This is a genomic window from Streptomyces sp. NPDC041784 (assembly GCF_055591025.1).
This window is the reverse complement of record NZ_JBVJAB010000002.1, coordinates 429,573-486,010: the sequence shown is the minus strand read 5'-3', so window position 1 is coordinate 486,010 and position 56,438 is coordinate 429,573. Positions and strand designations below refer to the sequence as shown.

Sequence of the window (56,438 nt, the reverse complement as noted above, 5' to 3'; positions counted from 1 at the left end):
GCGGTATCCGCCACGGATCCACCCCCGCTGACCTGCGGTGTGGCGGACGTGGCGGACGTGGCGGATTCTCCGGGGGACGGAGGGCAGTAGCGGGTCCAGGCGTCCGTGAGGTCTTCCACGTAGTAGCCCTTGGGGAAGCCGGACGGGGTGCGGATGCCGCGCGGCTTGATCGGCTTGTTGCCGGGGGTGACGTACTGGCCGAGCATCCGGGCGAGGCTGCGGGCGTTGATGGGCTTGTCGTCCAGGTCGCCCCACGGGCTCTCGTCCATGCGCAGCAGGCACTCGATGATCGCTGCGGTCGGCATCCGGTCGATGCCGCAGAACACCTTGTCCCGCAGGTCGGTCAGCAGCCGGACCCCGAGCGAGGCTTCGTCGTTGTCGTGGGCGGCCCGGATGAGTTCCAGGCAGGCGGCGCGAGCCCGCTTGGGCCAGTCGCCGCCGGCCGCGTCCGCGACGGCGAGCAGGGGCTCCCAGACGTCCGCGGGCCGGTCCGAGACTCCGTCAGGCAACGTGGGCCACGCCTCGGCGACCTGGTCGCGGACGGTGTCGGCCCACTTGGCGAGGCGCTCGCGCAGGGCGTGGCCCTGCTTCTCGTGGATGCGCTGGCGGTAGGGCTCGACCTTCTCGTTGGGGGCGCGCTTGCGCATCCGGATGATGACCGAGCGGGTCAGTACGGTGTCCGGCAGCCAGCCGAGCCCGGCCATGGCCACGGCGCAGTACGAGCCGAAGACCTGCGCGTTCTGGTTGGAGCCTTCACCGACGCAGCGCAGGGCGCCGCCGATGCGCCGGTATCCGGCGTTCAGGAAGCCGCGCAGAGCCTCATCGGCGCCGGCCTTGGGGCCGAAGATCGTGTCCACTTCGTCGAACAGCACGGTGGGCAGTCCCTCGGCGGAGTCGACCAGCCGGTAGAGGGCGTTGGCGGACGCGGACACCGTGGCGACCGGGCGGGGCGTGAGGGTTTCCACGATCTCCAGCGCCCGCGACTTCCCCGATCCGGGCTCCGGGGACAGGAACGCGATCCGGGGCGTGGTCTCGAAGCAGTCGATCAGGTGGGCGTGGGCGTCCCACAGGGTGACGGCGACGTAGGCGGCTTCGGTGGGGAAGACGTTGAAGCGGCGGTGGAAGGCTTCGACTTCCTTGAGCAGGGCGGTGCCGTCGACGGGCGGTGCTGTGGGCGGGGTGCCTGTCATGTGGTGGTCCCCCTTTCCTGGGTGATCTGGAAGGTGCGGGGATGACGCGGGGCGTGGGGAAGGGCTGAAAGGACGGCCTTGCGGCCGTCATCCTTCGTGCCACGGCTGTCGTCCCTGCCCGGTGCCGGCGGGCGCCTGCGGTCCGACGTGGGCGTGAGTGGCTTTTCAGGCGGGGGGTGGGTGCTCACGCGGTCTCCTGCGGTCGGCAGGTGCGGATGGACCAGTCGAGAGCGCTACGGATGGTGGCCCGGCACTCGGCCACAGACAGTCCAGCCGTCTCGCCCGCCGCCTGAAAAGCCTCTTCGACCACGTGGCGGGGGATCTCGCCCCATGCGACGAACCGGCCCAGCGCGCGGGCGCCGGTCAGCAGGCGGGTGTTCCGGCCACCCTCCGACGTGCCGCGGACGGCGGCCGTCTCGCGTTCCAGTGCCACGTGAGCGGCCCGTGAGCCGTCGCGTACCGGCGTGATGGCCACCGGCTTGGCGGGGCGGGGTGCGGGTTCGATGAGCTGGGCGGTGAGCCAGTGGGGGAGGGGGGCCACGGGGGCGTCGTCGTGGATCGCGTAGGTGCCTTGGGGGGTGGTACTGCCGGGGGCGACGACGTAGCCGCCCCAGGCGCGGGTGTCGATGTGCGGTCCGAGCTGGCCGGCGCTGTTGCGGAGCTGGCGGCCGGGCGGGGCGGTGAAGTACAGATGGCGGCCCCCGCTGGGGGTCCGCACCTGGTAGGTGGTGGGGATGGTCTGGCCGGCGCGCTCGCAGAGCGCTGCCAGAGAAGTGGCGCCGTCAGGCGCTCCTTCTGGCTCTTCCGCCTTCGTCACGTCCAGGTCGACCACGAGCAGGTCGGCCGGGCCGGTCGCGATCCCGACGTTGTACGGGTGTCGCGCCCATGCGGCGTGGATCAGGTGGGGGTCGGTGGTGGCGCGCTGCTCGGGGGTGCGGTGACCGCCCGCGCAGCGTCCCGTGCGGGGGCAGGCGCGTTCCGGGTGTCCGGCGGGCCGCTTGCTGCCGGGGTGCAGGGGGATGACCGGCCAGCCGCGTTCGGCGGAGCGCAGGGCGGCGGCGAGCAGGTGCAGGCCGGTCGGGTCTGCGGTGGGCATATCGAGCCGGTTGGCGAGCGGGAGACTGCTCATGCCGCGGCCCTCTCGTTCGGCCGCGCGGCCGTGTGGGCTCCCAGCAGCAGGCCGTAGGCGTGGTGGGCCTGTTGGGGTACCACGCCGTTGCCGAGGATCTTGAGTTGTTCCTTGCGGGGGATGCCGGGCACGGCGGTGACCCATCCGGCGGGTATGCCCATGAGCCATTCCGCGAACGCCGGCGACAGGCGTCGGTTGCCGCGGGTGCCCGGCTCGGTCGGGCACGGCGCCGGACGGCCGGTGACGTGCTCCCACCGACGGATGGCCGGTCCGTAGTCGGTGCCGTCACTGGCCACCCACCGGTCGTCGAGCCGCACGGCCTGGCCGGGCAGGTAGTACCGGCCTGACGTGTCCCGCTGGTTCGGCCCGCCGTGCGGCCCGTCCGACGCCTTCGGCGTGGGCAGCAGGTTGATGACCACCTCGTCCAGCGGGCGCGCGTTCCTGCCGAGCAGGTTCGAGGCACCTGACTTCCAGTCCCGGGCGGCCGGGGTGGGCAGCAGGCTGCGGACGGCGTCCGTCAGGGTGCTCCCGTACCCGTTTCCGTACGGTGTTCCGTCGGCCCTAAAATTCGCAGTTCCCCTCGAATCGGCCGCTGTGGGCGTGGGGAGCAGGCTCACTCCTCTGGGGGCGCCGGAAGCTTCGTGACCGCGGTCCGCAGGTTCATCCCGCCCCGCCGTTTCGGGCTGGTTCCGGGGCCGCCAGTGCCGTCCGAGGTGGTGGGGGTCGGCATCAGCGGGATGGGCAATTGCGAACCAGCGGTCCCGCGGGTGCGGGGCGCCGACTTCGGCGTCACCAGCTCGTAGACATGTCCAGCGCGCGTCATACCCGAGCGCGGCCAGGTCCGCGGCGACGACGTCCAGCCCCCGCGAGCGGAGCGCCGCCACGTTTTCCAGGAAGACGTAGCGCGGTCGAAGGACGCCCACAGCCTCAGCGACGTTCTTCCAGACTCGCGACCACTGGCCATTGATCCCGTCCCTTCGTCCGGCGTTGGAGATGTTGCGGCAGGGGAAACCGGCGCCGATCACGTCGGGCGCGTACAGGTCGCGGACGCGCTGCCAGTCCACGGCCGTGATGTCCCCGAGGTTCGGCGCGTGCGGGTGGTGGGCGGCGAACACGGCCGCCGCGTGCGGGTCGTTCTCCGCGAACGCGACCGGCCGGGCGCCGATCCCGGCGTGGATCGCCTCTTCGAGCCCGCCGTAGCCGGCGCACAGGGCGACGGCCCGGGGCGGTAAGCCGGGGGCTCGCCCGATGTCGGTGTGTTGGGTCATGCTGGGTGGTCTCCAGTTCTCTGCATGGGTGCTGGAAGCCGGGGCGGGCGCGGATCTTTGCCGAGACGTGCGCCCGCCCCGGGCGGGTCTAGAACGGCGGTTCGCTGCCCGGTTCCGCGGGGTTGCCCGCCGTGTTCCACGCGTCGTTGCCGGCCGGGCCGGATTGCGGGGCGCGCTTGCCGTTGATGCTCACGGTGGTGAAGCGGACGGAGGCGCCGATGTCGTCGATCTCGACGGCGAGCATGGAGCGCTTCTCGCCCTCGGGGGTGGTCCAGTCGTGCTGTCGCATCCGGCCAGCGGCGACGACGCGGGAGCCCTTGCGGAGGCTTTCGGCGACGTGTTCGGCGAGGGTGCGCCATGCGGTGCAGCGGTAGAAGGCGGTGGTGCCGTCCTTCCACTGGTTCGCGGTGCGGTCGAACATGCGGGGGGTGACGGCGATAGTGAACTTCGCGAGCGCGGCGCCGTTGTCGGTGAACTTCAGCTCGGGGTCGTCGGTCAGGTTGCCGACGAGGGTGATTGGGGTCTCTCCGGACGACATGTGCTGTCTCCTTGCCTGGTCAGGCGGCTTGGGTGTCGGTGGTGAAGAGAGCAGGCGGCTCGGTGGCGGCCGTCTTGGCGGCGGTGCGTCGGGGCTTGCGCGCGGGCGGTTGCTTCGGCGCGGATGGCGCGGTGGTGGGGAAGGTGGTGTGATCGGCGTCCTTGTCCGGGTGGACGCGGGCTATCTCGCGTTCGCCGTAGAAGACGCGGCCGTCGTGGGCGATCCACAGGGGCTGGTTGCCGGGCGGTACCGGGCCCGCCGGGGCGGTGTGGACGCGTCGGCCGTCGACGTAGATGGCGTGGTGGTCGACGACGACGGTGTGACCGGCGCCGCGGGCCCAGCAGGGCCCGTCCGGGCCGTAGATCTGCGGTGGGTTGCCTCGTTGCAGGGCGGCGACGATGCGGCCGTGGAAGACGACCGCGCCGCCATCGGTGACCTGGAAGGCGGGACTGGCGTAGGGGTCCGTGACCGCCTTGGCTTCGCTCTTGGCGAGCGGCCGGTTGCTGACGCGCCGGCCGTTGATGAGCAGACCCTGGCTGTCCACCGTGATGGTGTGGCCTCGCCGCTCCACTGTCAGCCGTGACTGGGCCGCGGTGGGCATGACGGGCCGGTAGTCGCTGAAGCGACCGAGTCCGATGCGCTCATCGGTTTCGTACCGCCAACTCGCGCGCGGGGCCATCTCGGCATGCAGCCGGGCCCATTCCCGCTCGCCAGCTGGCGGACCGTATCGGCGCCCGTCCACGACGGATGCCCGGTCAGCGCTTGCCGAAGAGCTTGAACGTGATGCCGCCGACGCCGATGGGTCCGGCGGCGCCGGCGATGACGGTGAAGGTGTGGGCCGCGGCGTCGAGCAGGAAGCACAGGGCGGCGACCAGTCCCCAGCCGCCGGCGACGGTCGCGCCGGCGATCGCGAACGGGATGAGCAGGCGCCGCCACTGGAGGCCGGCCGGGGTGTCGTGGACGACGATCACGACGGGCTGGCCGGTGTCCTGCGTGCGCCGGTAGGCGTCGGCGGGGATGTGCGGGGCGATGTTCCCGGGCCCGGTGTGGTGGTTCATCGGGGCTCCCCCTCAGGGTGTGCGACGGGCCCCCGCCGAAGATGGCGCGGGCCCGTGCGGATGGGGTGTGACTTGTCGTGGTGCTTGTCGTCTCTCTTGTCGTGCGGCTTGTCGCTTGTCTTGTCTTGTCGCTTGTCGCCTCCCAGGTCAGACACCGCTTCCGGCCCTCTGAAGGGCGACGGGCGGCTGTTGCCCGGGGTGGGGCGACAAGCGACAGCCGATCAGTCCTGCGGGGGCTGCTGAGGGGCGTTGCGGCGGTGGACGTAGCGGGTCTTGGTGCCCTCCCCGACCCGGACCGCGGTGCCGTCCTCCACCCACGTCTTCAGCCAGCCGACGACCGTCTGACGGGTCGTGCCGTAGTCGTCGGCCAGGACGCGGGCGATGGCGGAGGCCCCGGTGCCGTCGGGGCCGGCGGCGAGGAGGACGTTCAGGGCGGCGCGCTGCGCGGGGCTGTCCTGCTCGCCCCGCAGCGCGGACAGGTTCAGCCCACCCGGCCGGTCCGGCGGAGTGCCGGGGGTGTTCGGTTCGGCTGCGGTGGGGAAGTGGGCGTCGATCTCCGCCCGGAACCTGCGCGCCAGTTCCTCCTCGGCGTCCGGCACCGCATCCCGCGTCGGTGCTTCCCGCAGTGCGGACAGCTTGAGTCCCGGTCCGGCCGGCTGCTCCGCCCGCGTCCCGCCCTCGGGTTCGGCGGGCTGGTGAGTGTTGTCGAGCATCCACGCGGTGCGGTCGGCGTCCCACCGCCGGGCGTAGGCGGGCCCGGCGGCCTTCAGCGAGTGAGGGTCGAGGGTGGGATGGCGGTCGGACGTGGCGGTGATGATGTCGCGGATCTGGTTGGGCAGGATCCGCCACGCCTTGAACAGCCCGGCCGGTGACTCAGGGGTGCCCATGAATCCGGCGCCCTTGTAGGGGGCCTGCTCGACCCGCAGGCCGCGGGTGCCGGGGAACATCTTGCCCAGGTCCATGCCCTCGGTCTCGCCGCCGGTGAGGGCGACGCGCACCTTGGCCTCGCGGCGGATCATCAGGTTGCCCAGCACGGACCCGGTGGCGCCGAGGGCGGTGAGGACGGTCCGGATGCCCATGGCGCGGGCGATGCGGATGACCTCCAGGATCTTCTCCGCGAGCTTGCGCATGCTCCGGTCGCTGCTGGCGAGGATCTCTGCGCCTTCGTCGACCACCAGCATGATCTGCGGAATCGACGGGCCGACCGGCAGTAGATCGGTGTTCGCCTTGGCCAGCAGATCCTGATACGCCGTCTTGCGATGCTTCGCCACACGCACTGCGGTGTCGAGCATGACCACGGCTTCGTCGTACGTTCCGGCGAGCCAGTCCACCCCGGGCCGGATCGGCTTACCGTCCTCCCGCGTCAGCTGGCCGGTGAGGGCGGGCAGCACCCAGGGCAGGCCGGCGGATCCGGCGTTGAGGTCGATCACCCAGGTCAGGACGTCCTCGGCGCGGGCGAAGCCGGCCAGGATCGTGTGGACCATGTTGGTCTTGCCTGACCCGGTGGGCCCGACGACCAGGGCGCACTGTTCGCGCAGGTAGGCCAGGATGTGTTCGGCGTTCGTCCGGTACCCCCACGGAATGCCCGTGAGCAGGGAGAGGGTGCCGTAGTCGGTGGGGTAGGTGCGCTCTTCCATCAGGACGTTGACGGTGGTCACGTCCAGGATGACGCGGCCCTGGTGGATGCCGGGGGAGGCGACGGCGGTGCAGCCGTGCGGCAGCCGGGCATCCGCCGACAGGCGCGCGGAGTCCTGCGCGATGCGGTGGTGGGTGATGCCGCCCTCGGGTTCGAGGTCGAGGGAGTACCCGGCCCCGGTCGGCCAGTGCTCCACCCCGAGGACCCGCACGGTGATCGAGCAGATCCGCTTGATGCGCTCCACCCACTCCGCCGCGATCGCCCGGCGCTCCGCGGACAGTTCCGCGGCCACCTGGCGCTGCGCGGTGGCGAGCGCTTCCTCTTCCCGGGCTTCCTCGAACAGGGCGGCGGAGCGGGCGGCGGCGCCGATCCCGATCCCGACCGTGGCCAGGGACCCGAGAGCGGCCCAGGTGAGCGGGCCGTGGGTTATGGCCCACGTGGTCCAGCCCGCGCCGACGAGCCAGGACGCGGCGCGGGTGGCCAGAGTGCGGCCGGCGTTGCGCACCCGCAGACCGGCGACGGTGTGGCCGATCGCCCCGGCCGCGCCGGCGGCGAGCACCCAGCCGGGCGGCATGGATGTGGCGGCGCCGGTGGCGGCGACGGCGAAGGCTCCGGTGGTGGCGGACAGGGCGCCGGTCACGGGTCCGTGACCGGCCGCCCAGTCCAGCACCGGGCCACTGGGCTGCTGCTTCGTGGCGGTGGTGGCCATGGTCAGACGTTCCAGCCCTTCTCGGCCTCGGTGCCGTTGCGGGGCTCTTCGTGCCGGGCGATGTCCTGCTCGTGCACCCGGCGGAAGATCGCGGGGAGTTCCTCGGCGCTCTCGGCCGCCTTGCGCAGCGCCTCGTAGATGTCGTTGAAGCCGTCGGCGACTTCCTTCTCCAGCGGGAACTCGATGTCCGAGCGCTCCGCGAGGATCTGCATGACGTGCGCGACCATCTTCAGCGCCTCGGGCAGACCCTCGACCATGGTCAGGATCTCCATGCAGCCGTCGGGCTGGTAGAGCCAGGCCGCGGCCTGCATCTCGGTGGCGTGGTCCTCGAACTTGAAACCTGATGTCGACGTGGACACGAGCGGTCCTCCCGAACGATCGGACGTGGGGCCAGGGGTGGGGGTGTGGGGTGCCGGCCGCTCCACGCGGTCGGCGACGCCCTCGGTGCCGTCGGTGTCCGCCGCGGCTTCCTTCTCGCTCAGCCGCTCACGGATCGCTTCGTCCCGCACCGCGCGCTCCTCGGCGGCGGTCCGGGTCAGGCGGGCGTAGAGGCGGCGGCCGGGGTGGACGAGCCAGGGCAGGTTGTACTTCCGCCCGATCGGGCTGGTCAGGAACCCCAGCACACCGAGCGGCCCAGCCACCAGCGCGGCCAGCAGCCGACGCCGGTGGAACCGCGCGGCGGAGCGCCGCAGCTCCTTACGGGCAGCTTTGCGGGCGGGCGCCCTACGGACCGTGCTGCGCTTCGCGGCAACCTGGTCGGCGGTCTTGGCGTCGTGCTTGTTGCGCTGCTTGGCGATCGCCGTTTTCTGCGCGGCCCGCGCCTTGCCTGCGGCGCCGCCCAGCAGCCGCCCGACCGGCCCCCGGCCGGCGGATGAACCGGAACCGTGCTTGTTGGAGCGGTTGTTGGCGTTGCGGCGGGCGTCGGCGACCGCACGGCGCTCGGCCGTGGTCTGGGCCCGCCGCCGCGCCCGAGACTCGCCTGCGGCCTGCTGCGCTGCCCGCAGCGCCCGGACCTGGCCGGCCCGCCCCGCGGCCTTGCCTGCGGCCCCGGCGGATCCGTGGCGGGCGCCGGTGGGCTGCTTGCGTGAGCTGGCCGTGCCGCCGCCCGACGCGGTGCCCGGCGAGCCGCTGCGGGACGTGCTCGCCCCGCGTCGGGAGGACTGGCCGGGGATCCGGCCGGACGCGCTGGTGGAACGGGTCGGGCGGTGGCCGTTCGCCCCGCGGGCCGTCTGGCGGCTGGCGGTACGGGCGGCGTTGCGGCGGGCCTCGCGCCGCGGGCTGGGCTTGCGGTTGCGGGATGCCGCGGCGACACCGAGCACGAGCATGCCGGTGCCGGCGACGGCCGCGGCGATCGGACCACCGACCAGACAGGCGGCGGACAGCGCGCCGACGGTGGTGTTCGCCCCGGACAGGGCGAGCGGGAGGACCGGCCACCCGCCGGGCGTGTGGTCCACCTGCGCAGCAGCCGCGGCGGGTGGCTGCTGCGAGGGAGGGGGAGGGGGAGGGGGTGGTGCGGTGGGGGCAGCCGGGACGGCTACCGGTTCGGTGATGACTTCCGTCATGCTGAACGCACTCCTTCACGGGAGTCGGGCCCGACCGGTGACCCTGGAAAGTTGCGGTCGGGCCTGCTGACTTGGGGTTTCAGGCGGCGCACTGTTCGTCGGGGTAGGCGCAGAGCACGCAGGCGCCCAGCTCCGCGGGGATGACGTAGCCCGCATCGGTGTGGCACTGCGGGCAGGTGCGGCGCGCGGCGTTCGCCTTGTCCAACGCCGCGCGCTTCGCGGGCGTCATGGGCCGCACGGGCTTGGCGGCATCCACGCGGTAGAGGTAGGCGACCAGCGGCGGGCGCCGGTAGCGGGGACGTTCGATCTGCGCGGCCACGTCCTGGCCACCCGGCCGCAGACCGCGGGCGCGGAGCTGACGGCGGGTGGCATAGCCTTCCGGCGCGAGGCGCCAGGGGTAGACCGGTATCGCAGCCATCAGCGGCTCGTGATCGCGAGTTCGGCGCCACCGTGGCCGGGGTCGCGCAGCTCGGCGTAGCGGGCGGAGACCCATCCGACCGACCAGCCGCACAGATCCGCCGCGCGTCGCACGGACACGCACTCGGCCACTGCGGCGGCGATGATCCGCCGGGCGTCGTCCTCGGGCAGCTTGCTGTTCACGGGCGGGCCGTCCAGCAGCGCGGCATGTTCACGCCGCTGGGCTTCCGCACGCTCACGGGCCTCCCGTGCAGCCCGCTCGGCGGCCTCACGTTCATGGTGTTCACGCTCCCGCTCGCGCTGTTCACGCTCGCGTTCACGGCGTTCACGCTCCACCCGCTCCGCCGCCTCACGGGCGGCGCGCTCCTCGCGCTCCTCCCGCCGCCGGCGGTCCTCCCGCTCCGTCGCATCCGCGGCCAGGCGGGCTTCGTGCTCACGCTGTTCACGCGCCAACAGGGCGGCGTGCTCGCGCTCCTCCCGCGCCTGCCGACGCGCGGCCTCCGCCCGCTCGCGAGCCGCCTGCCCGGCCGCCTCGCGCTCGGCCCGCTGCTTCGCTTCCAGCGCGATCACGGCGGCGGTGATCGCGCGGCGGTAGGCCAGTCCCGTTTCGGCGGTGACGATCAGCAGCAGCGGCGCCACCGCATGCACCGCGACCCCGACCAGGTCTTTGACCAGGGCAGAGTCGGCGGTGTTCAGAGCGAGCGTCATCGTGCCGGTCATCCACCGCAGCGCCACCGGCCACCGCCCGCCGTGCCCGCCTAAGCGGGCGAGGACCGAGTCAAGACGGACCACGATGACCACCGCCGCGTCAACGACCAGCGGCAGGATCGGGGCCGTCCACGCCCACCGGGCGGGAGTGTGGGAGGCCATGAGCGGGGTGACGGTCAGGACCGAGTACAGCATCGCGCCGCACACGATCAGCCACGTGCCCACCGACAGCGCGCGCTCCGCTGAACGGATCTGAACAGCGTTCACGCGCCACTCCCTGCCCGCGAGTCCACCCAGGTGGAAGCAAGCAGCCACACCGGCGAGGCGGGGTCGGCGGGGTCTGTGCTGAACTCCGTCCACTCCCACTCGGCCACCGGCGCCTGAACGAATCCCAGCGCCTGGAGCGCTCGGGCGCGCTCCGTGAACGTCGGCACCCGTTCGCCCGGCCCGAAGCTGTACTCCGGCCACGGGTCGACGGAACCGCGCAGCACCACGAACAGGCGCCAGCCGCCCTGGCTCGCGGACAACTGCGCCAGCAGCTCCCGAGCCATCACGCCACCTCACCGGCGATGGCACGGTTGGCGAGCGTCGCCCGCTCCGCGAGCACCCGGTGCCGGTCGCGGCGCGCGCGCCGCTGGTCCAGCTCCGTCGGTCCCTGCTCCAACAGGGCGATCTGCACGTCCAGCGCCTCGATGTCCGCAAGGACCGCAGGCATCTCCGCCTCGATTGCGTCCAGCTCAGCGTCGGTCGGCTCCATCCAGTCGGCGAACGCGGTAACAGCGTCCTGAACAGTCACGATGTTCTTCATTGGGTCGTGGTTCCTCTCACACAGGAACGGCCCGAACAGCGGCCCCGGTGTTCGAGCACCGGGGCCGCGCGCCGTTGAAGTCGGAAGATCCGGCTCCCCTCAGCGCTGCACGTGCGAGACGTGCAGCGGAGGCAACCGGCCGCAGCGAAGCGCCGCGGAGGCTGGTCGTTCAGTCGCGTACGGGGCGCACCCGTACGTATCCGTCCTCTTGCTGGCAGGGGAGGGACGGCCTCCCAGGCACGCTGTTGAGTTCTCAAACTGCTGTCGCTTCCTTCGAGCCCGTTTCACGGAGCCCTCCGGGCGTTGGCGCAACCCTCGGTTCACACCCGCTTTGTGCATAGATGTGCCGAGGTTCAGCGACCGCCGTTCCCCAAAGTGACCGGCGGCCACATCCCTAAGGTTCCCTAGGGTTCCCTGCGGTGTCAAGCGGTAAGCTAGGGAACCTCAGGGAAGTGGCGAAAGGGAGCAGGCGACATGGCAGGCCAGGCCGACAATCGGGCCCCGTACGCGAAGATTGCCGCCCACTACGCGGAGCTGATTACCTCTGGTCAGCTAGAGCCGGGAACGCTCTTGCCGAGCATCAAGAACCTCGCGGAGGAGTGGAAGGTGAGCACCGCGACGGCTGAAAAGGCGCTGCGTAAGCTGCGTAACGAGGGTCTTGTGCGGGGGATCCATGGGATCGGGACGGAGGTCCTGGACCAGCCGGCGCCGATGTCTTCGGGGTCCCAGCGCCAGGACCGGGGGCGCCGCACCGGATCTAGCTGGGGAGCAGGCGAAAGGTCCGACTCGCACCAGGCGGCCGTAGTGTCCGCACCCGCCGAAGTGGCGCAAGCACTGGACATTGCGCCTGGCTCGGACGTCATCCGCCGTAGTCGCGTATACAGGGACAGACACGGCATCGTGGCCCACAGCACGTCCTGGATTCCCACTCGGTACGGGAAGCTGATCCCTCAGCTTGCGGCGAGTGAGCGTCTGGCGGGGGGCACTTCGCTCCAGCTCATTGCCCAGGCAACCGGCCACGCGATCAGCCATCGCATCGACAGTGCCTCAGCCCGCCTACTGACGCCGGAGTACGCGCGGCTCTTGGAGTTGGACCCTGACAACCTGCCAGCGGAACCGGTAGTTGTGATGACAGCGAAGTTCGTCGACAGTGAGGGCACCATCGTGGAATACGGTGTGGACCTTGGGGGGCCCGGCCGGACCTGGCGTACAGAATCGGAGGTGTCCCCGTGATGGTCCGTCATGGCGTCCGCCGCGACGGGGCACGGCCCGGGTGCACCGCCGCCCCCCACCCCACTATGGATGACACGCTCGTGAGCGTGCTCGAAGACCGTCTAGATGCACTACTTGCTGCTCGCAGGGCTGGCACAATCACGCCCAACGCCGAAGCGGAGGTGGCCGCCATCTCTCGAACCATGACGAGACTGATGCCCCCACGCCCACCATTCTGTGTCCTGATGGCCGGACTGCCTGGCTCCGGCAAGACGACTTTGTCCCGCGCTCTGACTGCTCGCGGGTTCGTACGGCTGTGCCCGGATGAAGAGATGTTCCGCCGGCACGGCGTATATGGGGTGGACTTTCCTCGAGGCGTCTTCCCCACCCTTGAGCGGCCGGTCCTCGAAGACGTGGCGGTCGACCTTGGGGAGCAGCTCAAGGCAGGGCGCGATGTCGTTGTTGACCACGGCTTTTGGACACCGGAGGACCGGGCGAAGTGGCGAGGCATTGCTATCGATGCTGGTGCCACGCCGGTACTTGTCTACCTCGCAGCCAGCCACGATGAGCTATGGGCGAGGATCAGCAAGCGCAACGACTTCCACGCGAACGATCCCAACTCGATCTACTTCGCCGAGAGCGACCTCCAGCGGTACCGCACGCGATTCGTCCCCCCTCAGGCAGACGAACCCCACCTGCTGTACGACGGAGACCCTACGGTTGTGATCGCACGCTTGGAAGCCTCCCCCCCCTGACGACCAAGGCAGAGACGTAAGTCAGTGGGGCAGCACTCCGCCTCATTCACCCCGCCCGACGCCGTTCAGAGCGGTTGATGCGCCGGGCGAGGACACTGTAATGAACAGCGTCGGCGGACTGGTCTTGGTACTGTCAGCGTGACGTTCTTGAAAACCGCTCCCTGGCGGGTGCGTGGGTGTCAGTGGCCAGGCCTACTCTGCGCGTGTGGAAGATCTTCTGATTAAGGTCCTTGATCTGCAGCCGAGTTGGACGTCGATCAATACCGAAGAGATGCAGACCCGTGGCGTCACCATCCGGCAGGAGATCCCTGGCTCCCTGCGAGAGCACGGGGCGGCTCTGGCGCATGCTCTAGGTGCCGCGCCTGATGAGCTGGGTATAGAGGGACGGGACGGAACGGGTCTCAAGACCGAGGTGCCGTGGGTTCGCGTCTTCGGGCGTGAGCAGTCTCCCAGCGCGACCGGCGGTTGGTACGTGGTGTACCTCTTCGGCGCATCGGGCCAGCGGGTCTACCTGTCGCTGAACCAGGGCACGACCATTTGGACAGGGGGCGACTATAAGGCCCGCAAGGCTGAAGACCTCCACGCCCGAGTCGGTTGGGCCCGTCCGCTTCTGGCAGAGGCGATGGCTACTCGCCAGGACCTTCACGAGACGATCCAGTTGGATGCCAGGACCGCATTGGGCCGGGGCTACGGCCCGGGAAACGTCGTGGCCATTGCCTACGAGCGCGACAACATCCCGGGACAAGATGTACTGCTGGCGGATCTACTCTTCATGACGGGGCTCCTGCGGACTCTGTACGAGGAAGAACGCCTTGCCCCCCACATCCCGGGGGATCCTGCGCCTGAGGTACTGGAAGCCGAACAGAGTGCGGCCCGAACCGCAGGCCGTCGCACACCAAAGGGGACACGGCCGCGCCGCTCCGGGCAGGGCTTCCTGCTCACAGCTGGCGAACGTAGGGCCATCGAGCTTCACAGCGTGCGCATGGCCACCGAGTACTTCAAGGCTCAAGGGTGGTCGGTCAAGGACGTCGGCGCCAGAGAGTCCTTCGACCTTCTCCTGTCGCGAGGTGACGAACGATGCCGCGCCGAGGTAAAAGGCACTACCTCTTCGGGCACGGACGTAATCCTCACGCGTGCTGAGGTAGAGAAGCAGCGCGAGTATCACCCGAACAACGCGCTGGTCGTCGTTCACTCGATCCAGTTGGACCGAACAGGAGATGAACCGGCGACCAGTGGCGGCGTCCTGCACTGCACCAGCCCATGGGCCATCCAGGACGAAGACCTGACGGTGATCTCCTACGCCTACCGGACGCCGATCGGCAAGATGGGCCCCGGCGAGGAACGGGGAGAACCGGGCCGCTTTCCCCCACACGTCCCCCAGCAGCGACAGGAGCGAGGAGAAGCGCAGGTCACCGATGAGGGACACGGCCCGCTGTAGATCTGCCGCGCTTAAGGGCGGGGCCGTCTGTGGGCCGTCGAAGGGCGGCCCACGACGACCAGCAACGACCAATGGCGACCGCTCAATCGCAGGTCAGTGCCGCGTCAACGTCGATCGCCCGAGGTCGCTCCGGGCCGACCTCACTTCCTGCGCAACAAGAGGTCGGAGTGGGAGGAGTACCGCTCCGAGGTGACCGCGTTCGAGCTGCGGAAGAACCTGCCGGTGCTGTAGCCGGTGAGACGTACAGGGGCCGACGGTGCTGTGCACCGTCGGCCCCTTCGTTCACGAGGGTGGTTGCCGAGGAGAGTGGCCGAGGAGAGGTCGTCAGGAGTCGGGTTCGCCTCTGCCCGGTCCCGGTCCCGGTGCCGGTCCCCGGACCGGGTCCGGGTCCGGGTCCGGATTTCGCCGGGCTCCGGGCAGCAGGGGAGGGCCCGCGCCGCCGTTCGGCAGTGGGACAGGCGCATGAGGGTCCTCGCCGGAGTCGGGGATGCTCTGCACCAGCGCGACCAGATTGCCGATGGCCGGCCCCAGCTGTTCGCTGCGCCAGCGGAGGACTCCCTGAAGGCGCATCAGGGCTGAGGTCAACTCCCCGTCCGCCGCTCTCTCGGAATTTTCGATCAGCAGTGCCAGATCTTCCTGGATATTCTGATCCCGAGGCAGTTCGGGAATGTCCGCCTGCTTGTCGCTGAGCGCCCGTGCGATATAGACGAGCTGGTCGAGTCCATGGTATTCACCCGCTCCCAGCGCGTCCCGCCCCCATACGACGTAGCCGACCATCCACGCCTGCAGCGAGAAAAGCCAGTACTTGGCCTGCCTGCGCGCCTCGATCTGCTTTTCGCCGAGGAACTGGATGCCCAACTGGCGGGCCACGCCGACACCGGCGGCCACCGCGAAGCTCGCGCTGCCGAATTCCAGAGCGTCCTGAAGGGTCTGGCCGAATCCCAGATAGCTCGTGACGAAGGTTCCGAGGCCTGCCGCGAAGGCGTTGACGCCGTCCTGAAGGAGTCGGTAGCGGGCCAGGCGGGCCTCGTCCGAGATGCCGTGCGCGATCTCGTTGGCCAGGTCGACACGTACCGCTTCCTGGCTCTCCGACGTCCCCCGGGGTTCCAGCAGCAGCCCCTGGACGGCGGCGGCGAATCTGGCCCCGAACAGTGCGTCCCGCTGTTCGGTGCGTTCCAGGCCGACCATGTCGAGGGCCTCGGCGCCCTTGTCGCCGGCCGCCGCCTTCGACGCCCACAGCGCGGACCGGTTCAGGAACGTGGCGTTCATGCCGTTGCGCCACTCCGGGAAGCGAACGCCGAGCACCACGTGCTCGCGGGTCGCACGTGTGGTGGCTCGTACGATCCCGCGGGTTCTTTCCCCGGGTACCGGGGTGTGATCGAGTTCGTCGCAGAGGATTCTGGCGGCTTGTGCGACTTCCGGAGGTGTCGGTTCATCCCTTCTCCGGCCGGGATGAATTGCGTCGACGACAGCTCGATATCGAATGTCTGTCAGAATCGCCCGCAGATGTACTATGCGCTGGATTGCACGGAGTCCGCGATAGGTGCTGGTCGCCGAACGACCTGCCTCCCCCAAGGTGACCATGCGGCGATTTTAGTCACATGCCATCGTCTCTTGCCAAGCGATAAAGGGTGACTGATCTGCCCATCGAAAGCAGTCGCACGGTCGCGTTATCTATTTCTTCTATTGAAGGAAAATATGATCGGTGCTTGCTCGGGCGGCGCGCGGCGGGGGCGGGGGCGGGAGGGGGTCGGGCGCCGGCGCCGTGCTGTGCCGATTACCTCACGCCTGCCCCGCCGCCAGGTCGGCCAGGACCTTGTGCAGCGGTTCCGTGGCGCGGCGGCGGTACTCCTGGACGGCCCAGCCGTTGCCGTCGGGGTCCTTGAAGTACATGAAGGTGGCGCCGTCGTCGGGGGCGTGCTGGACCGGGTCGGAGATCTCCAGGCCCCGTTCGACCAGTTCCGCGTGGGCCGCCTTGATATCGGTCACGCACAGTTGCAGGCCCTGGTAGGAGCCGGGGGCCGGGCGGGGGCCGTCCATCGTCTCCCAGATCGTGTCGCCGAGCGCGATCGAACAGCCGGAGCCCGGGGGCGTCAGCTGGACGATCCGCATGCCCGGCATGACCTCCTGGTCGATGTCCACATGGAAGCCGACCTGGTCGCGGTAGAAGTCCCGCGCCCGGTCGATGTCGCTGACGGGCAGCGGGATCACTTCGAGCGTGTAGAGCATGTGCTGGTCCTCCCGGTCGCCTCTTACGGAGTCGGGCCGGTGCGGTCGGTCGGGCCCACCGCCCCGTCAGCCGAACCGCCACCGTGTCTGGCTGAACGGCTCCCCCTTACCGAAGCCGAAAACCGTCCGCGGCGCCACCGCGTAGACCAACGCGTGTCCCGCACCGTGGTGGAAGAAGCCGTCCCGCACCTCGTAGTGCCAGAAGCTGCCGTACTTCGCCTCCCAGGCCGCCGCCAGCCCACGCAGCCGCCCGTCGTCCGACACCCGCACGGCCTCACCCTCGACCACGACGTCGTAACCCTTTGCCCAGGTGTTCGTGCCGGTCGTCAGCACCACCTGCGGGTTCCGCGCCAGGTTGTGGGCCTTGCGCTCGGCGGGGCCGGTGGCGAAGTGCAGCGCGCCGTCCGCCCAGACCGTCGGCAGCGGGGTGACGTGCGGGCGGCCGTCGGGCCGTACCGTCGAGATCCAGAACAGTTCCGCTTCACCGAGCAGGCCCGCCACCTCGGCCCAGTCGGGGGCGGTGGCTCCCTCGCTGCTGTACCGGGCGTCCAGCTCGCCCCGGGGTTCCCGCATGGTTCCTCCTTGCGGCTCGCACCATGTCTCTACGGTTACAGGACCCCGCCGGGCGTGCGAACTCATCGGCGGCCGCTCCGGCGCTTCTGCCAGGCACTCCGGTTAGGCTCGGGGCAGCAGTACGACCTTGATCCGATGGTCCGACGGGAGGCCGGGGATGATGGCGCCGGGGCGCAGGAGCAGTACCTTCACACGGCTGCTGCGGCACGGTTTCACGGACCCGTCCGCCGCCGAGCGGCTCCTGGACGGGCCCGAGCTGTCGCCGGTGCGGGACGACCCCTTTCTACTGGAGGCGCTGGGGGCGACCGCCGATCCCGATCTCGCGCTGCACGGCCTCGTCCGGCTCCTGGAGGCCCAGCCCGGTCCCTCCGCGCGCCGTGAACTGCTGGACACGCTGATAGCGGCGAAACCGTTGCGAGACCGGTTGCTGGGCGTGCTCGGGGCGTCCGCCGCGCTCGCCGACCATCTGGCCCGCCACCCCCGCGACTGGGAGGCGCTCGTCATGTACGAGCCCCGGGACCTCCACCCCGGGGTGGAGGAGTTCGAGCGTGGGCTCGCCGATGCCGCGGAACCGGTCGCGCTGCGCGTCGCGTACCGGCGCTGCCTGCTGTCGATCGCGGCGCGGGACGTGTGCGGGACGACCGATGTCGCCGACACCGCCGCCGAGCTGGCCGACCTGGCCACCGCGACGCTGCGGGCCGCGCTCCGGCTGGCGCGGGCGGCCGCGCCCGAGGACGCCGCGCTGTGCCGGCTCGCCGTCATCGCCATGGGGAAGTGCGGCGGGCACGAACTCAACTACGTGTCCGACGTCGACGTCATCTTCGTGGGGGAGGCCGTGGAGGGGGCCGACGAGGGGAAGGCGCTCCGGGCCGCCACCAAGCTGGCCTCGCACATGATGCGGGTCTGTTCGGAGACGACCGTCGAGGGTTCCATCTGGCCCGTCGACGCCAATCTGCGGCCCGAGGGGCGCAACGGACCGCTCGTGCGGACGCTGAGCAGTCATCTCGCCTACTACCAGCGGTGGGCCAAGACCTGGGAGTTCCAGGCGCTGCTCAAGGCGCGGCCGGTGGCCGGGGACCTGGAGCTGGGCGCCGCGTACGTCGCCGCCGTGGAGCCCCTGGTCTGGCAGGCCGCCGAGCGGGAGAACTTCGTCGCCGACGTGCAGAAGATGCGGCGGCGGGTGGTGGAGAACATTCCCGTCGCCGAGGTCGAGCGTGAGCTGAAGCTCGGGCCCGGGGGGCTGCGGGACGTCGAGTTCGCCGTACAGCTGTTGCAGCTGGTGCACGGGCGGGCGGACGCGTCATTGCGAAGCGGGACCACGCTGAAGGCGCTTCAGGCGCTGGCCGCCGGCGGGTACGTGGGGCGGGCCGACGCCGTCCAGCTCGATGAGGCCTATCGGTTCCTGCGGTCCATGGAGCACCGGATCCAGCTGTACCGGCTGCGGCGGACGCACCTCGTGCCCGAGGGCGAGGACGATCAGCGGCGGCTCGGGCGGTCGTTGGGGCTGCGGGCCGATCCGGTGACGGAGCTGAACCGGGAGTGGAAGCGGCATGCGGCCGTCGTGCGACGGCTGCACGAGAAGATCTTCTACCGGCCGTTGCTGGACGCGGTCGCTCAACTCGCGCCAGGAGAGGCCCGGTTGAGTGCAGAGGCGGCCCGGGAGCGGCTCGTCGCCCTGGGGTACGCCGATCCCGCGTCCGCGCTGCGGCATCTGGAGGCGCTGGCCTCGGGGGTCACGCGCAAGGCCGCGATCCAACGGACGCTGCTGCCCGTGCTGTTGGGGTGGTTCGCCGATTCCGCCGATCCGGACGCGGGGCTGCTCAACTTCCGCAAGGTGTCGGACGCGCTCGGCAAGACGCCTTGGTATCTGCGGTTGTTGAGGGACGAGGGTGCCGCCGCGGAGAATCTGGCGCGGGTCCTCTCCGCCGGGCGGCTCGCTCCTGATCTGTTGATGCGGGCGCCCGAGGCGGTCGCGTTGCTGGGCGACGGCGACGGTGACGGTGGCGGCGGACTTCAGCCGCGCGGGCGGGCGCAGTTGGAGCAGGAGATCCTGGCGGCCGTCGGGCGGGCGGAAAGCGGCGAGAAGGCGGTCACCGCGGTGCGCGGGGTGCGGCGGCGGGAGCTGTTCCGTACGGCCGCCGGGGACATCGTCAGCTCGTACGGGACCGAGACGCGGCTTGCCGAGCCCGATCAAGGGGCGCTGGTGGACCGGGTGGGGGCCGCGGTGTCGGACCTCACGGCGGCCACCGTGGCGGGCACACTGCGGGCCGTGGTGCGGGACGGATGGGGGGAAACGCTTCCTACGCGGTTCGCCGTGATCGCCATGGGGCGGTTCGGCGGGCACGAGCTGGGCTACGGGTCCGATGCGGACGTGTTGTTCGTGCACGAGCCGCAGGACGGGGTGGACGAGCGGGAGGCCGGTCAGGCGGCGAACCGGGTCGTCGCCGAGATGCGGCGGTTGCTGCAGATCCCCAGTGCCGATCCGCCGTTGCTGATCGACGCGGATCTGCGGCCCGAGGGGAAGTCCGGGCCGATGGTGCGCACGCTCACGTCGTACGCGGCCTACTACCGGCGGTGGTCGCTGGTGTGGGAGTCGCAGGCGTTGCTGCGGGCGGAAGCGGTCGCGGGGGACGAGGAGCTGGGGCGGCGGTTCATCGAGCTGATCGATCCGCTGCGGTATCCGGCGGAGGGGCTGGGGGACGAGGCCGTTCGGGAGATCCGGCGGCTGAAGGCGCGGATGGAGTCGGAGCGGATGCCCCGCGGGGCCGATCCCAAGCTGCACACCAAGCTGGGGCCGGGCGGGCTGTCCGATGTGGAGTGGGCCGTGCAGCTGCTCCAGTTGCAGCACGGGTGGGCGGAGCCGGGGCTGCGGACCACGCGGACGCGGGAGGCGTTGGCGGCGGCGTGTGCGGCGGGGCTCATCTCCGGGGAGGACGCGGGGATTCTCGACGAGGCGTGGGTGTTGGCCACGCGTGTGCGCAACGCGGTGATGTTGGTGCGGGGGCGGGCCGGGGACACGTTTCCTTCCGAGAGCCGGGAGTTGGCCGCGGTGGGGCGGTATCTGGGGTACGGGCCCGGGCATGTGGGGGAGTTGCTGGACGGGTATCGGCGGACTGCTCGGCGGGCTCGGGGGGTTGTGGAGGAGTTGTTCTACGGGGGGTGACCCTTCGGGAGGGGGGCGCCTGATTGCCGACGTGGGTGCGGGGAGTGGGTGGTGTCGGCCGCCCGACCGCCGTCGTGGGTCGGGGCCGTCGCGGTGCGTCGAGCCCGTCGCGCGTTGGGCGTACTGCTGCCTGTTGCCATGGTTCGACGGGGCAGTGACGAGCTACGCGACGGGCTGCGACGCACCGCGACGGCCCGCTCCCGCCGGATCGCGGCTCTCCGGTCCCTGGGGTGTGCGCCGGGGCTTGGCGCGGGTCAGGGCCACACCTACGAGGACCACCGCCATGCCTGTCCAGACGCGTGGGCCCACGTTCTCGTCGAGGAAGAGGGCGCCCAGGGCCACCGAGATCACCGGGAGCAGGTAACCGGTGGTGGCGGCTGTTGTGGGGCCCTCGTCGGCTATGAGGCGGTAGTTGAGGTAGAAGGTCACGCCGGTGCCGAGGATGCCGAGTGCGGTGACCGCCAGGATGCCGGTGAGGTCGGTGTGGACGGGGCCCGCGGTGGGGAGGGCGAGGGTGGTCCAGGCGGTGGCCATGAGGAGCTGGGCGGTGGACATGGCGATCGGGGCCTGTTTGTCCGTGAGGTGGCGGGCCATGTACGCGAAGGCCACGGCGTAGCTCGCGGCGGCCGTGAGAAGGGCGAGGGCGCCCCAGGTGAGCAGGCCCTCCTGGTGCCAGGGGGCGAAGATCACGAGCGTGCCGGCGAAGCCCACGAGGAGGCCGGTCAGACGTACGGGGTGCAGGGCGCGGTCGGTGCCGAGGAGGACGCCGATGAGGAGGGACCAGAGCGGGGTGGTGGCGTTGAGGACGCCCGCGATGCCGGAGTCGACCGTCTGCTCGCCCAGCGCGAACAGGGCGAACGGGACGGCATTGCAGAACAGGGCGGCCACGGTCAGGTGGCCCCAGGCGGTCAGGGAGCGGGGGAGGTGCTGGCCGGCCGCGCGGGCCAGAGCCAGGAGGGTCAATGTGCCCAGGGCGCAGCGGGCGACGGTGATCTGGGTGGGGGACAGGCCGTGGTTGAGGGCGAGCTTGATCCAGAGGAAGCCGGAGCCCCAGAGGAGGGCCAGGGCCGCCATGCGGAGCGTCGAGGAGGGCGACATGTCTCTACGGTGGGGGAGACCTCTTGTCAGGACAAGTGAAGAGTTCTGGATGGTTCGTTAAGCTGGACTACATGCTTGATGTGCGTCGCATGCAGGTGCTGCGGACCGTCGTGGGGGTCGGGTCGGTGACCGGTGCCGCTTCCCGGCTGGGGTACACGCCGTCCGCGGTCAGTCAGCAGATCGCCGCTCTGGAGAAGGAGGCCGGGGTCGCGCTGCTGGAACGGGTCGGCCGGGGCGTGCGGCCCACCGCCGCCGGGTTGTTGCTCACCGAGTACGCGGACGCCATCGGGCGGCAGGTCGCCCAGGCGGAGGCCGCGCTGGCCGATCTGCTCGCGGGGCGGACCGGGCGGCTGGCGGTGCGGTACTTCGCCACGGCGGGGGCGGGGCTGGTCGCGCCGGCTGTGGCGTTGTTCCGGGAGCGGCTTCCGCGGGTTCAGATCGAGCTGAAGCTGACGGCCGACGCGGAGGATCCGCTGGCCGAGGTGGTCGAGGGGCGGGCCGATCTGGCGCTGGTGGTGCGCGGGGCCGGTCGGGAGGAGGGCGGGGTGCGGCTGGTGCGTCTGCTGGACGATCCGTACCTCGCCGTGCTGCCGCGTGGGCACCGGCTCGCGGGGCGGCGGAGCGTGCGCCTCGGGGAACTGGCGGAGGAGGCGTTCGTGGGCAGCGAGTGGCCGGGCCCCTGTCTCGACGCGCAGCTCGACGCGTGTGCGGCTGCCGGGTTCCGGCCGCGGTTCGTGGTCGAGAGCGAGGACTATGTGACGGCTCAGGGGTTCGTCGCGGCCGGGCTGGGGGTCGCCCTGGTGCCGAGGCTCGGACTGGGGAGCCGGCATCCGGGGGTCGTGGTCCGGGAGGTACGTGATCCGGCGCCGGTGCGGGCCATCCACGCCGTGGTACGGGAGACGGGCGTGCCGCAGCAGCCCGCACTGGGGGCGTTCGTCGACGCCTTGCGGGAGGTCGTCGGAGGGGAGTGAAGGGCCCTACCGGTCGGTTTCCGGTGTGCGCAGGGTCCTCGCGTGGCGGAGGAAGTCGGCCAGGCCCGACCCGAACCCCCGGTCCGCGCGGACCGGGGGAGGGGGGGCATCAGGCGCGGGATCGCCGTGGGAAGTGGTGCGGGGAACGCGGCGCGGCAGGAGCGGGCCCAGGCTTCCGGCGCGGAGTCCAGGACCGTCGGGGGCGGTACGGCCTGGCTGGAGCACGCCGACTGCCACGGGCAGGGGACGGAGGCGTTCCGGCCCGATCCCGACGCGTACGCCGCCGCCGTACGGCGGCACCGGGTCGAGCACATCGAGACCGCGCCGGACGCGCTGCTGTCCCGGTTCGCGGAGCTGGGAGCGGCGGCGTCGATGCAGCCCCCGCACACCGTGCACACGCGAGCCGGCGGCACCGACGAGCGGTCCCGGCGGCTGGGTGCCGGGCGGGCGGGACATCGCTGGCTGCTGCGGGGCTGCGGGGCTGCGGGGCTGCGGGGCTGCGGGACGCCGGCGCGACGGTCGCCCTCGGCTCGGGCCGGCCCATCGCCCCCTACGACGTCCGAGCCGTCCTGGCCACCGCTCGTGCGCCACGGGGGGCCGCCGCGGCGCGGGCCGGGCTGACGGGACCGGAGGCCCCAGGAGGGCAACCCATCCAGAACGGCAACCGGTTGTGAAACAGCAACCCCTTCCGAAACGGCGACCGTCCGAGAACGCGGCAACCGCTTCCGAAAGCAACCCCTACGCCTTCGTGGGCAACAGTGGCCCACCCGTCCCCTTCACCGGCACCATCCTCGGCAGCGCGTACGGCAGGGTGCCGTACCAGGCGCGGGCGACCGCGAAGCCGAAGGCGAGGCAGAGGAGGCCGCCGACCGCGTCCAGCCAGAAGTGGTTGGCGGTGGCGACGATGATCACCAGCGTTGCCACCGGGTAGAGCAGGCCCAGGATCCGCACCCACGGCAGCCTGGCCAGGGCGAAGATCGTCAGGCCGCACCACATGGACCAGCCGATGTGCATGGACGGCATCGCGGCGTACTGGTTCGACATGTTCTTCAGGTCGCCGGAGGCCATCGAGCCCCACGTCTGGTGGACCATGACGGTGTCGATGAAGTCGCCGCCGGTCATCAGGCGGGGCGGCGCGAGGGGATACAGGTAGTAGCCGACCAGGGCCACCGCCGTCGTCGCGAAGAGCACCAGGCGGGTGGCCGCGTACCGGCCCGGATGGCTGCGGTAGAGCCACACCAGGACACCCAGCGTCACCACGAAGTGCAATGTCGCGTAGTAGTAGTTCATGCCGACGATCAGCCACGTCACCGAGTCCACGGCGTGGTTGACCGACTCCTCGAAGGCGATCCCGAGGTGGTGCTCCATCCGCCAGATCCAGTCCGCGTTGCGCAGCGCCGCGGAGCGCTGCTCCGGGACCGCGTTGCGGATCAGTGAGTACGTCCAGTAACTCACCGCGATCAGGAGGATCTCGAACCACAGGCGCGGCCGGCGCGGGGTCCGCAGTCCGGCCAGCCGGCCCCGGCGGGGCTCCGGCCCGGCCTCGGTCCTGGCCGTGACGGGGCACGGGACGGCCTGGTCACGGCCTTCCCTCGGCGTCACGGTCTGTTCACCCATGGGCACAGAGTCTGCCAGAAAAGCCATGTCCCCCCGATCATCCCCCGGGCGGGTTCGCCCCGCACGTTCTACGGCGAGGAGACCTCATCGTCTCCTACCGGCGCAGGGGAGGAAACCCCGGCTTCTCCGTCCTAGGGACGATTCCGGTCCCCAGGGGCCGAAGCGGTCGAACCGCGTACCACCAGTTCCGGCATGAACACGAACTCGCTGTGCGGCGCCGGAGTCCCGCCGATCTCCTCCAGCAACGTGCGCACCGCGGCCTGACCCATCGCCGGGACCGGCTTGCGGACGGTGGTGAGGGGCGGGTCGGTGAAGGCGATCAGCGGGGAGTCGTCGAAACCCACGACCGAGATGTCCCGCGGGACCGCCAGTCCGCGCTGCCGGGCCGCCCTGATCGCGCCCAGCGCCATCATGTCGCTGGCGCACACGATCGCCGTACAGCCGCGGTCGATCAGTGCGGTGGTGGCCGCCTGGCCGCCCTCCAGGGTGTAGAGGGAGTGCTGGACCAGCTCGGACTCGATCACCTCCGCGTTCAGGCCCAGCTGCTCCTGCATCGTGCGCACGAAGCCCTCGATCTTGCGCTGCACGGGGACGAACCGCTTGGGGCCCAGCGCCAGGCCGATCCGCAGGTGGCCCAGGGAGGCGAGGTGGGTGACCGCGAGGTTCATCGCGGCGCGGTCGTCCGGGGAGATGAACGGCGCCTGGACCTTCGGGGAGAAGCCGTCGACGAGGACGAAGGGGACGCCCTGCGCGCGCAGCTGCTCGTAGCGCTGCATGTCGGCGGTGGTGTCCGCGTGCAGGCCCGAGACGTAGATGATGCCGGCGACCCCGCGGTCCACCAGCATCTCGGTCAGCTCGTCCTCCGTGGAGCCGCCCGGGGTCTGGGTGGCGAGGACCGGGGTGTAGCCCTGGCGGGTCAGCGCCTGCCCGATGACCTGGGCCAGGGCCGGGAATATCGGGTTCTCCAGCTCGGGCGTGATGAGGCCGACGAGCCCCGCGCTGCGCTGGCGCAGACGGACGGGGCGCTCGTACCCGAGGACGTCCAGCGCGGCGAGCACGGATTGACGGGTGGTGGCGGCGACGCCAGGCTTGCCGTTGAGGACGCGGCTGACGGTCGCTTCGCTCACCCCCGCCTGGGCGGCGATGTCGGCAAGCCGTGTGGTCACAGAGGTGGACTGTACCGGCCAGGTGTCGCCTTGCACACCAATCGGACGCCGTGGGCGACCTACCGACCGGCCGCGCCCGGGCTGCTGCGTCATTGCGCTCCCTCGTGGTCCCTCATGTAAGTGATGGCAAGAGCTTGCAGAGTCTTGCACAGGCCGTCCCCAAGTGTTCGACGGGCGTAAACAAGCGTCTCACGGCGGTCGCTGTCGGGTCACGCACGGATAACTTCGGAGACCTCTTGCACTTTTTTTCTGCAAGGTCTTTCGCAACGCTTACATCGCTGTTACGTTCACGTCGCCCGGCGGCGGCAACGGCGCGGTCGGCAGAAGTCGACAGGATTGGCGGGCGGGACCGCCTCCTGTAGCTATACGGGCTTTCACCCTCAAGGAGAAACTCATGCGGCGTGGCATAGCGGCCACTGCGCTGGTGGCGTCCCTCGCCCTCGCGGCGACGGCCTGCGGCGGAGACGACAGCGGCAGTGACAAGTCGGACGGCCCGGTGACCATCACCTGGTGGGACACCTCCAACGCCACCAATGAGGCGCCGACGTACCAGGCCTTGGTCAAGGAGTTCGAGGCCGCCAACAAGAACATCAAGGTCAAGTACGTCAACGTGCCCTTCGACCAGGCGCAGAACAAGTTCGACACGGCCGCCGGTGCCTCCGGCGCCCCGGACGTCCTGCGCTCCGAGGTCGGCTGGACGCCCGCCTTCGCCAAGAAGGGCTACTTCCTGCCGCTGGACGGCACCGAGGCCCTCGCGGACCAGGCCAAGTTCAAGTCCAACCTGATCGAGCAGGCCAAGTACGAGGGCAAGACGTACGGCGTGCCGATCGTCACCGACACCCTCGCGCTCGTCTACAACAAGGCGCTCTTCGAGAAGGCCGGCATCACCGAGGCCCCGAAGACCTGGGACGACCTGAAGAAGGCCGCCGCCACGATCAAGACGAAGACCGGCGTCGACGGCTACTGGGGCTCCACCCAGGCCTACTACGCCCAGTCCTTCCTCTACGGCGAGGGCACCGACACCGTCGACGCCGACGCCAAGAAGATCACCGTCAACTCGGCGGAGGCGAAGAAGGCGTACGGCACCTGGCTCGACCTCTTCGACGGCAAGGGTCTGCACAAGGCCGACACGACCGCCGACGCCTACGCGCACATCCAGGACGCGTTCGTCAACGGCAAGGTCGCCGCGATCGTCCAGGGTCCGTGGGAGATCACGAACTTCTACAAGGGTTCGGCCTTCACCGACAAGAACAACCTGGGCATCGCCACCGTCCCGGCCGGCTCCTCCGGCAAGGCGGGCGCCCCGACCGGCGGCCACAACCTCTCGGTCTACGCCGGCTCGGACAAGGCCCACCAGGCCGCCGCGCTGAAGTTCCTCAACTTCATGACCTCCGCGACGTCCCAGGCCACCATCGCGCAGAAGAACTCCACCCTGCCGACGCGTGACGACGCCTACACCGACGCCGTCAAGGCCGACCCGGGCATCGCCGGCTACGGCACGGTCCTGTCCGCCGCCCAGCCGCGCCCGGCGCTGCCCGAGTACAGCTCCCTGTGGGGTCCGCTGGACACCGAGCTGCCCAAGATCGCGGGCGGCAAGGAGTCCCTCGACAAGGGCCTGAGCACCGCTGAGACCGCCATCGCCAAGCTGGTGCCGGACTTCAGCAAGTAAGCCCCGAGCGGGCCGTCGGATCTGCCTTGTAGGGGGGACAGATCCGACGGCCTGTCGGCCTGCGAGCCGTACACCTTTGACCCACAGGACTTCACGAAGGTTGTCGAACCAATGACAGTCGCCATCGACCGCGCGACCGGCAAGCGTCGCGGTGACCACGAGCCACGGCCCGGGCTGGGCCGGCGCCTGAAGCGCAGCTACCGGAAACACTGGTACGCCTATGTGATGATCGCCCCGGTGGCGGTCGTGCTCGGCGTCCTCGTGCTCTACCCGCTGGCGTACGGCTTGTACCTCACCCTGACCGACGCCAACAGCCTCAACACCGCGCGCACGATCGGCGCCAACCACATCGACGCCACCTACCAGTTCATCGGCCTCGACAACTACGCCGACATCCTGTGGGGCCCCACGGCGTACGACCGTTTCTGGTCGCACTTCATCTGGACGATCGTGTGGACGGCGGCCTGTGTAACCCTGCACTACACCATCGGCCTCGGCCTCGCCCTGCTGCTCAACCAGAAGCTGCGCGGCCGCACCCTCTACCGGCTGATCCTGGTGCTGCCCTGGGCCGTGCCCACGTTCGTCACCGTTTTCGGCTGGCGTTTCATGCTCGCCGACGGCGGTGTCATCAACACCGCGCTCGACGCGCTGCACCTGCCCAGCCCGCTGTGGCTCGAGGACACCTTCTGGCAGCGGTTCGCCGCGATCATGGTCAACACCTGGTGCGGTGTGCCGTTCATGATGATCTCGCTGCTCGGCGGCCTCCAGGCCATCGACGGCTCCCTGTACGAGGCCGCCGAGATGGACGGCGCCAGCGCCTGGCAGCGCTTCCGGTACGTCACCCTGCCGGGCCTGAGGTCCGTCAGCTCCACCGTCGTACTCCTCGGCATCATCTGGACCTTCAACCAGTTCGCCGTGATCTTCCTGCTGTTCGGCAACACCGCGCCCGACGCGCAGATCCTGGTCACCTGGGCGTACTACCTCGGCTTCGGACAGCAGCCGCGTGACTTCGCCCAGTCCGCCGCCTACGGCATCCTGCTGCTGGCCATCCTGATCGTCTTCACCTCGTTCTACCGCCGCTGGCTGAACCGCAATGAGCAGCAGCTCGCGATCTGAGGCAGGAGTTCCCATGAGTACCACCACAGCCGAGAGCTCCGCCGCGGTCACCGAGGGGACCGGCACCGCCAGGTCCCCCCGCAAGGTCCGGCGCCGGGGCGAGAACAGCCGGGCCGGCTCCCTGGCCTCGCACGGCGTCCTGGTCACCGCCAGCCTGATCGCGCTCTTCCCGATCGCCTGGCTCGTCTACCTGTCCCTCGGACCGGACAAGGACGACTACCTGCACCCCGGACGCATCTGGGGCAAGATGACGTTCGACAACTACGCGTTCGTCCTCGAGCACACCGAGTTCTTCAACTGGCTGAAGAGTTCGCTCGTCGTCACCCTGGGCACCACGGTGATCGGCGTGCTGATCGCCGCCACCACCGGCTACGCGGTCTCCCGCATGCGCTTCCCCGGCTACAAGAAGTTCATGTGGGTACTGCTGGTCACCCAGATGTTCCCGGTCGCCGTGCTGATGGTCCCGATGTACCAGATCCTCTCGGACCTGCAGCTCATCGACCACTACCTCGGCCTCATCCTCGTCTACTGCACCACCGTGGTGCCGTACAGCGCGTGGCTGCTCAAGGGGTACTTCGACACCATCCCCTTCGAGATCGACGAGGCGGGCCGGGTCGACGGGCTCACCCCGTTCGGCACCTTCTTCCGGCTGATCATCCCGCTCGCCAAGCCCGGCCTCGCGGTAGCCGCCTTCTACAACTTCCTCACCGCCTTCAGCGAGGTCGCCTTCGCCTCGACGTTCATGCTCAGCGACGACAAGTACACCCTTGCCGTCGGCCTGCAGTCCTTCGTCAGCGAGCACGACGCCCAGCGCAACCTGATGGCCGCGACCGCGGTGCTGATCGCGATACCGGCCGCCCTGTTCTTCTACCTCGTGCAGAAGAACCTGGTGACCGGTCTCACCGCGGGCGGCACGAAGGGGTGACGCCCTGCCGGTGACCTGGTTCTCCGGGATCCGGTGATCCGGTGATCCGGTGATCCGGTAATCCGGTGCTCCGGTGCTCCGGTGCTCCGGTGCTCCGGTGACAAGACTCCCGCGCGCCTGACCGCGCGGGTGGCGGCCGCGGTGTCCATCCGACCCCGCTGACACCGCGGCCGCCTCATCACCCCGCACCCGATCCCGCACCCGATCCCGCCACGTCCAGGCCACCGCACCCACCCCGGCCCCCACCCGACAGCCCATGAACACAACCCCGTTACGTATCAAGGACGCCATGAGCCAGCAGCACTCCGCAGCCCCGGCCCCGACCCCCACCTCCGCGTCGGCCGTCGTCACCGTCGCCAAGCGCCGCGACTGGTGGCGGGACGCGGTGATCTACCAGGTGTACCCGCGCAGCTTCGCCGACAGCAACGGCGACGGCATGGGCGACCTGGAAGGCGTACGCTCCCGCCTCCCGTACCTGCGCGACCTCGGCGTGGACGCCGTGTGGCTCAGCCCCTTCTACGCCTCCCCCCAGGCCGACGCGGGGTACGACGTCGCCGACTACCGTGCCGTCGACCCCATGTTCGGCAACCTCCTCGACGCCGACGCCCTGATCCGCGACGCCCGCGAACTGGGGCTCAGGATCATCGTCGACCTCGTCCCCAACCACTCCTCGGACCAGCACGAGTGGTTCAAGCGGGCGCTGGCGGACGGCCCGGGCTCGCCGCTGAGGGAGCGCTACCACTTCCGCCCCGGCAAGGGCGAGAACGGCGAACTCCCGCCCAACGACTGGGAGTCCATCTTCGGCGGCCCCGCGTGGACGCGGGTCACCGAACCGGACGGCTCGGCCGGCGAGTGGTACCTGCACCTCTTCGCCCCCGAGCAGCCCGACTTCAACTGGGAGCACCCGGCCGTCGGCGACGAGTTCCGCTCCATCCTGCGCTTCTGGCTGGACATGGGCGTCGACGGCTTCCGCATCGACGTGGCCCACGGCCTGGTGAAGGCGCACGGTCTGCCCGACCTCGGCTCCCACGATCAGCTCAAACTGCTGGGCAACGATGTCATGCCGTTCTTCGACCAGGACGGCGTCCACGACATCTACCGCCAGTGGCGGCTCATCCTCGACGAGTACTCGGGCGAGCGGATCTTCGTCGCCGAGGCCTGGACCCCCACGGTCGAGCGCACGGCCAACTACGTCCGCCCCGACGAACTCCACCAGGCCTTCAACTTCCAGTACCTGGGCACCGCGTGGGACGCGAAGGAGCTGCGCGAGGTCGTGGACCGCACGCTGGAGGCGATGCGCCCGGTGAGCGCCCCCGCGACCTGGGTCCTGTCGAACCACGACGTCACCCGGCACGCCACCCGCTTCGCCAACCCGCCCGGCCTCGGCACCCAGATCCGCACGGCGGGCGACCGGGAACTCGGGCTGCGCCGCGCGCGGGCGGCCAGCCTGCTGATGCTGGCCCTGCCCGGCTCGGCGTACGTCTACCAGGGCGAGGAACTCGGCCTCCCGGACGTCGTCGACCTGCCCGACGAGGTGCGCCAGGACCCGGCGTACTTCCGCGGCGCCGGCCAGGACGGCTTCCGTGACGGCTGCCGGGTGCCGATCCCGTGGACCCGCGAGGGCTCGTCGTACGGCTTCGGCAGCGGTGGCAGCTGGCTGCCGCAGCCGCCGAGCTGGGCCGAACTGAGCGTGGAGGCCCAGGAGGGCGTCGACGGTTCGACGCTGGAGCTGTACCGCTCGGCGCTCGGCCTGCGCCGCTCCCAGCCCGACCTGGGCGCGGGCGACTCGGTCGAGTGGCTGAAGGCTCCCGAGGGCGTACTGGCCTTCCGCCGCGGCGAGTTCGTGTGCGTCGCGAACACCTCGGGCGAGTCGGCGCGGATCCCGGCGTACGGCCGTGTCCTGCTCGCCAGCGGCGAGGTGGCCGAGGTCGACGGCGAGGCGAAGCTCCCGGCCGACACGACGGTCTGGTTCACCACGGCCTGACCATCCGTCACGAGGGGCCGCCGTTCTTGGGGGAACGGCGGCCCCTCGTGCGTCCTTCCGTCGCCGGCCGGGGACCGCCGCGCGATGATGGGCGGTCGAGCCGCCCGGTGCGCGGGCGGGCGGAGGGGAGGGCGCGCGGTGAATCTGGTCAATCTCGCGGACGGCGACAACGCCTTCCGGGTGCGTGTGCTGGGGCGCCGATCGCCGGGTCTGCTGCACCTCCACGACCGGCTCGACGCGGAGGTCCTGGTCACGAGTTCCTTCGTCGGCGGCCGGCTGGCCATGTCCCTCCTCCCCGCCGATCTCGAGGACTGGTCGCGTGCCCTGGACCTGCTCGCCGCCGGTCGGGACATCCGTTGGCGGGACGACGACCACAGTCCGGAGATCAGGATCCGGCCGTACGACGAGGAGCACGAGGCCGTCGTCGTCCGGGTGGAGGACCTGAGCGGTTCGTGTGTGTCGGTAACGCTTCCCATGAGTCTCGGCGACAGCTGGATCGACGAGCAGCGCGCGCTGCTCGCGCGGGTGCGGCAGGAGTGGCCGAGCGAGGTCATGGAATCCGCGCCGGGGGTCTACGAGTGGCGGGGCCGCCGTCGGTGAGGGGCGGTTCGTCCGCCGCTGTTATGAGTTGACGGACCGTCACCCGTAACTTCTTGCGAATCTTTCACGCCCGACCGCTGCCATTTTCGGTCACGGGCCCTTAACATCGCGCCACCGCAAGGTTTCTGAAAGATTTCAGCAAGAGCCTTCAACGACGAAGGAACCCCACATGGCACGCAGCAGAATCGCTTCAGGCGCCGCAGCCCTCACCGCCGCGACGGCCGTCCTCATGGCCCCCGGCGCCGCGTACGCCTCCCCGCCCGGCACCAAGGACGTCACCGCCGTCCTCTTCGAGTGGAACTTCGCCTCGGTCGCCAAGGAGTGCACCAACACCCTCGGCCCGGCCGGTTACGGCTACGTCCAGGTCTCCCCGCCCGCCGAGCACATACAGGGCGCGCAGTGGTGGACCTCGTACCAGCCGGTCAGCTACCGGATCGCGGGACGGCTGGGCGACCGTACGGCCTTCCAGAACATGGTGAACACCTGCCACGCGGCCGGTGTGAAGGTCGTCGTCGACACCGTCGTCAACCACATGGCGGCCGGCAGCGGCACCGGGACCGGCGGGTCGTCGTACACCAAGTACAACTACCCGGGCCTGTACTCCTCCTACGACTTCGACGACTGCACCTCGCAGGTCACCAACTACAGCGACCGCTGGAACGTCCAGCACTGCGAACTCGTAGGCCTGGCCGACCTGGACACCGGCGAGGAGTACGTCCGCAAGGCGATCGCCGGGTACATGAACGACCTGCTGACGCTCGGCGTCGACGGTTTCCGCGTCGACGCGGCCAAGCACATCGACACCGCCGACCTCGCGAACATCAAGTCGCGGCTGACCGACCCGGGCGTCTACTGGAAGCAGGAGGTCATCTACGGCTCCGGCGAGGCCGTCCAGCCCACCGAGTACACGGGCAACGGGGACGTGCAGGAGTTCCGGTACGCCTACGACCTCAAGCGGGTCTTCAACAACGAGAACCTCGCCTACCTGAAGAACTACGGCGAGGGCTGGGGGTACATGAGCAGCTCGGTCGCGGGTGTCTTCGTCGACAACCACGACACCGAGCGCAACGGCTCCACGCTGAACTACAAGGACGGCGCGAACTACACGCTGGCCAACGTCTTCATGCTCGCCCACCCCTACGGCGCCCCGGACGTCAACTCCGGCTACGAGTGGTCCGACGTGGACGCGGGCCCGCCCAACGGCGGTGCGGTCACGGCCTGTTGGCAGGACGGCTGGAAGTGCCAGCACGCCTGGCCCGAGATCCAGCGCATGGTCGCCTTCCGCAACGCCACCCGCGGCGCGGCGGTCGGCGACTGGTGGGACAACGGGGGCGACGCGATCGCCTTCGGCCGGGGCGCCAAGGGGTACGTCGCCATCAACCACGAGAGCGGCTCGCTCACCCGCACGTACCAGACCTCGCTGCCGGCGGGAACGTACTGCAACGTCCAGAGCAACACGACGGTGACGGTGAACTCCAGCGGGCAGTTCACCGCCACCCTGGGCGCGAACACGGCGTTGGCGATCTACGCCGGGAAGTCGAGCTGCTGAGCGACGGCGGACTCGGACACCGTCGCTCCTGGCGCTGCTTCCAGGTGTCGCTCGCGGTGTAGCCGGACGAACCGCCCGTCGTGTACGGGCGGTTCGTTCTGGACTCCCAGGTCACGTTCCCGGAGCCGCCCTTCGTGACGTGTGAAAGTTCTTGCCATCGGTTTCAAGCCTCTTGCTGTAAACCTTTCGTTAGCGATACGGTCGCGCGGGCGCCCGGCAACGAAGCCGATCAGGCCATGCCGCGGCGTAGGGGTCGGACCCAAGAGAGCCGTAATCGCTAGGAGTTCACGCCTGTGATACCGAGATGGCCGGCGCCGCCGACGCGCCGCAGTGCTCAAGCCGGACGGGTCGCGACCGTCACCGTCGCCGCGCTCGCCGCGGCCCTCGTCCAGCCCCTGGCCGCGCGCGCCGACGCACCGCCCCCGCCGCCCGCTGACGCGAAACTAGCCGCCGCGCCCGCCCGGCACGACGCCACCCGCGAGCAGTTCTACTTCGTCCTGCCGGACCGTTTCGCCAACGGCGACCGGGCGAACGACCGGGGCGGACTGACCGGCTCACGGCTCACCACCGGCTACGACCCCACCGACAAGGGCTTCTACCAGGGCGGCGACCTCAAGGGCCTGACCCGGCGCCTCGACTACATCAAGGGCCTGGGCACCACCGCCATCTGGATGGCCCCGATCTTCAAGAACCGGCCCGTGCAGGGCACCGGCGCCAACGCCTCGGCCGCTTACCACGGCTACTGGATCACCGACTTCACCCAGGTCGACCCGCACTTCGGCACCAACAAGGACCTCGAGACCCTCATCTCCAAGGCGCACGCCAAGGGCATGAAGGTCTTCTTCGACGTCATCACCAACCACACCGCCGACGTCGTCGACTACGAGGAGAAGTCCTACGACTACCTCTCCAAGGGCGCCTTCCCCTACCTGACCGAGGACGGTGAGCCCTTCGACGACGCCGACTACGCGGCCGGCGGAAAGCCGTTCCCCGCCGTCGACACCGACTCCTTCCCGCGCACGCCGACGGTCACCAGCGCCGGCAAGGTCCCGTCCTGGCTCAACGACCCGACGATGTACCACAACCGGGGCGACTCCACCTTCGCCGGTGAGAGCTCCGAGAGCGGCGACTTCTCCGGCCTCGACGACCTGTGGACCGAGCGTCCCGAGGTCGTCAGCGGGATGGAGAAGATCTACCAGCGCTGGGTGCGCGACTTCGACATCGACGGCTTCCGGATCGACACCGTGAAACACGTCGACATGGAGTTCTGGACGCAGTGGGCTACCGCCCTCGACGCCTACGCGGCCAAGAAGGGCCGGGACGACTTCTTCATGTTCGGCGAGGTCTACTCCGCCGACACGGACATCACGTCCCCGTACGTCACCGAGGGCCGCCTCGACGCCACCCTCGACTTCCCCTTCCAGGAGGCGGCCCGCCAGTACGCCTCCCAGAGCGGCAGCGCACAGACGCTGTCCCGGGTCTTCGCCGACGACTACAAGTACACGACCGACAAGGCCAACGCGTACGAGCAGGTCACCTTCCTCGGCAACCACGACATGGGCCGGATCGGGTACTTCCTGAACCAGGACAACCCGAAGGCCACCGACGCCGAACTCCTCGCCAAGGACCGGCTCGCCAACGAGCTGATGTTCCTCAGCCGCGGCAACCCGGTCGTCTACTACGGCGACGAGCAGGGCTTCACGGGCTCCGGCGGCGACAAGGACGCCCGTCAGACCCTGTTCGCCTCCCGCACCGCCGACTACCTCGACGACGACGAGATCGGCACCGACCGCACCCACGCGAGCGACGCCTACGACACGAGCGCGCCCCTGTACCGTCGGATCGCCGCCCTGTCCAAGCTCCGCGCCGCCAACCCGGCGCTGACGGACGGCGTGCAGACCGAGCGGTACGCCGCCGACGGTGCCGGTGTCTACGCGTTCTCCCGCACCGACGCGAAGACCGGCACCGAGTACGTCGTCGCCTTCAACAACGCCGCCACGGCGCAGTCGGCGACCTTCGCGACCGGCTCGGCGGACATGTCCTTCCGCGGGATCTACGGCACCAAGGACACGGCGGCCTCCGGCGCCGACAAGAAGATCACCGTCACGGTCCCGGCCGGCTCGGCGATCGTCCTGAAGGCGGCCGGCCGGCTCACCCGGCCCGCCACCGCGCCGACGATCACCCTGAAGGCCCCTGCCGCCGGCGCCACCGGCACCGTCGAGCTGAGCGCCGACGTCGACGGCGGACAGCTCAACCGCGTCGTCTTCGCCGCGCAGACCGGCAACGGCCGCTGGCGCACGCTCGGCTCCGCCGACCACGCCCCGTACAAGGTCCGCCAGGTCATCGGCGAGGACGTACCCGCCGCAACGGCCCTGCGCTACAAGGCGGTCGTCGTCGACTCGGCGGGCCGCACGGCGAGCGCCACCGCCGCCTCCACCACCGGCACCCCGCCCGCCGAGGAGACCCCCACCGCCTCCTCCCGCGACTACGCGATCGTCCACTACAAGCGCGCCGACGGCGACTACGACGACTGGGGCCTGTACGCCTGGGGCGACCTCGCCGACGGCGAGGCGACGAACTGGCCGGACAGCCACCCCTTCACCGGCCGGGACGCCTACGGCGCCTTCGCCTACGTCAAGCTCAAGCCCGGTGCCTCGTCCGTCGGTTTCCTCGTCATCGACAAGGACGGCACCAAGGACGTCTCCGCCGACCGCACGATCGACGTGACCCGCACCGGCGAGGTCTGGATCGAGCAGGGCAAGGAGGACGTCCGCACCGAACGGCCCGACCAGCCGGCCCAGGACAAGACCAAGGCCGTCCTGCACTACCACCGCGCCGACGGGAACTACGACGGCTGGGGTCTGCACACCTGGACCGGCGCCGCGCAGCCCACCGACTGGTCGAGCCCCCTCCGGCCGGTGCGGACCGACGCCTACGGCGCGGTGTTCGAGGTGCCGCTGACCGAGGGTGCCACCAGCCTCAGCTACATCGTCCACAAGGGCGACGAGAAGGACCTCCCGGCGGACCAGTCGCTGGATCTGCGGGCGAACGGCTACGAAGTGTGGATGCTGGGCGGCCAGGAGAAGTACCTGCTGCCGCAGCCGGCCGGCTCCGCCGCCGCCCTCGACCTGACCACCTCCAAGGCGGTCTGGATCGACCGGAACACGGTCGCCTGGAACGGCTCCGAGGCGGCCGCCTCCACCCAGCTGCTCTACAGCCGGGAGGGCGCGATCGCGGTGGAGAACGGTTCCCTCACGGGGAACGCCCGATGGCTCCGGCTGACCAGGACCGAGCTGACCGACGCGCAGAAGGCGAGGTTCCCGCACCTGAAGGCGTACACCGCCTGGTCCGTCGACCCGCGTGACCGCGACCGGGTGCGCGCGGCCCTGAGCGGCCAGGTCGTCGCCTCCCAGCGGGCCGTGAACGGCGCCGTGCTCGCGGCGACCGGGGTGCAGATCGCGGGCGTGCTCGACGACCTGTACCCGGCCGCGACGAAGGCGCAGCTCGGGCCGGTCTTCCGCCAGGGCCGCCCCACGCTGTCCGTCTGGGCGCCCACCGCGCAGTCGGTGAAGCTGGAGCTGGACGGCTCCACCGTCGCCATGAGGCGCGACGCTGGCACCGGCGTCTGGTCCGTCACCGGCCCCCGGTCCTGGAAGGGCAAGGCCTACCGGTACGTGGTGAAGGTGTGGGCGCCCAGCGTCGGGAAGGTCGTCACCAACAAGGTCACCGACCCCTACTCCGTCGCCCTCACCGCCGACTCCGCGCGCAGCCTGGTCGTCGACCTCGCCGACCGCTCCCTCACCCCCGCCGGCTGGTCGACGTACACCAAGCCCCGGGCCGTCCCGCTGAAGGACGCCCAGATCCAGGAGCTGCACGTCCGGGACTTCTCGGTCGCCGACCCGACGACCCCGAAGCGGGACCAGGGCACCTACCTGGCCTTCACCGACAAGAACAGCGACGGCTCCAAGCACCTGAAGGCGCTGGCGAAGGCCGGCACCTCCTACGTCCACCTCCTGCCGGCCTTCGACATCGCCACCATCCCCGAGAAGAAGGCCGACCAGGCGACCACCGACTGCGACCTCGCGTCCTCCCCGGCCGACTCCGAGAAGCAGCAGGAGTGCGTTTCCGCGATCGCCGCGAAGGACGCCTACAACTGGGGCTACGACCCGTACCACTACACGGTCCCCGAGGGCTCGTACGCCACCGACCCGAACGGCACCACCCGCAACGTCGAGTTCCGCAAGATGGTGAAGGCGCTCAACGAGGACGGCCTGCGGGTCGTCATGGACGTCGTCTACAACCACACGGCCGCCTCCGGCCAGGCGACGACCAGCGTGCTGGACAAGGTCGTCCCCGGTTACTACCAGCGGCTCCTCGCGGACGGCTCGGTCGCGAACAGCACCTGCTGCGCCAACACCGCTACCGAGAACGCGATGATGGGCAAGCTGGTCGTCGACTCGATCGTCACCTGGGCCAAGGAGTACAAGGTCGACGGTTTCCGCTTCGACCTGATGGGCCACCACCCGAAGGCCAACATCGTGGCGGTCCGCAAGGCCCTGGATGCGCTGACCCTCGCCAAGGACGGCGTGGACGGCAAGAAGATCATCCTGTACGGCGAGGGCTGGAACTTCGGAGAGGTCGCCGACGACGCCCGCTTCGTGCAGGCCACCCAGAAGAACATGGCGGGAACCGGTGTCGCGACGTTCTCCGACCGCGCCCGTGACGCCGTGCGCGGCGGTGGCCCCTTCGACGCCGATCCCGGCATCCAGGGCTTCGCGTCCGGGCTCTACACCGACCCCAACACCTCGACGGGGAACGGGACGGAGGCCGAGCAGAAGTCCCGGCTGCTGCACTACCAGGACCTGATCAAGGTCGGGCTCTCCGGAAACCTGGCGGGATACCGCTTCACCGACACCGACGGCAAGGAGGTCACCGGCGCCCAGGTCGACTACAACGGCCAGCCCGCCGGGTACGCGGACGCCCCGGGCGACGCCCTCGCCTATGCCGACGCGCACGACAACGAGTCCCTGTTCGACGCCCTCGCCTTCAAGCTGCCGAAGGACACCTCGGCCGCCGACCGGGCCCGGATGCAGGTCCTCGCCATGGCCACGGCCTCGCTCTCCCAGGGCCCGGCGCTCTCCCAGGCGGGCAGCGACCTGCTGCGCTCGAAGTCCCTGGACCGCAACTCCTACGACAGCGGCGACTGGTTCAACGCGATCCACTGGAACTGCGCCGCCGGAAACGGCTTCGGAACCGGTCTTCCGCCGGCCGCGGACAATGCCGCCAAGTGGCCGTACGCCAAGCCCCTGCTGACCACCGTCCAGGTGGGCTGCCCGCAGATCACCGGGGCCTCCGCCGCCTACCAGGACCTGCTGAGGATCCGTACGACGGAGAAGGCGTTCTCCCTCGGCACGGCCGCGCGGGTGCAGTCGGCGCTCTCCTTCCCGCTGTCCGGCAAGGACGAGACACCCGGCGTGATCACCATGCGGCTGGGCGACCTGGTCGTCGTGTTCAACGCGACGCCGGACGCACAGGAGCAGCGAATCGATTCTGTTTCCGGAACCGGATACCGACTGCATCCGGTGCAGGCGGTGGGGGCGGACTCCACCGTCAAGTCCGCCTCGTACGAGCGGGCATCCGGCACGTTCGCCGTTCCGGGGCGCACTGTCGCGGTCTTCTCCCGGACCGACTGACAGGGGAGCAGGTCGAGGGGGCGGTCCCGGTCCGGGGCCGCCCCCTCACGTTGTTCTCCGAAGGCGCCGGGAGACGCCCGGCAACCGCTCGGCCGCTTCGGCCAGGACCGGGAGGACGACATCGCCATGCTTGGCGCTGCGGCTAGGGTGAGCCCTGAAGCCGCCTTGGAACAGGAGTGCCCATGCCGCAGATCACCGTCGACCACTCCGGTGCGATGAGCCCCGCCTTCGACCGGGGTGCCTTCGCACGGGCCCTGCACACCTCCGTGGTCGAGATCGCGGCCGCCAAGCCGGAGGCCTGCAAGACCCTGTTCCGCCAGGCCGACTTCACGGCCTTCGGCTACGAGGACCCCGAGGAGCGGGGCCACGCGATCGTGCACGTCACCATCGGACTGCTGGCCGGCCGTACCGACGAGACCAAGGCGAAGCTGACCGAGGCCGTCCTGGAGCTGCTGCGCGAGCACGTGGCGGACGACGGGTTCGTGCTGCACGCCTCCGCGGAGGTGCGCGACCTGGACCCGTCGTACCGGAAGTACGAGAGCTAGGAACGCCGGCACCAGCCAGAAACGCCGGCACCAGCCAGAAACGCCGGCAACAGCGGGAAACGTCTACGACGCGAGGGCGATGAGCCGGGTGGCCAGGTTTCCGAAGGGGCCGTCGGCCGGCTCGCCGCCGAGCATGGGGCGCAGCAGCGTGCGCATCTCGTCGTCGTAGGCCGCGCTCACGGCGGTCAGCGCGGCGAAGTCGTGCACGAGCTGCACCTCCAGCTCCTGGCGCGGGATGCGCCGCCCGTCCAGCCAGATCAGCGCGGTCGACTCGGCGAGCGAGATCCACGAGCGCACGACCAGCTCGAGCCGGGCCGGCGGGTCGGTGACCCCCAGATGCGACAGGATCTGCTCGTAGGCGGCCTGGCGTACGGAGTCGATGAGGGCGTTGGTGGTCGAGGAACCGACCGCCGGGCCACCGCGCATCAGGGCGGAGAAGCCGGGGCCGTGATCGTCGACGAAGTCGAAGAAGCGCCGCATCACCCGCAGCAGCCGGGACCCCAGCGGTCCCTCCGTGGGCTCGACGAACCGGCTCGCGAGATCCTCCGAGGCACGCTTCAACGCGGCCTCGTACAGGCTGAGTTTGCCGGGGAAGTAGTGGTAGACGAGGGGGCGCGAGATACCGGCGGCCGCCGCTATCTCGTCGATGCTGACCTCGTCGGGCGAGCGCTTGGCGAACAGTTCGAGGGCGACGCCGATCAACTGCTGCCGCCGCTCCTCGACTCCCATTCTGCGGCGAACCCCGGTACTCATGCGAACACCTTACCGATCGATTCAGGCCTCGAACGGCCCGGACCGGCCATGGATGTTCACATGTCGAGCACCAGACGATCACTTCGCGCCCGCGACACACAGATGAGCATCGAGTCGGCGCGCTCGGCGTCAGTCAACAGCTCGTCCCGGTGATCCACTTCGCCCTCCAGTACCCGCTGCCTGCACGTCCCGCAGAAACCCTGCTCGCAGGAGTAGAGGGTGCCCGGCAGTTCGGCGCGCACGGCGGACAGCACGGACGAGCCGGCCGGGACCGGCACCACCCGCCCGGTGCGCCGGAGTTCGACCTCGAAGGGGCCACCGGCGCCGGCCCGCGCCCCGAACCGCTCGACCCGCACGGCCGGTACCCGCTCGGCCACGGCCGCCATGAGCCCCTCCGGACCGCAGCAGTAGACGGCCGTCCCCTCGGGCACCTCCGCCGGCAGCGCGTCGAGGCCGGGCCGCCCCGCCAGCACGGTGACGCTCCCCCCGCCCAGCTTCTCGATCTCCTCCAGGAACGGCATCGAGGCGCGCGACCGGCCGACGTACACCAGCCGCCAGTCCGTCCCCTCGGGCAGCGCCCGCAGCATCGGCAGGATCGGCCGGGGGTGAAGCCCCGTGCACGGATCACCCGAGGCCGGTTCGCCATGCCCGGTTCGCCATGCCCGGATCACCCGAGCCCGTTGATCGAACCCCCGTCCGCCAGCGTGCCCTTCAGGCTCGCCTTCGCGCCCCGCTCGGTCCGTACGGCCAGCAGGTTCCCCTGCGCCGACCCGTTCACCCCGCCGCTCGCCCGCACCGACCGCGTCCTCCGGTCACCGGCGGCCAGCAGATACCAGGTGCCGCCCTCCGACTTCCACAGGACCCCGGCGAGCACATGCGGCTCGCGCGGACCGCAGGCCGGCACGTCCCCGGCCTTGGCCACGGCCGCCCCGAACAGCCCGCCCGGCGTCCGGAACTGGGCCAGCACCCGGCTGCCGTCGCCGCGCCAGGTCTCCGCGCGCGTGCACACCCAGGACGCCGCACCGCTGCCGTCGGGCAGCGACTGCCGCGCGTACGGCCAGGCGTTGACCGTCCGCACGCCGTGTCCGCGCACATCGGCCAGCGAGCAGGCGAACGGCGCCCAGGTGCTGAGCGCCTCGGCGCCCGTCGCGCCCTTGATCGAGGACGGCTTGCCCGCGGTGAGCCGGGCAGGGACGAGTTCGCCCAGGTCGGTCAGCAGCTGGCTGCCGGTGGCGTCGGTGAGCTGGAGGACGTTCCAGGTCGTACAGGTACCGGTCCGGGTGGCGGGGCTGGCCAGCGGCGAGGTGATGCCGTCGGTCAGCGTCAGGTCCATCACCCCGGCGCCCGGCTTGGACAGGTCCCGTTCCCCGGCCGCGGTGATCCAAGGAGCCGTGAGATAGCGGACGTTGCCGTCGGCACGGCCCAGGACCAGCGCGCCCGACTCGGCACGCGTCGCGCCGTCGACCCGCGCGAAGTCGAGCGCCGCCCCGGCCGCGCCCTCCTTCGGCTCGGCGTACCGGGCGATGCGCAGACCGTCGTAGAGGATCACCACGCGCGCGCTGTCGACGTCGCCCGCGTAGAGCAGCTGGGGCGGGCCGGCCGGGCCGCCGGACGGGGTCTCGGGGGTCGCGGAGACCTGGACCGTCTCGCCGGGGCGGGCCCAGACGGCGAGCGCGCGGCGCAGCAGCGCGGTGTCGCGGGCGAGGTCACCGCGGGCGGGCCAGGCGGAGAAGTCGAGGCGGGCGGAGGTCTTCCAGGCGACCGGCGAGACCTTGATCAGCCGGCCGGGGTCCAGCGCGGCCTCGGCGGCCGGGTTGCGCGCGTACGCCGGGGCCGCCGCGCCGTCGGGTCCCCAGCCGTCGCCGGGCAGCGCGACCAGGGCGCCGCACACGGCGAGCGCGGCAGCGGCGGCGAGCGCGGCCCTGGTGTGCCGGCGGCGGCGCATCAGATCGGTGGGCCGGGCCTGGAGCACGCAGGCGTCGAACTCGGGGGAGTCCAGCAGCGCGTACCGCTTGGCCGGGACGGTGTCGGCCTCGCGCAGCGCGGTGTCGACGTCCTCGACACCGGCTTCGGCCAGCACCTTGCGCACATCGCCGTCCGGCAGCTTCTCCAGCCCGCGCAGGACGCAGGCGGCGCGGGCCGGGCCCGGGAGGGTGGACAGGTGCTGGTCCAGGGCGAGTTCGTCGGCGCCGCCCGAGCGCGGGAACAGCCTGAGGCCCCACACCTGGGGGAGCAGCGGCGGCAGCTGGGCGCGCTGCGGCCACGCCCTGCGCCGCAGCGGCAGGCCGGCCTCCAGCGCCGTACGGACCACCTGGAGGCGGACGTAGGCGTAGCCGGGGTCGCCGTCGCGGCCGGTGGACTGGGCCGGGATGACCGGGGCGGAGGTGCGGCGGCGGGGCAGGGCGCGCTGGGCGAGGGCGTGGGCGGTCAGGACGCGGCGGCCCCGGCCGAGGCCCGGCGGCAGCACCAGGTAGGCGAGCCGGACGAGGCGCGGGTAGTGCTCGACGAGCGCGGCCTCGGCCTGCTCGACGTCGACGATCCGGTCGGCGGCGGGACCATCGGCGGGGCGCGGGGCGACATCCTGTGACTGCACGTCCAGCGCAACGAGCGCAACGGGCGATGGTCACCGGCCGCCCGGGTGAGTCACCCCCGCGGGTCGACCAGCGCGCGGGCGTAGTTCGCCATCGACCTCTGGTAGCGCGGCAGATGCGGGGCCAGGGCGCCGAGCACCAGGGCCAGGCCCTCGCGGTCGCGGCCCAGGCTGGACAGGCACAGCGCGAGGGTGGCGCGTACGGCGTCGTCGAGTTCGTCGGACGGCGCGTCCAGCTCGGGGGTCAGGAGCTTCACGCCCTCCTCGGCCCGCCCGACGTTGCGCAGGGAACTGGAGAGCTGGATCTTCGCGCGCCGCCCCCGGTAGCCGGTGAGGCCGAGGGCGAGCGCCTCCCGGTAGAGCGGGACGGCCCGGTCGCTGTGACCCGTCGAGTCCCAGGCGCAGGCCCGCTCGAAGGGGCCCAGCGGGCTGTCCTCGGGGAGTTCGGCGACGAGCGCGTCGACGACGGCCCGGAAGTCGGCCGCGCGTTCCTCCGGATAGTCGTCGAAGCCGGCCCAGGCGGCGGTCACGCGGTCTTCCCAGTCTCGGTTCACCGGCCCACCTTCGCACGGGTGTGCAGGGCGGTGACACCGGTATTTTGAGCGGACCGTGCCCGGGAGCCGTATCCAGGACGAGGCTCTCGCAGGGAGGACAGATGAAGGTGACCCGACCGATGCTCGTGGCGGCGGCCGCCGTGGCGGCGCTGGTGCTGACCGGTTGTGGCGGCTCCGACGGGGGTTCCGAGGAAGCATCCGTGCCCACGACGGCGACCGGCAGCCTGGAACACCTGGCCGCCGAGGTGAAGTGCACCCCGAACATGCAGACCGACGCGGACGAGATCCGCCAGGCCATCTGCAAGAACGCGGACGGCAAGTTCATCCTGGCGACCTTCGCCACGGACCGCGGCCAGCGCGAGTGGATCAACGGGGCCAAGGACTACGGCGGCCACTACCTGGTCGGCCGCAAATGGGTGGCCGTCGGCGAGACCAGCACCGTGACGGCGCTGCGCGAGACGCTCGGCGGTGACATCGAGGAGGGCACGGACCACTCCGCGCACGTGTCGGGCGACCCTTCCGAGGGCGCCACGCACTCCGGTCACTGACCGGCCCGGCACACGGAAGAGCCGGCGGTGAGGAATCCTCACCGCCGGCTTTCTCAGTGGTTCACCGGACCCGGATCACCGGGCCACCGGGGTCACTGGCACCGCTTGCCGGTGTTGATGCAGTTGACCAGCTTGTTCATCGTGTTCGTGGAGAAGAAGTTGATGAAGTCGTTGTGGTCGGTGATCGGCTTGTGCAGGTTCTCCGGGAACGAGTCGACCGCGTAGGGGTTCACGACCGTGCCGTTCTGGAGCTTCGGGGCCGGGACGTTGTAGACCAGCCGGACCTGGAGCTGCGGGATCGCCTTGAAGCCGTTGGCGCAGGTGCCGTTCGCCTGGACGAACGCCACGTGCGTGCGGTGGTTGGCGCTGTCGATGTTCTGACCGTCCCAGCAGCTCTGGAAGTTGGTCGTACGGACCACCTGGCTGCCCTGCGGGCAGATCGGGTACTTGTCCTTCAGCTGCACCTTGTTCTCGAAGCCGGTGCAGCTCCAGTTCACGTTGGCGTTGGCGTTGCCGTTGACGAAGGCCTTGGCGTCACCGGTGATGATGCGCAGGGCGGTCGGCATCGCGACGACCTTGCCGCTCTTGTTGCCGACGAACTTCAGCTGGGCCTGGGCCGGCTGGAGGATCTGGCCGACGTTGCCTTCCTTGCCGCCGCCGTCGTTGTTCTGGTCGAAGTCCTGCTTGCCGTTCTGCAGACGGAGCACCGGCCAGAAGTACGACGACTTGTCGCCCTGGTTCTGGCAGCTGGTCTGAGCCCCCGCCAGTTCCTGGTCGCTCGCGAACGCGTCGTTGTTCTGGTTGCCGACGTAGTCGTGCAGGTGGTGCGCGCCGTTGGTGACACCGGGGGCCACGATCACGTTGTCCGTGTTGTGGTTGTCGTTGCCGTTGGTGCCGCACTTCGTGGTGAAGGTGCCGCGCGAGCCGCCGTTGCCGTTGGCCGCGAGACCGTTGGCACCGACGCCGAGCTGCGCGTTGCCCTGGACCTTGGTGATGTCCACGAAGTCCGCCGCGACCGGGCCGTTGCCGCCCTGGCCGTTCTGCTGCTGGCCGTTGCCGCCGTTCTGCTGCTGGCCACCGGTGTTCTGCTGGCCGCCGTTCTGCTGCTGACCGCCGGTGTTCTGCTGGCCGCCGTCCTGCTGCTGACCGCCGCCGGCCTGGCCGGCGTTGGTGTTGGCGGTCTGGGTGGTGCAAGCGGCGAGCTGGCTCAGCTGGGTGTTGAACTGACCACCGGCACGCTGGATGTTGATCCGGATGCGGTCGATCGTGGCCGCCCGCTTCTCCTTGAGGGGGCCGACGATCGCGTTCTGCACGAACCCGGAGTCCTGCGACTGCGCCTGGCGCGTGGAGGCGAGCCGGGTGTAGGCCTCGGTGATCTGCTTGTCGAGGTTCGCCAGCTCGGTGGCGACGCCTTGGCGCGCCCCGTTGGGAACGTTCGTCAGCTTCTGCCCCACGTCCGGGCAGGAGATGGTGGCGACCTGTGCGGCCGCGGTGGCGGCCTTGGTCGAGTTCTGGCCCGACTTCGACTCGTGCGCCGAAGCGTAGAAGTTCGCCCAGATCAGCCCGCCCCCACCGAGCGCTAGGGCCGCCGATGCTGCCACGGCCTTCGTGGCCATCGACGAACGGCGTTTACGTGTGTTGCGTCCCATGGAACTCCTCTGACTTCCTTGCGGGGCAGCACCGAGGCGCCCGACAGGAGTGAAGCTGCTCCCTCCTTTACGCGTGCTGTCCCAGAGGTGTTCAGCGGTCTCAGGAATTGGTGAGAGACCCGTACGACAAAACGACCCCAACAACCGCACAATTCACCCGAGTTGAGGCGGTCGCCGGTCCCGGTCCAGAGAGGCCGGCACCGCCAGTACCCTGCGGTTGTCGTCGTCCGAGACCTCCAAACCCGAGCTTCAAGAAAATGTTCGCGGTGTGCTTGGCGACGGCCCGGTCGGTGACGACCGGTTTGCCGGCGATCGCGGTGTTCGACCGGCCTTGCGCCATCGGTTCGAGCACCTCCCGCTCGCACGATGTGAGGCGGCTCACAGGGCTCTGGTCGTCGCCGCTGCGCCGCGCCGACAGCTGCTGGATCACCTGGGGGTCCATCGCCGTACTGCCCGCCGCGATCCGTCGTACGGCGTCCACGAACTGCTCCGCGTCCCCGGCCGGCCCCGAGTCGGCCCCGATCACCGCGCCACCCCGGCCGTCGTCGGTGACGGAGATCCGCAGCCGGCCGTCCGCGTGGTGCAGGTCGATCCGGATCCGGCCGGCGCCGCAGTGCTTGACCGCGTTGGTGAGGAGCTCGCTCACCGCGAAGTACCCGGCCGACTCCACGGGGGCGTCGGCCCGGCCCGGAAGGTCCACCTCGACCTCGGCCGGCACCGGCAGCCGCAGCGCCAACGCCCTTACGGCGTCGCCCAGTCCGCGTTCGGCCGGCACCGGCGGGTGGATGCCGCGCACCAGGTCGCGCAGTTCGGCGGCGGAGGTGTCCACGGCGTCCCGCCGGGTCTCGGTCGACACCCGTACGCGCTCGGCCAGTTCCTGCTGGGGCGGGGCGAGGGCGGCACGGGTGAGGCGGAAGTGGACGGCCGGCAGCCCCGGGGTGAGCCGGAGGGCGGCGACCAGCAGGACCGCGGCGGTGGCGGCGGCGCCCAGCGCGGTCGGCTGGTCGGTGACCGGCACGAAGCCGTACCAGTAGGTCCCGCCGTCGGCGAGCACCCGCCACAGCCCGGCGGCCACGGCGAACCCCTCGAGCGGGTAGAGCAGCAGCACGGCCGGCAGCGGCGCGGTCAGGAACCCGGCCGTCATGTCCACCGGCAGCCACCGCACGTCCCGCCAGGTCTGCGGGTCGCGCAGCAGCGCGGCGGTGCGCGTCCACGGGCGGGCGCCCGCCGGGACGGGCCGGTACACCGCCGGTATCCGCATCCCGTACCACCCGGCCGCGATCCCGCGCCGCGTGTCGGCGAGGGTCCGCACCACGGCGAGGACCGGCGGGGTCGCGACGAGGCCGACGCCGAGGGGGATCAGCGCGAGGGAGAGAAGGGTCAGGACGAGGCACAGCACGGCCACGGCAGGACCGCCGGCGCCGGCACCAGCCCCCGTACGGCGGCGAGTACGACGGTCCGTGTCCGCGAACCGCCGCTGCCGCCCGTCGTGTCGGTGTTCATGCCGCCGGTCCGGCCGACCGGCGGCGGGCGGGCACTGGCCCGAAGCCCCCGCTCAGAGGGTGGTGCCGGATACACCCCCGGCGCCGTGGACGGCGGCCAGCACCCGCGCCTCCACCTCCGGGTCCAGCCCCTTGGACGTACGGTCCGGGCGCATGGGGGCGGTGCCGCCGAGGGACCGCAGCCAGCTCCAGGTGTCGGCGACGGTCTCCTCGACCGGACGGCAGGACAGCCCCGTCGCCACCGCCCGCGAGACGTCGGCCGCGTGCAGGGCGTCGTGCATGTCGCTGCCCGGCGGCACCCAGGCCGGCAGCTGGGTCCACGGTTCGATGCCCGCGTCGAGGACGACCTGCGGCTCGGTCCAGCACAGTTCGGCGTCCGAACCCGTGGCCTTCACGCAGGCCTCCAGCAACGAGCCCATCGTGGCGTGTCCCTGAGGGCTGATCAGGTTGTACGGCCCGCTCAGCTCGCGCTCCACCGCGCCGAGGATCCACTCGGCGAGGTCCCGGACGTCGACGTACTGGAGGGGCAGGTCCCGCGGCCCGGGGGCGAGGACCGGGCCGCCGCGGGCGATCCGGTTCAGCCACCAGGGCAGCCGGCCGACGTTCTCGTACGGGCCGAGGATCAGCCCGGCCCGTGCGAGCACGGAGTCCCGCGCGCCGAACGCGCCGACGACGGCCAGCTCGCCGCCCCGCTTGTCGCGCGGGTAGTCGGTCGGTCCGGCGTCCGGCTCGGCGCCCTCGACCAGGGGCGCGTCCTCGGTGTAGCCGGCGGGCGGGGCCCAGGCGTACACCGAGCAGCTCGACACGTAGACGTACCGGCGGGCGCGGCCCCGCAGCAGCCGCGCCGTCTCGTGCACCGCGCGGGGCGCGGACGACCAGGTGTCGACGACCGCGTCCCACTCGCCGTCGGCCAGTGCGTCGACGCCCCCGGGCGCGGTGCGGTCACCGGTCAGCGAACGGGTCCCGGGGACGGGGGCGTGCCGTCCCCGGTTCAGGACCGTCACGTCCCAGCCCCGCCCGAGGGCCGCCTCGACGACGGCCCGTCCCGCGAACTCCGTACCACCCAGCACCAGAAGTCTCATGCGGGTGACTCTGCCCGGCCGGGGCGCACCACGACAACCTGCTCTGCTCAGGGCAGAGCCGGGGCTCAGCGGCCGGTCGGCGGGGTGTACTTGTAGCCGACCCGGCGCACCGTCTGGATCGTCCGGCGGTGCTCGGCGCCCAGCTTGCGGCGCAGCCGGGCGATGTGGACGTCGACCGTGCGGCCGTCGCCGACATGGCCGTAGCCCCACACGGTGGTCACCAACTGGTCGCGGGTGTGCACCCGGTTCGGGTGCGCCACCAGATGGGCGAGCAGCTCGAACTCCAGGTAGGTGAGGTCGAGTGCGCGGCCGTCCACGGCGGCGGTGCGCTGCCCGGCGTCGATCCGCACCAGCGGGTCGGCGGCGTCCGGGCCTGGCCGGTCCGCCACCGCCACGGGCAGGAACGGCGGCCGCTGGTCGGCGGGGACGAGCACCAGGTAGCCGACCATCGGCGGCTGTCCCGGCAGCGTGGGCAGGGTGTGCTGCGGGGCGGGCAGCCAGGTGGCGCCGGGCGGCAGGAAGTCCGCGACGGCCACGACCTCGTCCTGGCCCACGGCGCGCAGCCGGTGCCGGGCGGGAGCGGTCGGGGAGGCGGGGGAGGGGGCGGGTGCGAGGGGAGCGGTGGAGAGAGAACGAGTGGTCGCCATGAGAGGTCAGCTCTTTCGCGCGAGAGTCCGTCGGGGAGGACGGCGGCCGCGATGCGTGGTCGGGCTCGCCGAGGGACGTACGTCGTGCGCGCTGGCCGAAGGCCGGGGTGTACGGCTTTAGAGGGCCGGCGCGTTCGTCGCGCGGCAACACACCCGGTCGAAGTCGTGGTGCTGACGGGAAGGCCAGAAGGGCTCGAGGTCATGGCGACCCGTCGCGGTGTTCTTCTGGAAGCTGGCCATGGCCCTATTGAAGCAGACACCCGCCCGTGGCAGCAGACTCCTCTCACAGCTTGGACGCGTCCTTGACGCGAAGGGGGCGTCAGTCGACCACCGTTGCGGTCGCCAGCAGGGTGCGGACGGCGTCGCGCACCACGTCGTCCGGGTGCCGGCCGTCGCCGTACAGGAGGTCGCGGATCATCCGCCGCGGTGTCTCGGCGCCCTCGCGCAGCGGGGCCACCGCGAAGCGGGGGAGCAGGCCCACCTCGGTGAGTGTCACCACGGGGTGGGGCGGGCCGGGGGAGAACCGCTCCCAGGCGACGGCCCGTCGGGCCAGGGGTTCCACGGTGTCCTCCGTCCGGCCGGTGGCGCGCCAGACGGTCAGCGCGGCGGCGGCCCGGGTGATGGGCGGGGTGTTGGGCGCGAGGAGCGGCTCGATCAACGGCAGCAGCGGGGCGGCGGCGGGGCCGAGCCGGCCCGCGAGGATCGTCGCCCAGGCCGATGCCCCGGTGCCGAGTTCCCGCCGCAGGAGGGTCACCGCCGGCCCGGGATCGCCGGCGACGGCGTGGAGCGCCACCGCGGCCTCCGCCGAGACCGAGGAGTGCACGCCCGCCGACACGCAGTCGCGCAGCGCCCGTTCGCCCACGTCACCCGCGGCCGGCCCCAGAGCCTCCAGCACGGCGACCGCGGCCGGCGGGTGTCCGGTGCCGTTACGGGTCAGCAGCTCGGCGAGCCGGCCGACGGAGTCCGCCGCCACCTCGGGGAACCAGGTCAGCACCTTGACCAGGTCCGAGTGGCCGCTGCCCAGGCCCCGGGCCACCGCCCGCCCCACGGGCAGCGCGTCGGCCCCGAACTCCTCGGCGACCGCGCGGACGGTGCGGTAGGTGTCGTACGCGCCCGGCGCCTCCTCGATCAGCCGCACCGCCTCCTCGACGGCGACCGGCACGTGCGCGCGTGCCAGCACGGCGACCGCCTTCGCCCGCACCGCCGGGTCGTCCTCGGCGAGCAACGGCAGCACCTGCTCCGCCACGCGCGCGTGCAGCTCCGGTGCCAGCGCGCAGGTCAGCTGCGCCAGTTGGTACAGCTGCCAGGGCTCGCCCTCCGTCTCGCGCAGGGCCCAGGGCAGCACGTCGGCCTCGCGGTCCCGCCAGCGCGCGGTGATCTCGAAGGCGAGCGGCATGCCCCCGGAGAGGGCCCGCAGCGCGGCCGGGGGTTCCGCCAGCAGCCGGTCGGTGTACGTCCGGTGGGGCTGCGGCCACAGATGGCCCTCCGACTCCTCCTGCGGCTCGGCGGTGTACGCCCGCGCGCAGGCGTCGACCAGCGCGTCCGGCAGGGGCGGTGCGGTGGTGCGCAGCAGGTCCTCGGCGGCGGCGAGGACGACCCGGGGCTCGGGGTCGGTCAGCAGGGCGTGCCGCCAGCCGCCGTCGCCCGGCTCCAGCAGGCCGAGCGCCGTCACGATCCGGGCGCGCACCAGCGGGTCGGTCTCCTCCGCCAGCCGGTCCCGCAGCCGCGGCGTGGGCGCCGGGTCGGCGTCCTGTCCGCACGCGGCGATCAGCAGCACCACCGCCTCGCGTACGGCGGGGTCGGCGTCGTGCGTGAGGGGCAGCAGGGACGGTAACTCCCGCGCCGTGGCCCGCCGGCACCGCTCCTGTTCGTCGCCGGGGCCGGCCCAGTTCGCGAGGTCCGTGAGCAGCCGGAGCACCTCGGCCCGGTGGCCGGGGCCGTGCAGGGCGAGCCGGATCAGCGGCGGCACGGCGGGTGACGTGCGCGTCTCGTCCCGGTGGCACAGGAGGGAGCCCAGCCAGGCCAGCGCCTCCTTGCGCACCCCCTCGTCCTCGGAGTCCATCGTCCGCAGCAGCCCGGGTACGTCCCCCGCCAGACCGTACGCGCGTGCCGGTCCCGTCGAACCGTTCTCCATCCCCATGAGGGCGCACGATATGCGCAAGGGGCGCACACCAGAACGGTGGGCGCCCCTTCGCGAGCGGTGCGAGGCGGATCAGACCTGGCCGGCCTTCTCCAGCGCGGCGCAGCAGGTGTCCACGATCAGGCGGGTCACCAGGTACGGGTCGACGTTCGCGTTCGGACGGCGGTCCTCGATGTAACCCTTGCCGTCCTTCTCGACCTGCCACGGGATACGGACCGAGGCGCCACGGTTGGAGACACCGTAGGAGTACTCGTTCCACGGGGCGGTCTCGTGCAGACCGGTCAGGCGGTCGTCGATGCCGGCGCCGTAGTTCTTGACGTGGTCGAGCGGCTTGGAGCCCTCACCGAGCGACTCGCACGCGGTGATGATCGCGTCGTAGCCCTCGCGCATCGCCTTGGTGGAGAAGTTGGTGTGCGCGCCGGCGCCGTTCCAGTCGCCCTTGACCGGCTTGGGGTCGAGGGTCGCGGCGATGCCGAAGTCCTCGGCGGTGCGGTAGAGCAGCCAGCGGGCCACCCACAGCTGGTCCGAGACCTCGAGCGGGGCGAGCGGGCCGACCTGGAACTCCCACTGGCCGGGCATGACCTCGGCGTTGATGCCGGAGATGCCGAGACCGGCCTCCAGGCAGTTCTCCAGGTGGGCCTCGACGACCTCACGGCCGAAGATCTCGTCGGCGCCGACACCGCAGTAGTAGCCGCCCTGGGGGGCCGGGAAGCCGCCCTTGGGGAAGCCGAGCGGGTAGCCGTCCTGGAAGAACGTGTACTCCTGCTCGATGCCGAAGATCGGCTCCTGGGAACCGTACTTCGCCTCGACCTCGACCAGCGCGGCACGGGTGTTGGACTCGTGCGGCGTCATGTCGATGTTGAGGACCTCGCACAGGACGAGGATGTCGTCGCCGCCGCGGATCGGGTCGGGGCAGGTGAAGACCGGCTTGAGGACACGGTCCGAGGAGTGGCCCTCGGCCTGGTTCGTGGACGACCCGTCGAAGCCCCAGATCGGCAGCGCGTCCAGACCGACGGGCTCGCCCGTGATGATCTTGGTCTTGGAGCGGAGCTTGGCGGTCGGCTGGGTGCCGTCGATCCAGATGTACTCAGCCTTGAAGGTCACGGGCCACTTCCTTCGGGGTGTGTCTGACGCACTTGCGGGTGCTGCGGCGCTGCGGCACTGGGGCGCCGCGGTTGTCTGCCCGGCAGCCTGTCAACAGGCGATTTCCCGATCATTGCTCGAATGTGAACCCCGTGTTACCTGGTGGTTCTGTGGCGCGGCTCACGGTGTGAGGGCCCCGGCCGCGCCGGCCGTTGCCGTTCGCGGGAGCAGACGCGGGGCGGGCGGTGTCTCGTATGCGATGGGAGTGGCCGGCCGGGAAGAGGGCATCCGTGGCGTCAGCCGTCCTCGGCCGCCGCCTCGCGCACGCCCTCCAGGAAGCCGTGGATCGCGGCCCGCTCCCGCTCGTCGTAGCCGCCGAGCAGCTCGACCACCCGTCCGATGAGCGGGCCGAAGAAGGCCTGGCCCAGTTCGACCGCGCGCTCGTCCACCTCGACGACGACCTTGCGCCGGTCCGCCGCCCCGCGCACCCGCCGGACGTGCCCGGCCCGCTCCAGCCGGTCGACGAGGGCGGTCGTGCCCGCCGAGTTCAGCCCGAGCGCCGCCCCGAGCCGCCCGGCGGTCATCTCCTCGGCCGCCCGCCGGGCGTCCATGAGGACGATCAGCGCGCGGACGTCCGTCGGGTGCATGCCGTTGCGGTTCGCGAACCGGGCGCTGTGCAGCCCGAGTTCGACCGTCACCGCGCGCAGCAGGTGGACGGTCTCCAGTTCCTGGCCATCGGCAGGCATACGGCGGCGCTCCTCCGGATATCATCTCGCTCGGCGACTCTCTCGCTCGGCGAGATGATATCGGAAGGCAGGACTCCATGGGCGCGTACGACGACGGTGCTTTCCAGGCGGCCTACGACAAGGTCATGGCCAAGTGGCCGGCGGACCGGGAGGCCGTCCGGGTCCCCACCCCGTTCGGTACGGCGTATGTCAATGTCTGCGGCCCGCGCGAGGCGCCTCCGCTGCTGCTCCTGCCCGGGGGCGGGGGAGCGACCTCGGCGTCCTGGTTCGCCCAGGTGGCCGACCTCGCCCGGGTCCGGCGGGTGTACGCCCTCGACCTGGTCGGGGCGGCGGGGCGGACGACGGGGAACGGGGGCCGGGTCGGCGGGAGTGGGGCGCGGGCCGGCGGGGATGGGGTCCGGAGCGGCGGGAGTGAGGTGCGGAGTGTCGCCGACCTCGGTGACTGGCTGGACGCGGTGCTGGCGGGGCTGGGCGTCGAGCGGGCCGACGTCGGCGGGCACTCCTACGGCGCCTGGATCGCCCTGCACCACGCGCTGCGCGCCCCCGAGCGGATACGCCGCCTGTTCCTCCTCGACCCGACCGGATGCTTCGCCGGGTTCGAGACGGCGTATCTGCTGCGTGCCCTGCCGATGCTGCTCCGGCCCACGCCGCGCCGGGTGCGGTCGTTCCTGGCGTGGGAGACCGGGGGAGCGGAGCTGGACCCCGATTGGCTCCGGCTCCAGGAGGCGGCCGCGGGCTTTCCGGCGGGACGGCCGGTGACCGGCCCGCGTCCGGCGCCGGACGCGCTGAGGGGGCTGCGTGCGCGGGTCCTGCTGCTCGTGGCCGCGAACAGCAGGACCCATGACCCGCACGCGGTGACGTCCCGGGCTCAGGAGCTGCTGGGGGATGCCGTGGAGACGGTCGTCCTGCCGGACGTGTCCCACCACGGCCTGCCCCCTGGAGCGCCCTCGGACCTGGGGCGCCGCCTCATCGACTTTCTCGGCTGAGGCTCACCCCACCTTCTCGATCACGGCGCGGCGGATCAGGAACTTGCCGGGCTCGCGGACCAGTTCGAAAGCCGCGTTGTTGAGCAGCACACAGCTGCCCGAGACCGAGGTCACCTCGACGACCGTGGACTTGTTGTTGTCCAGGTTCGTGACCTTCAGCTTGGTGCCCGCCGGGAACTGGTTGCTGGAGGCCGCGGGGGCGCCCGCCTCGCCGGAGAGCGTGACGGTCGAGCCGTTGCAGACCTGCTGGCCGGAGGCGGCACCGCCACCGTTGCCCGCGTTACCGGCGTTGCCCGCGTTACCGGCGTTGCCCGTGTTTCCGGCCGGAGCGGAGGCCGCCGGAGCGGACGCGGCCTGCGAGGGCTGCGTCGCCTGGGAGTCCTGAGCCGACTCCCCAACGACGCACCCGGACGCCTTCTGCTGGACCTTGATCTGCGCGATGACGGCTTCGCGGTTGGCGATCCGGGCCGCCGACTGCGCGTCCGGATTGGCCCGTTGGCCGTCGATGAACTTCTGGTTGTTGCCGAGAGCGGTGGCCAGCCCCTGGCAGACGGTCGACTGGGCGGCCGTCTGCGGGGACGCGGCGTTCGAGGTGGCGGCCATGACGAAGGCACCGCCTCCCGCCACCGTCGCGGCGCTCACCAGCAGGGCGAGCTTCTTCTTCGTGCTGAGGGTTCTCCTGCGCGACATGCACGCCTCCTGGGAAGTAGGGGGAGCGTTCGCCGCTATGTACGAGATACCGAACGGAGTTACTCAGGCGTCACCGGAGTCGGCTCAGGTGGCGTGCGTCACACAGGGGTCGAGGGCAGCTCAGCCCGTCCTTCCCTCCTCGTGCGCCACCACCCGGTCGTTCACGTACCCGAGCAACCCCTCGGTCTGGCCGGTGAGTTCGGCCTCGCCCGTCTCCGAGCCGTCGCCCCACTGCCCGTTGGCGAACACCACCGAACGGACCGTCATCACCCGCCGGAAGACCCCGGCCGAACCCGGCGGCACGGTCGGCATCCCGGCCTCCGGCGGCGGGTCGAGCGAGACCACCTGATACGTCACCGGGTCCATCGAGGCCATCATGAACACCCGCGAGGCGTCCTCGACCCGCTCGAAGCTCAGCACCGTGACCGTGACCTGCGAACGCCGGTCGGTGTCCGTGAACAGACCCGCCGTCAGCCGGGAGCACGCGCCGCCCTGCGTGATCAGCTCGGCCAGCTCCGGGGACATCCCCCGGGCGCAGTCGGTGGTGGTGGCCAGGTCCACGCGCGTGAACCGGGAACCGTCCTCCAGGCGCACGCTCTTCTCCGGGAACGCCTGCTCGGGGCGGACGACCGGCAGGGCGAGCAGGGAGGGGAGCGCGCTCGGCGCGTCGGAGGGGAGGCCGACCTCGACGGAGGGCACGGCGGGGGTGGTGGCGGAGCGGCCGCCGGCCGGGTCCGAGGCGGTGGCGGGGACGGCGGCCGAGGCGGGCGCGCCGTCGTCGTCCGCCCCGGCGAGCATCACGGCACCGACCGCGAGCGCGGCGGCGAGGACGACACCGGTCCCGGCCACCGCCACGCGCCGGTCGCGCCGGCGTCTGCGTATGCGCTCCTGCTCGGCCGCGTACTGGGCGTGGGGGTCGGGTGCCGGGTACGGGGCGCTCGCTCCGTACGGCGTGGGCGCTCCGCCGGCACCGGGTGCTCCGTACGGGGCGGGCGCTCCATACGGGTCGGGTGCCCCGTGCGCGCCGTGCGGGTCGTGCGTTCCGTCCGCACCGTACGGGCCGGGCGTTCCGTAAGGGCCGGGCGTCTCGCCGGGGCCGGGCATGCCGTTGGGGAGTCCTTGATCACCGAAGGTCATGGCGGCGGAGGGTAACAGCGCGCGCGGCCCGAACTCCCCTCGGCGGACGAACCGTTGACTATCGGGACAGAGCGTCCCGTACGGCCTCGTCCGTGCGGGCGACGACCGCCGAGCCGTCGTCGGCGGTGATGATCGGGCGCTGGATGAGCTTGGGGTGCCCGGCGAGGGCGGCGATCCACCGGTCGCGCGAGCCGGCGTCCCGGGCCCACTCCTTGAGGCCCAGCTCCTTGGCGACGGCCTCCTGGGTGCGGGTGATGTCCCACGGCTCCAGCCCGAGACGGTCGAGGACGGCCCTGATCTCGTCCTCGCTCGGGACGTCCTCCAGATAGCGCCGGACCGTGTAGTCGGCCCCCTCGGCGTCGAGAAGGGTGAGGGCGCTGCGGCACTTGGAACAGGCGGGGTTGATCCAGATCTCCATGCGCCTCACGGTAGCGCTCCGAGGCGCCGAATGCCCTTGTGGCCAGGGGCTTTTGTCAGTGGGGGGCGGTAGAATAGAAGCAGTGTTCGAGGGTTCCGCCGGACGTTCCGGGCCGGGCCCTGACCGCGACAGGAGGATGTCCGTGCCCGCTGCCGCACTCGAGTCGAAGCCGTTGCCGACCCAGTCCACCGCGAAGCGCCCCGTCCAACTCGACCTGCCGTACGTGCCCGTGGAGAAGCGGCCGCTGCCGCCCGGGCGGCCGCGTGAGTGGTACGTCACGCACAACCGCCGCCTCAAGGCGATGCGGCTCGCGATCGCCCTGCTCGACCTGGGCGTCCACATGCCCAACCAGGCCCGCAACGAGAAGATCCGCAGCACGGCGGAGCTGATCGGCGTGCACCCGCCGTCGGACACGACGTGTCACATGGTGCGGGCGCTCATGCGTTACTCGCGGTGAGCCGTGGTGTCGGGGGGGGGGGGGGGGGGGGGGGGGGGGGGGGGCGGCCCCCCCCCCCCCCCCCCCCCCCTCCCCCCACCCCCCCCCCCCCCCCCCCCCCCCCCCCTTTCCCCCCCCCCCCCCCCCCCCC

Annotated in this window: 46 protein-coding genes and 5 pseudogenes (1 of these 51 only partly in view); 18 read left to right on the top strand and 33 right to left on the bottom strand. The window is 71.2% G+C overall.

All coding sequences use genetic code 11. The annotated features are described in order from the left end of the window. From ACZ6D7_RS05865 to ACZ6D7_RS05810, 12 genes are all read right to left on the bottom strand, one after another. Positions 1 to 1,190 carry the 5' portion of a DUF3631 domain-containing protein gene (locus tag ACZ6D7_RS05865; RefSeq protein WP_469484006.1) on the bottom strand. Its footprint begins 58 nt before the window's first position, so 1,190 of the gene's 1,248 nt are visible here — the first part of the coding sequence; the start codon lies at positions 1,188 to 1,190; its stop codon lies off the left edge, out of view. 184 nt (positions 1,191 to 1,374) lie between these two features. After that, positions 1,375 to 2,286, bottom strand: coding sequence for a bifunctional DNA primase/polymerase (locus tag ACZ6D7_RS05860; RefSeq protein ID WP_469484555.1), 912 nt, complete (start codon positions 2,284 to 2,286; stop codon positions 1,375 to 1,377). A 29-nt stretch (positions 2,287 to 2,315) separates the two neighbouring features. Then, positions 2,316 to 3,587 (bottom strand): DNA cytosine methyltransferase, encoded by a 1,272-nt coding sequence (locus tag ACZ6D7_RS05855; RefSeq protein WP_469484002.1) that lies wholly within the window; start codon positions 3,585 to 3,587, stop codon positions 2,316 to 2,318. Positions 3,588 to 3,675: 88 nt separating this feature from the next. Then, complete coding sequence (gene ssb / locus ACZ6D7_RS05850) at positions 3,676 to 4,125, bottom strand: single-stranded DNA-binding protein (RefSeq protein ID WP_469483997.1); 450 nt, start codon at positions 4,123 to 4,125, stop codon at positions 3,676 to 3,678. A gap of 19 nt (positions 4,126 to 4,144) precedes the next feature. Then, positions 4,145 to 4,726: a hypothetical protein gene (locus ACZ6D7_RS05845; protein ID WP_469483994.1), complete on the bottom strand. Its 582-nt coding sequence runs from the start codon at positions 4,724 to 4,726 to the stop codon at positions 4,145 to 4,147. Positions 4,727 to 4,880: 154 nt separating this feature from the next. Further along, positions 4,881 to 5,183, bottom strand: a complete 303-nt coding sequence (locus tag ACZ6D7_RS05840) for a hypothetical protein (protein ID WP_469483991.1) — start codon at positions 5,181 to 5,183, stop codon at positions 4,881 to 4,883. A 221-nt stretch (positions 5,184 to 5,404) separates the two neighbouring features. After that, positions 5,405 to 7,528, bottom strand: coding sequence for a hypothetical protein (locus tag ACZ6D7_RS05835; RefSeq protein WP_469483988.1), 2,124 nt, complete (start codon positions 7,526 to 7,528; stop codon positions 5,405 to 5,407). Between the two features lie 2 nt (positions 7,529 to 7,530). Next, positions 7,531 to 9,090, bottom strand: coding sequence for a hypothetical protein (locus ACZ6D7_RS05830; RefSeq protein WP_469483985.1), 1,560 nt, complete (start codon positions 9,088 to 9,090; stop codon positions 7,531 to 7,533). A 79-nt stretch (positions 9,091 to 9,169) separates the two neighbouring features. Further along, positions 9,170 to 9,508, bottom strand: a complete 339-nt coding sequence (locus tag ACZ6D7_RS05825; RefSeq protein WP_469483982.1) for an RRQRL motif-containing zinc-binding protein — start codon at positions 9,506 to 9,508, stop codon at positions 9,170 to 9,172. Continuing rightward, positions 9,508 to 10,482: a DUF2637 domain-containing protein gene (locus ACZ6D7_RS05820; RefSeq protein WP_469483979.1), complete on the bottom strand. Its 975-nt coding sequence runs from the start codon at positions 10,480 to 10,482 to the stop codon at positions 9,508 to 9,510. Before ACZ6D7_RS05820 ends, ACZ6D7_RS05825 begins: the two co-directional genes overlap by 1 nt. Beyond that, positions 10,479 to 10,766, bottom strand: coding sequence for a DUF6303 family protein (locus tag ACZ6D7_RS05815; protein ID WP_469483977.1), 288 nt, complete (start codon positions 10,764 to 10,766; stop codon positions 10,479 to 10,481). Before ACZ6D7_RS05815 ends, ACZ6D7_RS05820 begins: the two co-directional genes overlap by 4 nt. Then, positions 10,766 to 11,023, bottom strand: coding sequence for a DUF6284 family protein (locus ACZ6D7_RS05810; protein ID WP_469483975.1), 258 nt, complete (start codon positions 11,021 to 11,023; stop codon positions 10,766 to 10,768). Before ACZ6D7_RS05810 ends, ACZ6D7_RS05815 begins: the two co-directional genes overlap by 1 nt. Positions 11,024 to 11,497: 474 nt before the next feature. Between ACZ6D7_RS05810 and ACZ6D7_RS05805 the strand changes: the two genes are divergently transcribed. The 4 genes and pseudogenes from ACZ6D7_RS05805 to ACZ6D7_RS05790 all read left to right on the top strand — a co-directional run. Then, the gene (locus ACZ6D7_RS05805) at positions 11,498 to 12,256 is read left to right on the top strand and encodes a GntR family transcriptional regulator (protein ID WP_469483972.1); all 759 of its coding nucleotides are present in this window, start codon (positions 11,498 to 11,500) and stop codon (positions 12,254 to 12,256) included. A gap of 65 nt (positions 12,257 to 12,321) precedes the next feature. Continuing rightward, a complete protein-coding gene (locus ACZ6D7_RS05800; protein ID WP_469483970.1) occupies positions 12,322 to 12,990 on the top strand; it encodes a P-loop nucleotide/nucleoside kinase family protein in 669 nt (222 codons plus the stop codon). A 205-nt stretch (positions 12,991 to 13,195) separates the two neighbouring features. Beyond that, complete coding sequence (locus ACZ6D7_RS05795) at positions 13,196 to 14,428, top strand: MrcB family domain-containing protein (RefSeq protein ID WP_469483967.1); 1,233 nt, start codon at positions 13,196 to 13,198, stop codon at positions 14,426 to 14,428. Between the two features lie 144 nt (positions 14,429 to 14,572). Further along, positions 14,573 to 14,659, top strand: a pseudogene (locus tag ACZ6D7_RS05790) (glutamine synthetase); the annotation flags it as partial. Between the two features lie 93 nt (positions 14,660 to 14,752). Here ACZ6D7_RS05790 and ACZ6D7_RS05785 read toward each other — a convergent pair. From ACZ6D7_RS05785 to ACZ6D7_RS05775, 3 genes are all read right to left on the bottom strand, one after another. Next, positions 14,753 to 15,736, bottom strand: a complete 984-nt coding sequence (locus ACZ6D7_RS05785) for a hypothetical protein (RefSeq protein ID WP_469483964.1) — start codon at positions 15,734 to 15,736, stop codon at positions 14,753 to 14,755. A 474-nt stretch (positions 15,737 to 16,210) separates the two neighbouring features. After that, entirely contained in the window at positions 16,211 to 16,657 is a 447-nt protein-coding gene (locus ACZ6D7_RS05780) for a VOC family protein (protein WP_469483962.1), read from the bottom strand. Between the two features lie 66 nt (positions 16,658 to 16,723). Further along, positions 16,724 to 17,230 (bottom strand): pyridoxamine 5'-phosphate oxidase family protein, encoded by a 507-nt coding sequence (locus ACZ6D7_RS05775; protein ID WP_469483959.1) that lies wholly within the window; start codon positions 17,228 to 17,230, stop codon positions 16,724 to 16,726. A gap of 157 nt (positions 17,231 to 17,387) precedes the next feature. Between ACZ6D7_RS05775 and ACZ6D7_RS05770 the strand changes: the two genes are divergently transcribed. Then, complete coding sequence (locus ACZ6D7_RS05770; RefSeq protein WP_469483956.1) at positions 17,388 to 20,393, top strand: bifunctional [glutamine synthetase] adenylyltransferase/[glutamine synthetase]-adenylyl-L-tyrosine phosphorylase; 3,006 nt, start codon at positions 17,388 to 17,390, stop codon at positions 20,391 to 20,393. Positions 20,394 to 20,555: 162 nt separating this feature from the next. Here ACZ6D7_RS05770 and ACZ6D7_RS05765 read toward each other — a convergent pair whose 3' ends face one another. Then, a complete protein-coding gene (locus ACZ6D7_RS05765) occupies positions 20,556 to 21,491 on the bottom strand; it encodes a DMT family transporter (protein WP_469483954.1) in 936 nt (311 codons plus the stop codon). Positions 21,492 to 21,562: 71 nt separating this feature from the next. On the opposite strand from ACZ6D7_RS05765, the gene ACZ6D7_RS05760 reads away from it, so the two are divergent. Continuing rightward, positions 21,563 to 22,462, top strand: coding sequence for a LysR family transcriptional regulator (locus tag ACZ6D7_RS05760; RefSeq protein ID WP_469483951.1), 900 nt, complete (start codon positions 21,563 to 21,565; stop codon positions 22,460 to 22,462). Positions 22,463 to 22,654: 192 nt separating this feature from the next. Continuing rightward, positions 22,655 to 23,106, top strand: a pseudogene (locus tag ACZ6D7_RS05755) (amidohydrolase); the annotation flags it as partial. 94 nt (positions 23,107 to 23,200) lie between these two features. Here ACZ6D7_RS05755 and ACZ6D7_RS05750 read toward each other — a convergent pair. Together ACZ6D7_RS05750 and ACZ6D7_RS05745 are read right to left on the bottom strand one after the other, a co-directional pair. Then, complete coding sequence (locus tag ACZ6D7_RS05750) at positions 23,201 to 24,079, bottom strand: phosphatase PAP2 family protein (protein ID WP_469483949.1); 879 nt, start codon at positions 24,077 to 24,079, stop codon at positions 23,201 to 23,203. Between the two features lie 131 nt (positions 24,080 to 24,210). Next, a complete protein-coding gene (locus tag ACZ6D7_RS05745; protein WP_469483946.1) occupies positions 24,211 to 25,245 on the bottom strand; it encodes a LacI family DNA-binding transcriptional regulator in 1,035 nt (344 codons plus the stop codon). 394 nt (positions 25,246 to 25,639) lie between these two features. Between ACZ6D7_RS05745 and ACZ6D7_RS05740 the strand changes: the two genes are divergently transcribed. The 8 genes from ACZ6D7_RS05740 to ACZ6D7_RS05705 all read left to right on the top strand — a co-directional run bounded on the left by ACZ6D7_RS05740 (position 25,640) and on the right by ACZ6D7_RS05705 (position 39,326). Next, on the top strand, positions 25,640 to 26,914 hold the full coding sequence (locus ACZ6D7_RS05740; RefSeq protein ID WP_469483943.1) for an extracellular solute-binding protein: 1,275 nt from the start codon (positions 25,640 to 25,642) through the stop codon (positions 26,912 to 26,914). 111 nt (positions 26,915 to 27,025) lie between these two features. Beyond that, positions 27,026 to 28,030 (top strand): carbohydrate ABC transporter permease, encoded by a 1,005-nt coding sequence (locus ACZ6D7_RS05735; RefSeq protein ID WP_469483940.1) that lies wholly within the window; start codon positions 27,026 to 27,028, stop codon positions 28,028 to 28,030. A gap of 13 nt (positions 28,031 to 28,043) precedes the next feature. Further along, a complete protein-coding gene (locus ACZ6D7_RS05730; RefSeq protein ID WP_469483937.1) occupies positions 28,044 to 28,955 on the top strand; it encodes a sugar ABC transporter permease in 912 nt (303 codons plus the stop codon). A 289-nt stretch (positions 28,956 to 29,244) separates the two neighbouring features. After that, the gene (locus tag ACZ6D7_RS05725) at positions 29,245 to 30,939 is read left to right on the top strand and encodes a glycoside hydrolase family 13 protein (RefSeq protein WP_469483934.1); all 1,695 of its coding nucleotides are present in this window, start codon (positions 29,245 to 29,247) and stop codon (positions 30,937 to 30,939) included. 138 nt (positions 30,940 to 31,077) lie between these two features. Then, positions 31,078 to 31,539 (top strand): DUF5959 family protein, encoded by a 462-nt coding sequence (locus tag ACZ6D7_RS05720; protein ID WP_469483932.1) that lies wholly within the window; start codon positions 31,078 to 31,080, stop codon positions 31,537 to 31,539. Between the two features lie 169 nt (positions 31,540 to 31,708). Then, complete coding sequence (locus ACZ6D7_RS05715; RefSeq protein WP_469483929.1) at positions 31,709 to 33,088, top strand: alpha-amylase; 1,380 nt, start codon at positions 31,709 to 31,711, stop codon at positions 33,086 to 33,088. Between the two features lie 293 nt (positions 33,089 to 33,381). Next, complete coding sequence (pulA, locus tag ACZ6D7_RS05710; RefSeq protein WP_469483927.1) at positions 33,382 to 38,781, top strand: pullulanase-type alpha-1,6-glucosidase; 5,400 nt, start codon at positions 33,382 to 33,384, stop codon at positions 38,779 to 38,781. A 182-nt stretch (positions 38,782 to 38,963) separates the two neighbouring features. Further along, on the top strand, positions 38,964 to 39,326 hold the full coding sequence (locus tag ACZ6D7_RS05705; protein WP_469483924.1) for a 5-carboxymethyl-2-hydroxymuconate Delta-isomerase: 363 nt from the start codon (positions 38,964 to 38,966) through the stop codon (positions 39,324 to 39,326). Positions 39,327 to 39,389: 63 nt separating this feature from the next. Here ACZ6D7_RS05705 and ACZ6D7_RS05700 read toward each other — a convergent pair whose 3' ends face one another. From ACZ6D7_RS05700 to ACZ6D7_RS05685, 4 genes and pseudogenes are all read right to left on the bottom strand, one after another. After that, the gene (locus tag ACZ6D7_RS05700) at positions 39,390 to 40,079 is read right to left on the bottom strand and encodes a TetR/AcrR family transcriptional regulator (protein WP_469483921.1); all 690 of its coding nucleotides are present in this window, start codon (positions 40,077 to 40,079) and stop codon (positions 39,390 to 39,392) included. Positions 40,080 to 40,135: 56 nt separating this feature from the next. Continuing rightward, positions 40,136 to 40,693, bottom strand: a pseudogene (locus tag ACZ6D7_RS05695) (flavin reductase family protein); the annotation flags it as partial. A gap of 53 nt (positions 40,694 to 40,746) precedes the next feature. Then, a complete protein-coding gene (locus ACZ6D7_RS05690; protein WP_469483918.1) occupies positions 40,747 to 42,672 on the bottom strand; it encodes a hypothetical protein in 1,926 nt (641 codons plus the stop codon). Between the two features lie 50 nt (positions 42,673 to 42,722). Continuing rightward, a complete protein-coding gene (locus tag ACZ6D7_RS05685) occupies positions 42,723 to 43,223 on the bottom strand; it encodes a tetratricopeptide repeat protein (RefSeq protein WP_469483915.1) in 501 nt (166 codons plus the stop codon). Between the two features lie 101 nt (positions 43,224 to 43,324). Here ACZ6D7_RS05685 and ACZ6D7_RS05680 point away from each other — a divergent pair, with 101 nt between their 5' ends. Continuing rightward, positions 43,325 to 43,771: a hypothetical protein gene (locus ACZ6D7_RS05680; protein ID WP_469483912.1), complete on the top strand. Its 447-nt coding sequence runs from the start codon at positions 43,325 to 43,327 to the stop codon at positions 43,769 to 43,771. 92 nt (positions 43,772 to 43,863) lie between these two features. Here ACZ6D7_RS05680 and ACZ6D7_RS05675 read toward each other — a convergent pair whose 3' ends face one another. The 8 genes and pseudogenes from ACZ6D7_RS05675 to ACZ6D7_RS05640 form a co-directional block, all read right to left on the bottom strand. After that, complete coding sequence (locus tag ACZ6D7_RS05675; RefSeq protein ID WP_469483909.1) at positions 43,864 to 45,420, bottom strand: DUF1996 domain-containing protein; 1,557 nt, start codon at positions 45,418 to 45,420, stop codon at positions 43,864 to 43,866. Positions 45,421 to 45,573: 153 nt separating this feature from the next. After that, positions 45,574 to 45,916, bottom strand: a pseudogene (locus tag ACZ6D7_RS05670) (LuxR C-terminal-related transcriptional regulator); the annotation flags it as partial. Between the two features lie 90 nt (positions 45,917 to 46,006). Further along, positions 46,007 to 46,819 (bottom strand): annotated as a pseudogene (locus ACZ6D7_RS05665) (sensor domain-containing protein); the annotation flags it as partial. A gap of 156 nt (positions 46,820 to 46,975) precedes the next feature. Then, a complete protein-coding gene (locus ACZ6D7_RS05660) occupies positions 46,976 to 48,004 on the bottom strand; it encodes an NAD-dependent epimerase/dehydratase family protein (protein ID WP_469483907.1) in 1,029 nt (342 codons plus the stop codon). Between the two features lie 65 nt (positions 48,005 to 48,069). Beyond that, entirely contained in the window at positions 48,070 to 48,651 is a 582-nt protein-coding gene (locus tag ACZ6D7_RS05655) for a winged helix-turn-helix domain-containing protein (protein ID WP_469483905.1), read from the bottom strand. Between the two features lie 319 nt (positions 48,652 to 48,970). Then, positions 48,971 to 50,791, bottom strand: coding sequence for a HEAT repeat domain-containing protein (locus ACZ6D7_RS05650; protein ID WP_469483902.1), 1,821 nt, complete (start codon positions 50,789 to 50,791; stop codon positions 48,971 to 48,973). A 72-nt stretch (positions 50,792 to 50,863) separates the two neighbouring features. Further along, positions 50,864 to 51,895, bottom strand: coding sequence for a glutamine synthetase (gene glnII, locus ACZ6D7_RS05645; protein WP_469483899.1), 1,032 nt, complete (start codon positions 51,893 to 51,895; stop codon positions 50,864 to 50,866). Positions 51,896 to 52,170: 275 nt separating this feature from the next. Continuing rightward, positions 52,171 to 52,620 carry a MarR family winged helix-turn-helix transcriptional regulator gene (locus ACZ6D7_RS05640; protein WP_469483896.1) on the bottom strand — a complete coding sequence of 150 codons (450 nt, stop codon included), beginning with the start codon at positions 52,618 to 52,620 and terminating at the stop codon, positions 52,171 to 52,173. Between the two features lie 77 nt (positions 52,621 to 52,697). Here ACZ6D7_RS05640 and ACZ6D7_RS05635 point away from each other — a divergent pair, with 77 nt between their 5' ends. After that, entirely contained in the window at positions 52,698 to 53,606 is a 909-nt protein-coding gene (locus tag ACZ6D7_RS05635) for an alpha/beta fold hydrolase (protein ID WP_469483893.1), read from the top strand. Between the two features lie 3 nt (positions 53,607 to 53,609). Here ACZ6D7_RS05635 and ACZ6D7_RS05630 read toward each other — a convergent pair whose 3' ends face one another. The 3 genes from ACZ6D7_RS05630 to ACZ6D7_RS05620 form a co-directional block, all read right to left on the bottom strand. Beyond that, positions 53,610 to 54,296, bottom strand: coding sequence for an RlpA-like double-psi beta-barrel domain-containing protein (locus ACZ6D7_RS05630; protein WP_469483891.1), 687 nt, complete (start codon positions 54,294 to 54,296; stop codon positions 53,610 to 53,612). Positions 54,297 to 54,416: 120 nt separating this feature from the next. Next, positions 54,417 to 55,433 carry a hypothetical protein gene (locus ACZ6D7_RS05625; protein WP_469483888.1) on the bottom strand — a complete coding sequence of 339 codons (1,017 nt, stop codon included), beginning with the start codon at positions 55,431 to 55,433 and terminating at the stop codon, positions 54,417 to 54,419. 58 nt (positions 55,434 to 55,491) lie between these two features. Next, a complete protein-coding gene (locus ACZ6D7_RS05620; protein ID WP_469483885.1) occupies positions 55,492 to 55,851 on the bottom strand; it encodes an arsenate reductase family protein in 360 nt (119 codons plus the stop codon). 142 nt (positions 55,852 to 55,993) lie between these two features. Between ACZ6D7_RS05620 and ACZ6D7_RS05615 the strand changes: the two genes are divergently transcribed. Next, positions 55,994 to 56,308 (top strand): hypothetical protein, encoded by a 315-nt coding sequence (locus tag ACZ6D7_RS05615; RefSeq protein ID WP_469483880.1) that lies wholly within the window; start codon positions 55,994 to 55,996, stop codon positions 56,306 to 56,308. Positions 56,309 to 56,438 lie beyond the last annotated feature (130 nt).

What these genes read in the sequence shown, in the direction of transcription:
- ACZ6D7_RS05630 (WP_469483891.1), bottom strand. Translation starts at nt 54,296, where the DNA reads ATGTCGCGCAGGAGAACCCTCAGCACGAAGAAGAAGCTCGCCCTGCTG.
- ACZ6D7_RS05760 (WP_469483951.1), top strand. Translation starts at nt 21,563, where the DNA reads ATGCTTGATGTGCGTCGCATGCAGGTGCTGCGGACCGTCGTGGGGGTC.
- ACZ6D7_RS05700 (WP_469483921.1), bottom strand. Translation starts at nt 40,079, where the DNA reads ATGAGTACCGGGGTTCGCCGCAGAATGGGAGTCGAGGAGCGGCGGCAG.
- ACZ6D7_RS05740 (WP_469483943.1), top strand. Translation starts at nt 25,640, where the DNA reads ATGCGGCGTGGCATAGCGGCCACTGCGCTGGTGGCGTCCCTCGCCCTC.
- ACZ6D7_RS05715 (WP_469483929.1), top strand. Translation starts at nt 31,709, where the DNA reads ATGGCACGCAGCAGAATCGCTTCAGGCGCCGCAGCCCTCACCGCCGCG.
- ACZ6D7_RS05640 (WP_469483896.1), bottom strand. Translation starts at nt 52,620, where the DNA reads ATGCCTGCCGATGGCCAGGAACTGGAGACCGTCCACCTGCTGCGCGCG.
- ACZ6D7_RS05625 (WP_469483888.1), bottom strand. Translation starts at nt 55,433, where the DNA reads ATGACCTTCGGTGATCAAGGACTCCCCAACGGCATGCCCGGCCCCGGC.
- ACZ6D7_RS05730 (WP_469483937.1), top strand. Translation starts at nt 28,044, where the DNA reads ATGAGTACCACCACAGCCGAGAGCTCCGCCGCGGTCACCGAGGGGACC.
- ACZ6D7_RS05770 (WP_469483956.1), top strand. Translation starts at nt 17,388, where the DNA reads ATGATGGCGCCGGGGCGCAGGAGCAGTACCTTCACACGGCTGCTGCGG.
- ACZ6D7_RS05765 (WP_469483954.1), bottom strand. Translation starts at nt 21,491, where the DNA reads ATGTCGCCCTCCTCGACGCTCCGCATGGCGGCCCTGGCCCTCCTCTGG.
- ssb (WP_469483997.1), bottom strand. Translation starts at nt 4,125, where the DNA reads ATGTCGTCCGGAGAGACCCCAATCACCCTCGTCGGCAACCTGACCGAC.
- ACZ6D7_RS05780 (WP_469483962.1), bottom strand. Translation starts at nt 16,657, where the DNA reads ATGCTCTACACGCTCGAAGTGATCCCGCTGCCCGTCAGCGACATCGAC.
- ACZ6D7_RS05840 (WP_469483991.1), bottom strand. Translation starts at nt 5,183, where the DNA reads ATGAACCACCACACCGGGCCCGGGAACATCGCCCCGCACATCCCCGCC.
- ACZ6D7_RS05775 (WP_469483959.1), bottom strand. Translation starts at nt 17,230, where the DNA reads ATGCGGGAACCCCGGGGCGAGCTGGACGCCCGGTACAGCAGCGAGGGA.
- ACZ6D7_RS05725 (WP_469483934.1), top strand. Translation starts at nt 29,245, where the DNA reads ATGAGCCAGCAGCACTCCGCAGCCCCGGCCCCGACCCCCACCTCCGCG.
- ACZ6D7_RS05650 (WP_469483902.1), bottom strand. Translation starts at nt 50,791, where the DNA reads ATGGGGATGGAGAACGGTTCGACGGGACCGGCACGCGCGTACGGTCTG.
- ACZ6D7_RS05705 (WP_469483924.1), top strand. Translation starts at nt 38,964, where the DNA reads ATGCCGCAGATCACCGTCGACCACTCCGGTGCGATGAGCCCCGCCTTC.
- ACZ6D7_RS05835 (WP_469483988.1), bottom strand. Translation starts at nt 7,528, where the DNA reads ATGGCCACCACCGCCACGAAGCAGCAGCCCAGTGGCCCGGTGCTGGAC.
- ACZ6D7_RS05825 (WP_469483982.1), bottom strand. Translation starts at nt 9,508, where the DNA reads ATGGCTGCGATACCGGTCTACCCCTGGCGCCTCGCGCCGGAAGGCTAT.
- ACZ6D7_RS05805 (WP_469483972.1), top strand. Translation starts at nt 11,498, where the DNA reads ATGGCAGGCCAGGCCGACAATCGGGCCCCGTACGCGAAGATTGCCGCC.
- ACZ6D7_RS05620 (WP_469483885.1), bottom strand. Translation starts at nt 55,851, where the DNA reads ATGGAGATCTGGATCAACCCCGCCTGTTCCAAGTGCCGCAGCGCCCTC.
- ACZ6D7_RS05750 (WP_469483949.1), bottom strand. Translation starts at nt 24,079, where the DNA reads ATGGGTGAACAGACCGTGACGCCGAGGGAAGGCCGTGACCAGGCCGTC.
- ACZ6D7_RS05830 (WP_469483985.1), bottom strand. Translation starts at nt 9,090, where the DNA reads ATGACGGAAGTCATCACCGAACCGGTAGCCGTCCCGGCTGCCCCCACC.
- ACZ6D7_RS05680 (WP_469483912.1), top strand. Translation starts at nt 43,325, where the DNA reads ATGAAGGTGACCCGACCGATGCTCGTGGCGGCGGCCGCCGTGGCGGCG.
- ACZ6D7_RS05815 (WP_469483977.1), bottom strand. Translation starts at nt 10,766, where the DNA reads ATGGCTCGGGAGCTGCTGGCGCAGTTGTCCGCGAGCCAGGGCGGCTGG.
- ACZ6D7_RS05845 (WP_469483994.1), bottom strand. Translation starts at nt 4,726, where the DNA reads ATGCCCACCGCGGCCCAGTCACGGCTGACAGTGGAGCGGCGAGGCCAC.
- ACZ6D7_RS05635 (WP_469483893.1), top strand. Translation starts at nt 52,698, where the DNA reads ATGGGCGCGTACGACGACGGTGCTTTCCAGGCGGCCTACGACAAGGTC.
- ACZ6D7_RS05855 (WP_469484002.1), bottom strand. Translation starts at nt 3,587, where the DNA reads ATGACCCAACACACCGACATCGGGCGAGCCCCCGGCTTACCGCCCCGG.
- ACZ6D7_RS05735 (WP_469483940.1), top strand. Translation starts at nt 27,026, where the DNA reads ATGACAGTCGCCATCGACCGCGCGACCGGCAAGCGTCGCGGTGACCAC.
- ACZ6D7_RS05860 (WP_469484555.1), bottom strand. Translation starts at nt 2,286, where the DNA reads ATGCCCACCGCAGACCCGACCGGCCTGCACCTGCTCGCCGCCGCCCTG.
- ACZ6D7_RS05655 (WP_469483905.1), bottom strand. Translation starts at nt 48,651, where the DNA reads ATGGCGACCACTCGTTCTCTCTCCACCGCTCCCCTCGCACCCGCCCCC.
- ACZ6D7_RS05675 (WP_469483909.1), bottom strand. Translation starts at nt 45,420, where the DNA reads ATGGGACGCAACACACGTAAACGCCGTTCGTCGATGGCCACGAAGGCC.
- ACZ6D7_RS05810 (WP_469483975.1), bottom strand. Translation starts at nt 11,023, where the DNA reads ATGAAGAACATCGTGACTGTTCAGGACGCTGTTACCGCGTTCGCCGAC.
- ACZ6D7_RS05660 (WP_469483907.1), bottom strand. Translation starts at nt 48,004, where the DNA reads ATGAGACTTCTGGTGCTGGGTGGTACGGAGTTCGCGGGACGGGCCGTC.
- ACZ6D7_RS05800 (WP_469483970.1), top strand. Translation starts at nt 12,322, where the DNA reads ATGGATGACACGCTCGTGAGCGTGCTCGAAGACCGTCTAGATGCACTA.